Source organism: Phytohabitans sp. LJ34 (assembly GCF_052068095.1).
Lineage (GTDB): Bacteria > Actinomycetota > Actinomycetes > Mycobacteriales > Micromonosporaceae > Phytohabitans.
Map to the genome: position 1 here is coordinate 227,147 of NZ_JBQHDG010000013.1, position 55,510 is coordinate 282,656.

54 protein-coding genes (2 of these 54 cut by a window edge) are annotated in these 55,510 nt (G+C 72.6%); 24 read left to right on the forward strand and 30 right to left on the reverse strand.

What is annotated here, in order from left to right; all coding sequences use genetic code 11:
* Positions 1–408: the 3' portion of a response regulator gene (locus ACTMTJ_RS23830; protein WP_441219923.1), read on the forward strand. 261 nt of this gene lie to the left of the window's left edge; 408 of the gene's 669 nt are visible here — the last part of the coding sequence; its start codon lies beyond the left edge, outside the window; the stop codon is at positions 406–408.
* On the opposite strand, the gene ACTMTJ_RS23835 is transcribed toward ACTMTJ_RS23830, so the two are convergent.
* Both ACTMTJ_RS23835 and ACTMTJ_RS23840 read right to left on the reverse strand, forming a co-directional pair.
* Positions 405–2,240, reverse strand: a complete 1,836-nt coding sequence (locus tag ACTMTJ_RS23835) for a multicopper oxidase family protein (RefSeq protein ID WP_441219924.1) — start codon at positions 2,238–2,240, stop codon at positions 405–407. The genes ACTMTJ_RS23830 and ACTMTJ_RS23835 overlap by 4 nt on opposite strands.
* Positions 2,237–2,689, reverse strand: coding sequence for a DUF6220 domain-containing protein (locus ACTMTJ_RS23840; RefSeq protein ID WP_441219925.1), 453 nt, complete (start codon positions 2,687–2,689; stop codon positions 2,237–2,239). The genes ACTMTJ_RS23835 and ACTMTJ_RS23840 overlap by 4 nt, the downstream gene beginning before the upstream one ends.
* Before the next feature lie 180 nt (positions 2,690–2,869).
* On the opposite strand from ACTMTJ_RS23840, the gene ACTMTJ_RS23845 reads away from it, so the two are divergent.
* Together ACTMTJ_RS23845 and ACTMTJ_RS23850 are read left to right on the forward strand one after the other, a co-directional pair.
* Positions 2,870–4,045: a sensor histidine kinase gene (locus ACTMTJ_RS23845; protein WP_441219926.1), complete on the forward strand. Its 1,176-nt coding sequence runs from the start codon at positions 2,870–2,872 to the stop codon at positions 4,043–4,045.
* A complete protein-coding gene (locus ACTMTJ_RS23850; protein WP_441219927.1) occupies positions 4,042–4,698 on the forward strand; it encodes a response regulator transcription factor in 657 nt (218 codons plus the stop codon). The genes ACTMTJ_RS23845 and ACTMTJ_RS23850 overlap by 4 nt, the downstream gene beginning before the upstream one ends.
* 24 nt (positions 4,699–4,722) lie before the next feature.
* On the opposite strand, the gene ACTMTJ_RS23855 is transcribed toward ACTMTJ_RS23850, so the two are convergent.
* Entirely contained in the window at positions 4,723–5,493 is a 771-nt protein-coding gene (locus ACTMTJ_RS23855; protein ID WP_441219928.1) for a hypothetical protein, read from the reverse strand.
* Between the two features lie 169 nt (positions 5,494–5,662).
* On the opposite strand from ACTMTJ_RS23855, the gene ACTMTJ_RS23860 reads away from it, so the two are divergent.
* The 3 genes from ACTMTJ_RS23860 to ACTMTJ_RS23870 all read left to right on the forward strand — a co-directional run bounded on the left by ACTMTJ_RS23860 (position 5,663) and on the right by ACTMTJ_RS23870 (position 8,341).
* Entirely contained in the window at positions 5,663–6,607 is a 945-nt protein-coding gene (locus tag ACTMTJ_RS23860) for an NAD-dependent epimerase/dehydratase family protein (RefSeq protein ID WP_441219929.1), read from the forward strand.
* A 2-nt stretch (positions 6,608–6,609) separates the two neighbouring features.
* A complete protein-coding gene (locus ACTMTJ_RS23865; RefSeq protein WP_441219930.1) occupies positions 6,610–7,527 on the forward strand; it encodes an RNA polymerase sigma-70 factor in 918 nt (305 codons plus the stop codon).
* A gap of 589 nt (positions 7,528–8,116) precedes the next feature.
* Positions 8,117–8,341 (forward strand): hypothetical protein, encoded by a 225-nt coding sequence (locus tag ACTMTJ_RS23870; RefSeq protein ID WP_441219931.1) that lies wholly within the window; start codon positions 8,117–8,119, stop codon positions 8,339–8,341.
* Here the strand turns inward: ACTMTJ_RS23870 and ACTMTJ_RS23875 are convergent, their stop codons facing one another.
* Positions 8,342–9,664, reverse strand: coding sequence for a PLP-dependent aminotransferase family protein (locus tag ACTMTJ_RS23875; protein ID WP_441219932.1), 1,323 nt, complete (start codon positions 9,662–9,664; stop codon positions 8,342–8,344).
* 68 nt (positions 9,665–9,732) lie between these two features.
* Here ACTMTJ_RS23875 and ACTMTJ_RS23880 point away from each other — a divergent pair, with 68 nt between their 5' ends.
* Positions 9,733–10,518: an alpha/beta fold hydrolase gene (locus ACTMTJ_RS23880; protein WP_441219933.1), complete on the forward strand. Its 786-nt coding sequence runs from the start codon at positions 9,733–9,735 to the stop codon at positions 10,516–10,518.
* A 43-nt stretch (positions 10,519–10,561) separates the two neighbouring features.
* Positions 10,562–10,963: a hypothetical protein gene (locus ACTMTJ_RS23885; protein WP_441219934.1), complete on the forward strand. Its 402-nt coding sequence runs from the start codon at positions 10,562–10,564 to the stop codon at positions 10,961–10,963.
* On the opposite strand, the gene ACTMTJ_RS23890 is transcribed toward ACTMTJ_RS23885, so the two are convergent.
* Positions 10,950–12,077 carry an epoxide hydrolase family protein gene (locus ACTMTJ_RS23890; RefSeq protein WP_441219987.1) on the reverse strand — a complete coding sequence of 376 codons (1,128 nt, stop codon included), beginning with the start codon at positions 12,075–12,077 and terminating at the stop codon, positions 10,950–10,952. The genes ACTMTJ_RS23885 and ACTMTJ_RS23890 overlap by 14 nt on opposite strands.
* A 72-nt stretch (positions 12,078–12,149) precedes the next feature.
* Between ACTMTJ_RS23890 and ACTMTJ_RS23895 the strand changes: the two genes are divergently transcribed.
* From ACTMTJ_RS23895 to gndA, 3 genes are all read left to right on the forward strand, one after another.
* Complete coding sequence (locus ACTMTJ_RS23895; RefSeq protein WP_441219935.1) at positions 12,150–13,097, forward strand: helix-turn-helix transcriptional regulator; 948 nt, start codon at positions 12,150–12,152, stop codon at positions 13,095–13,097.
* 130 nt (positions 13,098–13,227) lie between these two features.
* Complete coding sequence (locus ACTMTJ_RS23900; protein ID WP_441219936.1) at positions 13,228–14,019, forward strand: hypothetical protein; 792 nt, start codon at positions 13,228–13,230, stop codon at positions 14,017–14,019.
* 87 nt (positions 14,020–14,106) lie between these two features.
* On the forward strand, positions 14,107–15,531 hold the full coding sequence (gndA, locus tag ACTMTJ_RS23905) for an NADP-dependent phosphogluconate dehydrogenase (protein ID WP_441219937.1): 1,425 nt from the start codon (positions 14,107–14,109) through the stop codon (positions 15,529–15,531).
* Between the two features lie 325 nt (positions 15,532–15,856).
* Here gndA and ACTMTJ_RS23910 read toward each other — a convergent pair whose 3' ends face one another.
* Positions 15,857–16,438, reverse strand: coding sequence for a hypothetical protein (locus tag ACTMTJ_RS23910; protein WP_441219938.1), 582 nt, complete (start codon positions 16,436–16,438; stop codon positions 15,857–15,859).
* A 39-nt stretch (positions 16,439–16,477) separates the two neighbouring features.
* Entirely contained in the window at positions 16,478–17,443 is a 966-nt protein-coding gene (locus ACTMTJ_RS23915; RefSeq protein ID WP_441219939.1) for a S1C family serine protease, read from the reverse strand.
* 73 nt (positions 17,444–17,516) lie between these two features.
* Here ACTMTJ_RS23915 and ACTMTJ_RS23920 point away from each other — a divergent pair, with 73 nt between their 5' ends.
* Entirely contained in the window at positions 17,517–18,179 is a 663-nt protein-coding gene (locus ACTMTJ_RS23920) for a response regulator (RefSeq protein ID WP_441219988.1), read from the forward strand.
* Here the strand turns inward: ACTMTJ_RS23920 and ACTMTJ_RS23925 are convergent.
* A complete protein-coding gene (locus ACTMTJ_RS23925; RefSeq protein ID WP_441219940.1) occupies positions 18,139–20,442 on the reverse strand; it encodes an HAD-IC family P-type ATPase in 2,304 nt (767 codons plus the stop codon). The genes ACTMTJ_RS23920 and ACTMTJ_RS23925 overlap by 41 nt on opposite strands.
* A 118-nt stretch (positions 20,443–20,560) precedes the next feature.
* Here ACTMTJ_RS23925 and ACTMTJ_RS23930 point away from each other — a divergent pair, with 118 nt between their 5' ends.
* The 3 genes from ACTMTJ_RS23930 to ACTMTJ_RS23940 all read left to right on the forward strand — a co-directional run bounded on the left by ACTMTJ_RS23930 (position 20,561) and on the right by ACTMTJ_RS23940 (position 23,399).
* Complete coding sequence (locus ACTMTJ_RS23930; protein ID WP_441219989.1) at positions 20,561–22,036, forward strand: sensor histidine kinase; 1,476 nt, start codon at positions 20,561–20,563, stop codon at positions 22,034–22,036.
* A 304-nt stretch (positions 22,037–22,340) separates the two neighbouring features.
* Positions 22,341–23,189 carry a helix-turn-helix domain-containing protein gene (locus ACTMTJ_RS23935; protein ID WP_441219941.1) on the forward strand — a complete coding sequence of 283 codons (849 nt, stop codon included), beginning with the start codon at positions 22,341–22,343 and terminating at the stop codon, positions 23,187–23,189.
* Between the two features lie 18 nt (positions 23,190–23,207).
* Entirely contained in the window at positions 23,208–23,399 is a 192-nt protein-coding gene (locus ACTMTJ_RS23940; protein WP_441219942.1) for a DUF397 domain-containing protein, read from the forward strand.
* A gap of 47 nt (positions 23,400–23,446) precedes the next feature.
* Here ACTMTJ_RS23940 and ACTMTJ_RS23945 read toward each other — a convergent pair whose 3' ends face one another.
* Positions 23,447–24,172: an ABC transporter permease gene (locus tag ACTMTJ_RS23945; protein ID WP_441219943.1), complete on the reverse strand. Its 726-nt coding sequence runs from the start codon at positions 24,170–24,172 to the stop codon at positions 23,447–23,449.
* Positions 24,169–25,092 carry an ABC transporter ATP-binding protein gene (locus tag ACTMTJ_RS23950; RefSeq protein ID WP_441219944.1) on the reverse strand — a complete coding sequence of 308 codons (924 nt, stop codon included), beginning with the start codon at positions 25,090–25,092 and terminating at the stop codon, positions 24,169–24,171. The genes ACTMTJ_RS23945 and ACTMTJ_RS23950 overlap by 4 nt, the downstream gene beginning before the upstream one ends.
* Before the next feature lie 203 nt (positions 25,093–25,295).
* Here ACTMTJ_RS23950 and ACTMTJ_RS23955 point away from each other — a divergent pair, with 203 nt between their 5' ends.
* Positions 25,296–25,724: a CBS domain-containing protein gene (locus ACTMTJ_RS23955; protein WP_441219945.1), complete on the forward strand. Its 429-nt coding sequence runs from the start codon at positions 25,296–25,298 to the stop codon at positions 25,722–25,724.
* 859 nt (positions 25,725–26,583) lie between these two features.
* On the opposite strand, the gene ACTMTJ_RS23960 is transcribed toward ACTMTJ_RS23955, so the two are convergent.
* The gene (locus ACTMTJ_RS23960) at positions 26,584–26,949 is read right to left on the reverse strand and encodes a VOC family protein (RefSeq protein WP_441219946.1); all 366 of its coding nucleotides are present in this window, start codon (positions 26,947–26,949) and stop codon (positions 26,584–26,586) included.
* A 47-nt stretch (positions 26,950–26,996) separates the two neighbouring features.
* Between ACTMTJ_RS23960 and ACTMTJ_RS23965 the strand changes: the two genes are divergently transcribed.
* Positions 26,997–27,464 (forward strand): MarR family winged helix-turn-helix transcriptional regulator, encoded by a 468-nt coding sequence (locus ACTMTJ_RS23965; protein ID WP_441219947.1) that lies wholly within the window; start codon positions 26,997–26,999, stop codon positions 27,462–27,464.
* Here the strand turns inward: ACTMTJ_RS23965 and ACTMTJ_RS23970 are convergent.
* The 3 genes from ACTMTJ_RS23970 to ACTMTJ_RS23980 form a co-directional block, all read right to left on the reverse strand.
* Positions 27,461–28,423 carry a TRM11 family SAM-dependent methyltransferase gene (locus tag ACTMTJ_RS23970; protein ID WP_441219948.1) on the reverse strand — a complete coding sequence of 321 codons (963 nt, stop codon included), beginning with the start codon at positions 28,421–28,423 and terminating at the stop codon, positions 27,461–27,463. The genes ACTMTJ_RS23965 and ACTMTJ_RS23970 overlap by 4 nt on opposite strands.
* 184 nt (positions 28,424–28,607) lie before the next feature.
* Complete coding sequence (locus tag ACTMTJ_RS23975; RefSeq protein WP_441219949.1) at positions 28,608–29,369, reverse strand: anti-sigma factor; 762 nt, start codon at positions 29,367–29,369, stop codon at positions 28,608–28,610.
* Positions 29,366–29,992, reverse strand: coding sequence for a sigma-70 family RNA polymerase sigma factor (locus tag ACTMTJ_RS23980; protein WP_441219950.1), 627 nt, complete (start codon positions 29,990–29,992; stop codon positions 29,366–29,368). The genes ACTMTJ_RS23975 and ACTMTJ_RS23980 overlap by 4 nt, the downstream gene beginning before the upstream one ends.
* A 240-nt stretch (positions 29,993–30,232) precedes the next feature.
* Between ACTMTJ_RS23980 and ACTMTJ_RS23985 the strand changes: the two genes are divergently transcribed.
* Complete coding sequence (locus ACTMTJ_RS23985) at positions 30,233–32,290, forward strand: Hsp70 family protein (protein WP_441219951.1); 2,058 nt, start codon at positions 30,233–30,235, stop codon at positions 32,288–32,290.
* On the forward strand, positions 32,274–33,656 hold the full coding sequence (locus tag ACTMTJ_RS23990; RefSeq protein WP_441219952.1) for an Hsp70 family protein: 1,383 nt from the start codon (positions 32,274–32,276) through the stop codon (positions 33,654–33,656). The genes ACTMTJ_RS23985 and ACTMTJ_RS23990 overlap by 17 nt, the downstream gene beginning before the upstream one ends.
* Positions 33,657–34,774: 1,118 nt before the next feature.
* Here the strand turns inward: ACTMTJ_RS23990 and ACTMTJ_RS23995 are convergent.
* Positions 34,775–35,635 (reverse strand): class I SAM-dependent methyltransferase, encoded by an 861-nt coding sequence (locus ACTMTJ_RS23995; protein ID WP_441219953.1) that lies wholly within the window; start codon positions 35,633–35,635, stop codon positions 34,775–34,777.
* 72 nt (positions 35,636–35,707) lie between these two features.
* On the opposite strand from ACTMTJ_RS23995, the gene ACTMTJ_RS24000 reads away from it, so the two are divergent.
* Together ACTMTJ_RS24000 and ACTMTJ_RS24005 are read left to right on the forward strand one after the other, a co-directional pair.
* Positions 35,708–36,916 carry a sensor histidine kinase gene (locus ACTMTJ_RS24000; protein WP_441219954.1) on the forward strand — a complete coding sequence of 403 codons (1,209 nt, stop codon included), beginning with the start codon at positions 35,708–35,710 and terminating at the stop codon, positions 36,914–36,916.
* The gene (locus ACTMTJ_RS24005) at positions 36,913–37,560 is read left to right on the forward strand and encodes a response regulator (protein WP_441219955.1); all 648 of its coding nucleotides are present in this window, start codon (positions 36,913–36,915) and stop codon (positions 37,558–37,560) included. The genes ACTMTJ_RS24000 and ACTMTJ_RS24005 overlap by 4 nt, the downstream gene beginning before the upstream one ends.
* 9 nt (positions 37,561–37,569) lie before the next feature.
* Here ACTMTJ_RS24005 and erm read toward each other — a convergent pair whose 3' ends face one another.
* The 13 genes from erm to ACTMTJ_RS24070 all read right to left on the reverse strand — a co-directional run bounded on the left by erm (position 37,570) and on the right by ACTMTJ_RS24070 (position 50,664).
* Entirely contained in the window at positions 37,570–38,364 is a 795-nt protein-coding gene (erm, locus tag ACTMTJ_RS24010; RefSeq protein WP_441219956.1) for an ErmE/ErmH/ErmO/ErmR family 23S rRNA (adenine(2058)-N(6))-methyltransferase, read from the reverse strand.
* A 316-nt stretch (positions 38,365–38,680) separates the two neighbouring features.
* Positions 38,681–41,200: a CHAT domain-containing protein gene (locus ACTMTJ_RS24015; RefSeq protein WP_441219957.1), complete on the reverse strand. Its 2,520-nt coding sequence runs from the start codon at positions 41,198–41,200 to the stop codon at positions 38,681–38,683.
* A gap of 41 nt (positions 41,201–41,241) precedes the next feature.
* Positions 41,242–42,747: a S8 family peptidase gene (locus ACTMTJ_RS24020; protein ID WP_441219958.1), complete on the reverse strand. Its 1,506-nt coding sequence runs from the start codon at positions 42,745–42,747 to the stop codon at positions 41,242–41,244.
* A gap of 27 nt (positions 42,748–42,774) precedes the next feature.
* Positions 42,775–43,233, reverse strand: coding sequence for a hypothetical protein (locus tag ACTMTJ_RS24025; protein ID WP_441219959.1), 459 nt, complete (start codon positions 43,231–43,233; stop codon positions 42,775–42,777).
* Entirely contained in the window at positions 43,226–43,834 is a 609-nt protein-coding gene (locus ACTMTJ_RS24030; protein ID WP_441219960.1) for an RNA polymerase sigma factor, read from the reverse strand. The genes ACTMTJ_RS24025 and ACTMTJ_RS24030 overlap by 8 nt, the downstream gene beginning before the upstream one ends.
* Positions 43,835–44,225: 391 nt before the next feature.
* The gene (locus ACTMTJ_RS24035) at positions 44,226–44,624 is read right to left on the reverse strand and encodes an STAS domain-containing protein (RefSeq protein ID WP_441219961.1); all 399 of its coding nucleotides are present in this window, start codon (positions 44,622–44,624) and stop codon (positions 44,226–44,228) included.
* Positions 44,625–44,713: 89 nt separating this feature from the next.
* Positions 44,714–45,388: a response regulator gene (locus ACTMTJ_RS24040; protein WP_441219962.1), complete on the reverse strand. Its 675-nt coding sequence runs from the start codon at positions 45,386–45,388 to the stop codon at positions 44,714–44,716.
* Positions 45,385–46,536 carry a sensor histidine kinase gene (locus ACTMTJ_RS24045; protein WP_441219963.1) on the reverse strand — a complete coding sequence of 384 codons (1,152 nt, stop codon included), beginning with the start codon at positions 46,534–46,536 and terminating at the stop codon, positions 45,385–45,387. Before ACTMTJ_RS24045 ends, ACTMTJ_RS24040 begins: the two co-directional genes overlap by 4 nt.
* A 9-nt stretch (positions 46,537–46,545) precedes the next feature.
* Positions 46,546–47,325, reverse strand: a complete 780-nt coding sequence (locus tag ACTMTJ_RS24050) for an ABC transporter permease subunit (protein WP_441219964.1) — start codon at positions 47,323–47,325, stop codon at positions 46,546–46,548.
* Entirely contained in the window at positions 47,322–48,218 is an 897-nt protein-coding gene (locus ACTMTJ_RS24055; protein ID WP_441219965.1) for an ABC transporter ATP-binding protein, read from the reverse strand. The genes ACTMTJ_RS24050 and ACTMTJ_RS24055 overlap by 4 nt, the downstream gene beginning before the upstream one ends.
* A gap of 69 nt (positions 48,219–48,287) precedes the next feature.
* Complete coding sequence (locus ACTMTJ_RS24060) at positions 48,288–48,947, reverse strand: ATP-dependent Clp protease proteolytic subunit (RefSeq protein ID WP_441219966.1); 660 nt, start codon at positions 48,945–48,947, stop codon at positions 48,288–48,290.
* Between the two features lie 38 nt (positions 48,948–48,985).
* Positions 48,986–49,870 (reverse strand): Gfo/Idh/MocA family protein, encoded by an 885-nt coding sequence (locus ACTMTJ_RS24065; RefSeq protein ID WP_441219967.1) that lies wholly within the window; start codon positions 49,868–49,870, stop codon positions 48,986–48,988.
* A gap of 56 nt (positions 49,871–49,926) precedes the next feature.
* Positions 49,927–50,664, reverse strand: coding sequence for a hypothetical protein (locus ACTMTJ_RS24070; RefSeq protein ID WP_441219968.1), 738 nt, complete (start codon positions 50,662–50,664; stop codon positions 49,927–49,929).
* A gap of 142 nt (positions 50,665–50,806) precedes the next feature.
* Between ACTMTJ_RS24070 and ACTMTJ_RS24075 the strand changes: the two genes are divergently transcribed.
* Both ACTMTJ_RS24075 and ACTMTJ_RS24080 read left to right on the forward strand, forming a co-directional pair.
* Positions 50,807–51,172, forward strand: coding sequence for a hypothetical protein (locus ACTMTJ_RS24075; protein ID WP_441219969.1), 366 nt, complete (start codon positions 50,807–50,809; stop codon positions 51,170–51,172).
* Complete coding sequence (locus ACTMTJ_RS24080; RefSeq protein ID WP_441219970.1) at positions 51,165–51,560, forward strand: hypothetical protein; 396 nt, start codon at positions 51,165–51,167, stop codon at positions 51,558–51,560. The genes ACTMTJ_RS24075 and ACTMTJ_RS24080 overlap by 8 nt, the downstream gene beginning before the upstream one ends.
* A gap of 3 nt (positions 51,561–51,563) precedes the next feature.
* Here the strand turns inward: ACTMTJ_RS24080 and fabG are convergent, their stop codons facing one another.
* A complete protein-coding gene (gene fabG, locus ACTMTJ_RS24085; RefSeq protein ID WP_441219971.1) occupies positions 51,564–52,319 on the reverse strand; it encodes a 3-oxoacyl-ACP reductase FabG in 756 nt (251 codons plus the stop codon).
* A gap of 160 nt (positions 52,320–52,479) precedes the next feature.
* On the opposite strand from fabG, the gene ACTMTJ_RS24090 reads away from it, so the two are divergent.
* On the forward strand, positions 52,480–53,484 hold the full coding sequence (locus tag ACTMTJ_RS24090; protein WP_441219972.1) for a LacI family DNA-binding transcriptional regulator: 1,005 nt from the start codon (positions 52,480–52,482) through the stop codon (positions 53,482–53,484).
* Positions 53,485–54,436: 952 nt separating this feature from the next.
* On the opposite strand, the gene ACTMTJ_RS24095 is transcribed toward ACTMTJ_RS24090, so the two are convergent.
* Positions 54,437–55,510 carry the 3' portion of a cellulose binding domain-containing protein gene (locus ACTMTJ_RS24095; RefSeq protein ID WP_441219973.1) on the reverse strand. 471 nt of this gene lie beyond the right edge of the window, so the window shows 1,074 of its 1,545 coding nt (coding positions 472–1,545); the start codon falls outside the window, past its right edge — the gene reads right to left on this strand; it ends in the stop codon at positions 54,437–54,439.

Sequence of the window (55,510 nt, forward strand, 5' to 3'; positions counted from 1 at the left end):
GACCGCTACGTGTACGCGGCGCTGGCCGCCGGCGCCAGCGGCTTCCTGCTCAAGGACGTGACGCCCGAGCACCTCGTCGCGGCCGTGCGCCTCGTCGACACCGGCGACGCCCTGCTCGCGCCGTCCATCACCCGCCGCCTCGTCGAGCGCTTCGCGGCCGGCGACGTGGCCGCGGGCACCCCCGCCGCGATCCACCGCGACCTGGCCGGGCTGACGCCACGCGAGCGCGAGGTGCTCACGCTCATGGGGCGTGGCCTGTCCAACGCGGAGATCGCGGCCGCGCTGACGCTGAGCGAGGCGACGGTCAAGACGCACGCCGCGCACATCTTCGGCAAGCTGAGCCTGCGCGACCGGGCACAGGCGGTCGTCCTCGCCTACGAGACCGGTCTTGTCAAGCCCGGCGGTTAGCCGCCGTGGCCACCGTGAAACGGGGTCGTCACGCCGTCGTACCGCAGGTGCAGTGCCATGCCCTGTGCGGCGTGGGCGAGGTTGTGGCAGTGGTTCATCCAGGCGCCCGGGTTGTCCGCGCGGAAGGCGACCCGCCACACCTCGCCCGGCTGTACGTCGAACGTGTCCAGCCACAGTGGACTGCCGCTCGCCCGGTGGCCGTCACGCTCCAGCACGAGTACGCGATGGCCGTGCAGGTGCCACGGATGCGTGTCGAGGCCCCGGTTGGCCACCGTCATCTCCACCAGGTCGCCCTCCCGCACGAGCTGCGTGGGCACGTTGGGGAAGGCGCGCCCGTTGACGGTGAACGCGTACCGTGGCACGCCGTCCACGAGCGCGATACCCCGGTCGAGTACCAGCGTGAAGCCGCGGTCGAAGCGGCTCCCCGGCCCGAACGGGGTGGCGGCCGGGGCGCCGTACCGGGTGATGTCCAGCTCCGGCCAGCCCTTCGGGGCATCGCCCGCGCCGAGCACCGCTTGGCCGTCGACGAACAGCGCCACCTCGCCGGCCGGCATCGTGTACGCGAGGTCGTAGCGGCCGCCAGCCGGCAGGCGCAGCTCAGCGTCGCGCAGCTCGCCCGGGTCGTTGAGGTCGGTGCCGTCGACCGCCACAAGGCGGTAGGCGGTGCCGGTGAGCGCGAAGCGGTGCGGCACGCCGTCGGTGTTGACCAGCCGCAGCCGCACGGGTGTGCCGGGAGCGGCCTCGGGCATCGCGGCGGCGCCCACCACAGTGTCGGAGCCGAAGGTGTGCACCGGCAGCGTCACGTCGACGCCGCGCGCGGGTGGCCCGACGACCAGCGTGCCGTACAGCCCCATCTTCACGCCGACGTCGGACGCCTGATGCGTGTGGTACCAGTACGTGCCCACCTGGTCCGCGCGAAACCGGTAGACGTATTCGCCGCCGGGTGGGACGGCGTCCTGGGTGACCCCGGGCGCGCCGTCCTCGGCCGCCGGCACGTCGTACCCGTGCCAGTGCAGCGTCACGCCGCGCTGGATGTCCGCGTTGTGGAGCGTCACCTCGACGAGGTCGCCCTGGCTCGCGGTGATCGGCGGGCCGGGCACCTGGCCGTTGTACCCCCACGCCTCGACCGTCCGCCCGCCGACCTGGACCGTCGTCGTGCGGGCGGTGAACTCATACCGCCGCACCTGCCCGCCGGCCGCGGGGGTGGTCGGTCCGCGCAGGTCGGCCACGGACACGCCGTGCCCGGCGGAGTGGCGGAGCTCGGGGCCACCGCCGGCGTCGAGGTCGGCCCCCGTCGCGAATCCGGCCCCGACGCCGACAAGCCCCATGGCGAGGATCGGTACGAACGTCCACAGTGGTGGCCCGGAGCCGGCCACCCGCCACGTCACAAGCCCGGCCACCCCGACGAGGGCCACCGTCACGAACACCTCACTCCAGGTCGCCGGATAACCGACCAGCAGCGGGAAGAGCAGTCCGGCCGCGGCGGCGTACCCCGCGACGAGGAGCGGCACCACGGCGGCGGGTGAGTTGCCCGGCGTGCCGGTCCGCACCGCGGAGAGCAGGCGCGGGCCGGCGACGAGGACGGCGGCGAGCCCGGCCACGCCCAGCAGCGGCCCGGTCAGGACCACGCGGTCCTGCGCGAACCACCAGCCGCCGTTGGCGAGAGCGACCGAGGTCGTGATCCGCACCAGCGTCACGACGACCGCGGCCGCCAGGAGGGCGAGTGCGACTCGGGCGCGCCGGGCCGCCGCCGCGACACCCGCGCCGACCCACCCGGCCGCCGCGAGCAGCGTGGCGAGCAGGTCGAGCGCGATGAGCTGGGCGGTACTCATGCCGCCGGCGTGACCGTCGGCTGTGGAGTGTCTACTGTGGTCTTCTCAGCCGCGAACGCCCGCGCACGGCGAAACACCGCACCCGCGGCGCCCATGACGAAGAGCGCGTTGATGGCGTGCAGGCCGAAGACGAAGAGGCCGGCGGCGCCGGTGTCCTCGTCCGAACCGCCGGTGATGGCGTTGCCGACTACGATGATCAGCACCTGCACGACCACGAGGCCGAGCGGGGCGAACGACATCCCGATCAGTCGTCCGGGCGCGCGGGCGAGCGCCGCGGCGGCGCCAGTGAGGATGGACAGGAGCGGGATGATCATCATCCCGGTGACGCTGTGGAGCGCGAACGAGTCGTCGTCCTGCGGCCGGTCGAACGCACCCACCGCCGCGAAATAGAACTGCACCAGGATGGCGACGGCCAGCGCCCCGGAGAGGACCACGAAGACCCTGCGCATGACGTACTCCCTTCGACACGGCAGATCCTTCGCCGAGCGCGGCGCCGGCACGTCTGCCACGGGGCGGCATCGGCGTACGTCAAGGAACGGCCGGCCGGGGCGGAAGCGTACGCACGCTGACGTAGGCGCCTACGCCACGAGGATGATCTGGTGGACCCGACCTGCGGATACGATCGCGGCATGGCAGCCCTTACCCGGTCGCGCCTGCCGGTGTGGGCGCAGGACGTGCTCCTCGCGGTGTTCGTCGCGTTCCTACAGGTCCAGGGCACGCAGCAGGTCGCGCCGCGGCAGGAGTTCGACCAGCTGAACTCGTTCGATCTCTACCTGCACGCCGTGCTACTGGTGCTCAGCGGGCTGAGCCTGGCGGTGCGCCGGCGGTGGCCGGTGCCCGTCTTCGCCTTCGAGGTCGCGACAAGCGTCATGTACTACGGCTCCGGCTACCCGGACGGCCCGAACTGGATCGGGGTCTTCGTCGCGGTCTACACCGTCACCGCGTACGGCGACGGGCGCCGACCCTGGATCGTGCGGGTGGGCATCGCCACGCTGATCGCGGGATGGCTGTTCGCCGCCTTCCTGCACCCGCCGGAGAGGGGCGCCATCGGGTGGCTCGCGTTCCGGGTCGGCACGGCCATCATGGCCGCCGTGCTCGGCGAGTCCGTCCGCATGCGCAAGGTGATCGCCGTGGAGGCGCAGGAGCGGGCGGAACGGGCCGAGCGCACCCGCGAGGAGGAGGCCCGCCGCCGCGTCGACGCCGAGCGGCTGCACATCGCCCGCGAGGTGCACGACACGGTCGCCCACGCGATCGCGGTGATCAACGTGCAGGCCGGCGTCACCGCCCACGTGCTCGACAAGCGCCCCGAGCAGGTGCGGGAAACACTGCTCACGATCGAGCAGACCAGCGCGCGGGCCCTGCGCGAGCTGCGCGCCACGCTCGGTGTGCTCCGCGACACCGGAGACGGCCGCGCGCCCGTGGCGGGGCTCGACCGGGTGGAGGAGCTGGCCGGGCTGGCCCGCGAGGCCGGCCTCGACGTCAAGGTCGACGTGGCCACACCGCCACGCGAGCTGCCCGCCGCGGTCGACCAGGCCGCCTACCGCATCCTCCAGGAGTCGATCACCAACGTGATCCGCCACGCCGGGCCTGCCCGGGTCACCGTCGAGGTCGCGTACGAGCAGTCCGACCTCCGCGTCCGGGTCAGCGACGACGGCAGCGGGTGCGACGTCGGCGGCGGCGCCGGCCGGGGCATCGAGGGTATGCGGGAGCGCTGCACCCTGCTCGGCGGCGACCTCACCGCCGGACCGCGAGCCAGTGGCGGCTTCGAGGTTTCCGCGCGCCTCCCCCTGGTCGGGTCGGCGTGATCCGCGTCCTCCTCGCCGACGACCAGGTGCTCGTGCGGACCGGCTTCACCATGCTGCTCGACGTCGAAGACGACATCACGGTGGTGGGCGAGGCGGCCGACGGGCGGGAGGCGGTCGACCTCGCCCGCGCGCACCGCCCCGACGTGGTGCTGATGGACATCCGCATGCCCAAGCTCGACGGCATCCAGGCCACCGCGCAGATCGCCGCGACGCCGGGCCTCGAGCGGGTGCACGTGCTGATCCTGACCACGTACGACACCGACGAGTACGTCTTCGAGGCGCTGGAGGCCGGCGCGAGCGGCTTCCTGCTCAAGGACGCCGGGCCGGCCGAGCTGCTGCACGCGATCCGGGTGGTGGCCGACGGCGAGGCGCTGCTCGCGCCGCGGATCACCCGGCGGCTGATCGGCCAGTTCACCGCCGCGCGGAGCGCCCGGTCCGCCGCCGAACACCGGCTCGCCGTGCTCACCCAGCGCGAGCGAGAAGTGCTCGCCCTCGTCGGTCGCGGGCTGAGCAACGAGGAGATCGCCACCGAGCTGACGCTCAGCCCGGCCACGGCCCGCACCCACGTCAGCCGCGCCATGGTCAAGCTCGGCGCACGCGATCGGGCACAGCTGGTGGTCATCGCGTACGAAACCGGACTGGTACGGGTTTAGTCGATCCGGGAGCACGCGGCGCTTTTAGATCTTCGTCAGTGTCCAAATAAGACCGTCGTTGTCGGTCTCGCCCTTGAGGATCAGCGTCGAGCCCTGGCAGCTGTAGGCGCCGGCGCCCAGGATCGGGTCGGTATCGATGGCCTGCCCGCTCTGGTTGGCCGCGTCGTCGATGTAGTCGCCGATCGGCGCGTTGTCCAGCAGCCGCGCCTCCACGGGCTTGCTCAGCTCGAGGGTCAGCCGCAGGGCGCTCCAGTCGATCTTCCCGACCGGCTCCCACGTGCCCTCTTCGGCCGCCGGGGCCGGGGCGCCGGTCGCCGTCGGGGTGGCGGTCGCCGTCGGGGTGGCGGTGGGCACGGGCGGTGTCCCGGGTGTGGCCGGTGCGGTGGTCGAGGTGGCGGCGCCGGTGGACTTCGCGTTGATGGTGGCGGTGCCCTGCCCGCTGTACGTGGCCGTGCCCGCCACCGCGTTGCCCGCCACCTCGGCGGTGAACGACAGCGGCTGCGTGCCGTTGAAGTCGGCCCGCACCCGGCCGTCCGGGCTGATCGTGACGGTGGCGCCGCTGCCGCCGGAGACGCTGCCGTTGGCGACGGCACTGGACGCGCGGCCGCTAACCTGAGTGGTACGCCAGGTGCCGATCATGCAGCTCGACGCCGTCCCGCTCACGGTCGGTTCGGGGGCCGCGGAAGTGGTGTTGCCGGTGGTGGGTCCGGACGCGCCAGGCTCGGTGCCGGCGCACCCGCCCACGGCGAGGCCGAGCCCGGCCAGGGTCAGGACCGCGACCGTCGGGACGCGCATGATTCCTCCACACGGATATGTCGGTCGATGCGAGTACCTGCTACCCGGGCATCCGGCGGAGGAAACGAATGCCTGGTTAGGGTCGGTCATGTGAACTGGGTAACTGGCTGTCATGGGGTGTCGGGGCGTCTCGTCTGTAGTTGGTGAGCACGACGAACGGAGAGACGTCATGAAGATCTTCATCGCCGGAGCGTCCGGCGCGATCGGCAGCCAGCTCGTTCCCCAGCTCGTGGCGCGTGGTCACCAGGTATTCGGCACGACCCGCTCGGCGGCCAAGGCCGGAGCGCTGCGCGCCCTCGGCGCCGAGCCGATGGTCGTCGACGCGCTCGACCCGGACTCGGTGGCCGACGCCGTGGCGAAGGCCGAGCCCGAGGTGGTCGTCCACCAGCTCACCGCGCTGGGCGGACCGCCGAAGTTTCGCGAGGTGAAGCGGATGGCGGCCGCCACCAACCGGCTGCGCACCGAGGGCACCGACCACCTGCTCGCGGCGGCACGCGCGGTCGGCATCCGCGCGTTCGTGGCGCAGAGCAACGCGATCTGGGTAGACCGCAGCCGCGGTCCGGTCGTCGACGAGACCGGCCAGCTCGAACCGCACCCGCCAGCGAGCGCCGAGCCGCTGGTGGCCGCGCTGCGCCACCTGGAGGAGTCGGTGACCGGCATCGGCTGGGCCGAGGGCATCGCGATCCGCTACGGCGCCTTCTACGGCCCGGGGACAGGCGTCGAGCTCGCGCCGGGCGCCGTCATGACCGAGCTGGTCCGCAAGCGGCGGGTGCCCGTCATCGGCGACGGTGGCGGGGTGATGTCGTGGGTGCACATCACCGATGCCGCGTCGGCGACGGTCGCGGCCATCGAGCGCGGAAAGCGGGGCATCTACCACGTCGCCGACGACGAACCGGTGCCGGCGCGCGTCATCCTGCCGGAGCTGGCCCGCGCGCTCGGTGCCAAGCCGCCGCGGCACGTGCCCGCCTGGCTCGTGCGCCTGGCGGCCGGCGAGGCACCGGTGCACATGATGACGCGCGCCGCCGGCATCTCCAGCGAGAAGATCAAGCGCGAACTCGGCTGGGCGCCGCGGTACCCGAGCTGGCGCACCGGCTTCGTCGAGGGACTGCGATAACGATGGATCTGTACAGCGAGCTCCGGCCGCGCGCTTTCGCCATCGCGTACCAGATGCTCGGCAGCGTCAGCGAGGCCGAAGACGTGGTGCAGGAAGCGTTCCTGCGGATGCACCAGACCCTGCGGCGGGACGAGCGGATCGCCTCGCCGCGGGCCTACGTCGCCACGCTCGTGACCCGCCTGGCCATCGACCAGCTCCGCTCGGCACGGGTGCGGCGGGAGCGGTACGTGGGTGAGTGGCTGCCGGAGCCGCTGGTCACCGATCCGACGCCGGCCGAGCACGCCGAGACGGCCGACTCACTCTCGCTGGCGTTTCTGGTGTTGCTGGAGAGCCTGTCGCCGCGCCAGCGGGCCGCGTTCCTGCTGCGCGAGGTCTTCGACTATCCGTACACCGAGGTCGCCGAGATCATCGGCTCCGATGTGGACAGTGCGCGGCACCTTGTCGCGCGGGCCCGCGCCCACGTCCAGGAACGCCGCCCGCGCTACCACGCCACCCGGCGGCAGCGGGAGGAGCTGGCACAGCGCTTCTTCGCCGCCGCCGAGCAGGGCGACCTGGAGGCCCTGGAGGCCTTGCTGGCACAGGACGTCGCGCTGCACGGCGACGGCGGCGGCAAGGCGCCCGCGGCGTCCCGGCCGATCAACGGCCGCACGCGCGTGGCACGCGCCATGTCGACCGGCGTGTCGATCCTGCCGCGCCTCGGCGTGCGCATCCAGCTCACCGACGTCAACGGCCAGCCCGGCGCCGTGGCCTTCGACGCGGAGGACCGGCTGGTCGGTGTCGTCGCGCTCGACATCGCCGACGGCCAGATCCAGACGATCCACGCCATCGTCAACCCCGACAAGCTGCGCCACATCGACCAGGTCGGCGACCTGGAGGCCCTACTACGCGACCACCGCCCCGCCCGACGGCCAACCGGCTAGAGAGCTTTCGGAGTCGAGGCCACCAGCGGCTCGCCAGGGCTCGCCGAGATCCCAGACCTCCGCTGCCAGCTCCCCCGGACAAGCCCATCCGTGCGCCACCATGGACTGCGTGGGGGGTCGGGCTTCACAAGACCGGGGTAGATCTTGGTACGAAGCTGCCCCTATGGCGGCCAATTCGTACCAAGATCTGCTGTGCCGAGAAGCTGCCGCGACGTCCCGTCGTGGTCCCGACCGCCGCGACGTAACCTGACCCGTTCCGCCGCTGGTCACGCTCACCCCGGGGACGTGCCTCGCACGGGGGTCACCGTCACCACGGGTAACCGCCGCATCGGCGTGAAACAGGATCCGATGCCAGATCTTGGAGAGTTAGGGCGCATATCAACCCTAAGTCTCCTAGATCTCAAAGCCCCCGCGAGCCGCCGGCCTCCGCGGTCTCCGGCGGGAGCGGCGGCCCGCAGGTGACGCCATCGGGGTCTCCTCGAGTGGGTGGGAGTGGCGCGCCGGTTCTCGACATGGGCGCTTGGCGGGTTTGTAGGGTGTGATCAGCCCCGGCCACCCGGCCGGGGTGATACCCGATCTGGGAGGACCTGTGGCGGTAAGTGCGGATCTCGCGAAGCTGCTCGACAAGGCCTACGAGGACAAGACGCTCGCCGAGCTCGTGGACGCCCCGGTGGCCGCGCTCTCGGGCGTGAGCGAGGGCGACGCGCAGCTTCTCAAGAGTGCCTTCAACATCACCACGATCGGCGACCTCGGTCGCAGCAAGTACTTCAAGGCCGCCCAGGCGCTGGTCAACCTCTCCGACGGCGCCAAGTAGTCACTCGACCCCGGGGTAGTCACCGCGGGCCACGGCTGCGAGCACATCCAGGGCCACGGAGAGCGTGTCGACGGGTGGGGCCGCGAGGGCCAGGCGCACCGCGTTGGGCGAGTGGGCCGGACTCACGGCGAACGCCGCCGCCGGGGTGACCGCGATGCCGTGGCGGGCCGCGGCGGCCACGAAGGTCTCCGCCCGCCACGGCTCCGGCAGCTCCCACCAGCAGTGGTAGGCGTGCGGGTCGCCACGCAGGGCGTACCCGTCGAGGATCTTGCCGGCGACGCGCTGGCGCTCCGCGGCGTCGCGTCGCTTGGCGCGGACGAGGGCGGCGGTCGTGCCATCGGCCATCCAGCGCGTCGCGGCCGCGAGCGCGAAGCCGCCGGCCGCCCACCCACCGGAACGCAGCGCCGCCGCCACCCGATCCGCGACGGCGCCACCGGGCGTGACCACGAAGCCCAGCGTAAGGCCGGGCGACAGGCGCTTGGAGAGGCTGTCGACCACCAGTGTCCGCGCGGGCGCGTGGACGGCGAGCGGTGCCGGCTCGTCGCGCAGGAACGCGTAGACCGAGTCCTCGATCGCGTAGACATCCAGCTCGTCGAGCGTGGCGGCCAGCGCGGCGCGGCGGTCGGGCGGCATGGTCACGCCCAGCGGGTTGTGCAGCGTGGGCTGGAGGTAGACGGCGCGCACGCGGGCGTCACGCAGGGCCTCCGGCACCAGGCCGCCGGCGTCCATCGGCAGCGGCACGAGCGTGACACCGAGCCGCGCGGCGATGCCCTTGACCACCGGGTACGTCAGCGCCTCCACGCCCAGCCGCTCCCCCACCGGCACGAGCGCGGCGACCGCGGCGGCGATCGCCTGCCGGCCGTTGCCGGCGAAAAGGATCCGCTCCGGCTCGGGCGTCCAGCCGGCACGGGCGAGCACCGGCGCGGCCGCCTCCCGGGCGCCGGGCGGCCCGGTGACCGTCGCCGGCGCGAGGGCGGGCGCCAGCGCGTCCGCGCGCAGCAGGCCCTCCAGCGCGGGGGCGAGCAGCGCCGGCTGCTCGGGAAGCACCGAGAAGTTGAGCTCCAGGTCGACGAGCGCGCCGGCCGGCTCGGTGAGCGCGGGCTGGGCCGGGGGCGCGGCGGCGCGGACGAACGTGCCCCGGCCGACCTCACCGGTGGCCAGGCCGCGGCGGATCAGCTCGCCATACACCCGGGCGGCGGTGGAGCTGGCGATGCCCCGCGACCGGGCGAAGGCCCGCTGCGTCGGGAGCCGCTCGCCCGGCCGCAGCCGCCCGGCGGCGATGTCACCGGCCAACGCGTCGGCGATGAGGCGGTAGTCGTCCACAAGACCCCCATTGCACTCGGTGCAATGACGTCATTGCACTTAGCTATTGCACCACATAGCCTCGATGCATGGCTACGGCGACAATCGGAGACATCACGATCGGGTACGACGACGAGGGCACCGGCGACGCGCTGGTGCTGGTGCACGGGCACCCGTTCGACCGGAGCATGTGGCGGCCGCAGGTCGCGCACTTCAGCCGCGCCGGCTGGCGGGTGATCGCCCCCGACCTCCGGGGATACGGCGAGAGCACGGTCGTGCCCGGCAAGACCACGCTGGACGTCTTCGCCCGCGACATCGCCGGGTTGCTCGACCGGCTGGGCGTGGAGCGGTTTGTCCTCGGTGGACTCTCGATGGGCGGCCAGATCGTGCTGGAGTGCCACCGCCTCTTCGCGCACCGCCTCCGCGGTCTGGTGCTCGCCGACACCTCCGCGCCGGCCGACACCGAGCCGGGCCGGGAGCGGCGCCGAGCCACCGCCGAGCGGCTGCTCCGCGAGGGCATGGGGCCGTACGCCGGCGAGGTGCTGCACAAGATGGTGTCCCGGAGCGCGCCACCCGAGGTGATCATGCACGTGCTGGGCATGATGCGCGGCACCGACCCGGAGGGCGCGGCGGCCGCGCTGCGCGGGCGGGCCGAGCGCCCCGACTACGTCGCGATGCTCGCCGAGGTGGCGGTGCCCACGCTGGTGGTGGTCGGCGCGGAGGACGAGTTCACGCCGCTGGCCGACGCGCGCCTGATGAGCGACACCATCCCGGACGCGACGCTGGTCGTGGTCGAGGGCGCGGCACACATGCCCAACCTGGAGCGCCCCGCCGACTTCGACGAGGCGCTCCAGTCGTTCCTCAAGTCCCTCTGATACCGCGTTGCGGGGTGGCCAGCCCACGACCATCATCGAGGCTGTGAACCTCGCCGGGCCCTTTCCCCTGACCTGGTGCGTCGTCGCGAACGTCGCACGGGAGGTCGACACTGGCCACGGCGGCCTGGTGATCCGGTCCGGCCTTCGCCACTTCGGCCCCGGTGCGCGGCTCTGGGTGTTGCGCGCGGGCTTTCAGGACTCCTACGGAAAGGTCACCGTGGTCGGCCGGCACCGCGGACGCGGGCACCGGTACATCAACATCACCATCGCGCGCCGTGGCCTGATCGACTATCGGGTTCGCCCGGTCTACAGTCCTGCCGTACATGCCGCCCTTACCCGGCCCTGGATACGCGACGAGCACCGTCCGGCGCCCCTGTGGGACAGCCCGGAGCAGGCCCAGGAGTACGCGGACCTGTGGAACGAGGACCTCCTCAAAGCGATCTGAAGAACTCGCGCACGTCGGCGACGAGCAGGTCGGGCGTCTCCAGGGCGGCGAAGTGGCCGCCGCTCTCGTACTCGGCCCAGTGCGTGATCGTGTGGCCGCTTTCGGCGAAGTGGCGGATCGAGATGTCGGTGGTGAAGACGGCCACGCCGGTCGGGACCGGCGACTTTTCCTTCGGTGTCCACATGCTCGTGTCGTGGAAGCGCTCGTAGTAGGAGTTTGCCGAGGAGCGCGCGGTGTTGGTCAGCCAGTAGAGCATCACGTTGGTCAGCAGCCAGTCCCGGTCGACCGCGTCCTCGGGCAGCTTGACCGCCGGGTTGGTCCACTCGTAGAACTTCTCCACGATCCAGGCGAGCTGGCCGGTCGGCGAGTCGGTCAGCGAGTACGCCAGCGTCTGCGGCCGGGTGCCCTGGACCTGCATGTAGGCGCTCATATCGTCCTGGAAGCGCTGGAACAGGGCCATCCGCTCCTGCTCCCGCTCGGTCAGCGAGACCTCCTCGCCGGTGGGAAACGTGACGAGCCCGTTCACGTGCACGCCGATCACGTTCTCCGGCGCGAAGCGGCCCATCTCCGGCGCGACGAAGGAGCCCACGTCACCGCCCTGCACGCCGTAGCGCTCGTAGCCGAGCCGCGCCATCAGCTCGGTGAACGCCTTCGCCACCCGCCCGTCGGTCCAGCCCGCCTCGCGGATCGGGCCGGAGAGGCCGTATCCGGGCAGGGACGGGATCACGACGTGGAAGGCGTCGGCCGGGTCGCCACCGTGCGCGGCCGGGTCGGTCAGCGGCCCGATCAGGTCGAGAAACTCCAGCACCGAACCCGGCCACCCGTGGATCAACACCAGCGGCGTGGCGTCCTCGACCGCCGAGCGGACGTGCAGGAAGTGCACGCGGGTCCCGTCGATCTCGGTGGTGAACTGCGGGATCTCGTTGAGCCGCGCCTCGTGCGCCCGCCAGTCGTACCGGTGGCGCCAGTGGTCGGCCAGCTCCGTCAGGTAGGCCAGTGGCACGCCTCGGGTCCAGCCCACGTCGGGCAGTTCGTCCGGCCAGCGGGTGGCGTCGAGCCGGCGGTGCAGGTCGTCGAGGTCGGCCTGGGGAACGTCGATGCGGAAGCTCTCGATTTTCGTCATGAACACCACGCTAGGAGCTGGTTAGGTCAAGTTCGGTCCTAGCTCCGTGGCAATCTGGAGCGCATGTGGGAAACCTCGGCGCGACTGCTCAAGCTCCTGTCCCTGCTGCAAAACCGGCGCGACTGGTCCGGCGCCGAGCTGGCCGAGCGACTGGGCGTCACCCCGCGTACGGTGCGGCGCGACGTGGAGCGGCTGCGCGGGCTCGGCTACCCGGTGCACGCGGTGCCGGGCGTCGCCGGCTACCGCCTGGGCGCGGGCGCCGCGCTGCCGCCACTGCTGCTCGACGACGAGGAGGCGGTCGCCGTAGCGGTCGGGCTCCGCACCGCCGCCGGCGGGTCCGTGGCCGGCATCGAGGAGACGTCGGTACGCGCGCTCGCCAAGCTGGAGCAGGTGCTCCCGTCCCACCTGCGCCACCGCGTCAACGCGCTCCAGAGCGTCACGGTGCCGCTCACCGCCGGCGGCGCCACGGTGGACCCGGCGACGCTGACCGCCATCGCGTCCGCGTGCCGCGACAGCCACCGGCTCCGGTTCGACTACCGGCAGGCGGACGGCACGGAGAGCCGGCGGGACGTAGAGCCATACCGGTTGGTCCACACAGGACGGCGCTGGTACCTGGTCGCGTGGGACACCGGACGGGCCGACTGGCGCACGTTTCGGGTCGACCGGCTCGCCCCGCGTACGCCCACCGGCCCCCGCTTCCAGCCGCGCGAGCTGCCCGCCGACGCCGCCGCGTACGTGTCGCAGTCGGTCGCCTCCGCGCCGTACCGGTACCAGGCGAGGATCCTCATGCACGCGCCGGTGGAGGTCGTCGCCGAGATGGCGTCGCCAACGGCCGCGCGGCTGGAGGCGGTCGACGAGCACAGCTGCGTCCTGCACGCGGGCGGCAACTCGCTCGACGAGATGGCCCTCTACATCGGACTCAAGGGGATCGACTTCGAGGTGCTCGACCCGCCGGAGCTGGTCGACCACATCCGGGCGCTCGCGCAGCGGCTCGTCAGGGCCAGCGGGTGACCGGTTCACCACTAGTCGTGTTTGTCATGTCCTTCATCCGCGAAAGGCGCGAATACGGTGCCTTTCGCTCTCCCCACGACCCGACTTAGCGTGGCGTCTGGAGATTTGGGTCCACCCGGGGGTGAGGAGCGTGTGGCGTTTCGCAGGTCGTCTGGGCGTGGTGCTCGGCGTCCTCGTCGTATCCACTGCCGTGGCCACCTCCCCCGCCTCCGCGGCGCAGGGGGTCACGGTGCGGATCTCCGAGGTCACCGGGCAGTTCGAGGCGGGCGAGGCACCGGCACAGATGACCGTGGTGGCCACCAAGCGCGGCCGTGAGTGCATCAAGGTGCGCTGGTCGCTGGTGCTCAGCGTGGAAAACATGAGCCTCGACCAGATCACCATCGACCGGCGCGAGGAAGACGGCTCGTTTCCGGTCGACTTCCAGGCCAACGGCGCCGAGGGGCGGCTGACCGACGAGCGCCTCGACCCGGGCACGCTGTGCCGTGGTCGTACGGTCACCGCGCGCTACACGATCGCGTTCGACGACGACGCCACCGGCGGCCGGCTGTCGCTGCGCGCCGAGGCGTACGACGCCCGAAACGAGTTCTTGGAGAGTGACACCGCCACCCGCAACATCCAGGGTGACGCCTCACCCTCGCCCTCACCCACGCCGACCGAGGAGGAGGCCGTCGAGCCGAGCGAGGAGGCGGAGGCCCCGATCGCCGGCGCCGGCGTCGGCGGGCCGACCACCCCGGCGGCCAACACCGGCGGCTCCGGTCTGCTCCCCGTGGGCCTGGCGGTCGGCGGGATGATGGTCTTCCTCGGCCTGACGCTGCTCCTGCGCGCCCGGCGCAAGCTGCTGCGCACCCAGCCGGCGGGCCGCCCCGGCGTGCGCGGCGCGTGGCACGGCAACGCCGCGCGCACCATCCGGGAACGCCGGTAGCCGTGCGTTGATCTCATCTCCTGGCCGGCAGACTACGTATGTAGTGCAGAATCGAGCCATTGCTCGGCCGTGAGGGAGGAAGACCTAATGACGGAGTTGGCGCGCATCGGGGTCACGGGGCTGGCGGTCATGGGCCGCAATCTCGCCCGTAACCTGGCGCGGCACGGCCATGCGGTGGCGGTGCACAACCGCTCGTACGGCCGGACCAAGGAGCTGGTCGAGGAGTTCGGCCACGAGGGCACCTTCCTGCCCGCGGAGACCGCGGAGCAGTTCGTGGCGAGCCTGGAGCGACCCCGCCGCCTCGTGATCATGGTGAAGGCCGGCGCGCCCACCGACGCCGTGATCGACGAGTTCGCGCCGCTGCTCGAGCCGGGCGACATGATCGTCGACGGCGGCAACGCGCACTTCGCCGACACCCGCCGCCGCGAGCAGGCGCTGCGCGAGCGCGGGCTGCACTTCGTGGGCGCCGGCATCTCCGGCGGCGAGGAGGGCGCGCTGCACGGGCCCAGCATCATGCCCGGCGGCTCCCCGGAGTCGTACGAGGCGCTCGGCCCGCTGCTGGAAGACATCTCCGCGAAGGTCGACGGCACGCCGTGCTGCACCCACGTCGGCCCGGACGGCGCCGGACACTTCGTAAAGATGGTGCACAACGGCATCGAGTACGCGGACATGCAGCTCATCGCCGAGGCGTACGACCTGCTGCGCCGCGGCGCGGGCCGCGAGCCCGCCGAGATCGCCGAGATCTTCCGCGGCTGGAACCAGGGGCGGCTCGGCTCGTACCTCATCGAGATCACGGCCGAGGTGCTCGCGCACACCGACGCGGCCACCGGCAAGCCGTTCGTCGACGTGGTGCAGGACCAGGCCGAGCAGAAGGGCACCGGCCGCTGGACCGTGCAGATCGCGCTCGACCTCGGCGTCCCGGTCAGCGGCATCGCCGAGGCGGTCTTCGCCCGCTCGCTCTCCGGCGACGCCGACCTGCGCGCGGCCGCCCGCCACCTGCCCGGCCCGGTGCCGACTGGCGCATCCGACCTGCTGGTGGAAGACGTCGAGCAGGCGCTCTACGCGTCGAAGATCGTCGCCTACGCGCAGGGCTTCAACCAGATCCAGGCCGGCAGCGCCGAGTACAACTGGAACATCGACCCGGGCGCCATGTCGACGATCTGGCGTGGCGGCTGCATCATCCGGGCCAAGTTCCTCGACCGCATCAAGTCGGCGTACGACAGCAACCCGGGCCTGCCCTCGCTGCTCGTCGACGACTACTTCCAGGAGGCCGTGCGCGGCGCGCAGGACGCCTGGCGGCGGGTCGTGACGACCGCCACGTGGCTGGGCGTACCGGTGCCCGGCTTCTCGTCCGCGCTGGCCTACTACGACGGGCTGCGGGCCGAGCGCCTGCCGGCCGCGCTGGTGCAGGGCCAGCGCGACTTCTTCGGCGCGCACACGTACCGCCGGGTCGACCGCGAGGGCAGCTTCCACGTGCTCTGGGGCGGCGACCGCGGCGAAGTCTCCGCCTGACCTTCGCTACGCCGGCGGCGGGGCCCCTCGTGGGACCCCGCCGCTTTCGTCAGGCGGCCCCGGGCGGCTGATCCCGATCACGCCTCGCCCCCGCCGCCCTCAAGAGGGCAGCCCTGTCACTGTCTGGGCGGGTATACGGGACCCCGCTGGGAATTCACGCCCAAGAGGGCTGCCCTCTTGGGGCGGGTGGGGAGGGCTTGGCGCGCGGAGGTGGCAGCGGAGGTCGGGGATTTCGGCTCGCTCTGCGAGCCGCCGACCTCTGCGGTCTCCGGCGGGAGCGGCGGTCCGCAGGTGACGCGGACCGGGGTAAATGTGCACGTGCCTCTTATGAGTCTTCGACCTCGGTCCGCGCTTTTTCGCAGGCGGTCGTCGCCTGGCGCAGGGCGGTGCTGAGCGCGGCGTCGTTGTCGGCGTCGGCCGCGTCGACCGCCTCGGTGAAGCGCCGCATGCACGGCAGCAGCACGTCGCGCTCCTTGGTGACCTTGTCGAGCGACTCCTTGTTTTTCGCCAGGTCGTCGGTCGCCGTCTTGAGGTCGGCCTCGAGCTTGGTGATCTTGTCGTTATTGGCCTTGATGGTGTCGTCCCGATCCGAGACCTGGCTGTTGAGCGTGTCCCGCGTGTCGCCGAGCTGGCTGCTCTTCGCCACGTACAACCCGGTCATCACGCCGGCCAGCAGGAAGAGCGCGACCGCCGCCACGACCGCCACAAGCATCGACGACCGCCCCGCCGGCTGCTGTCCATAAGGGACACCGGTGGCCTGCGGTGCGCCGGAGATGGCGTACGGCGGAGTGCTCGTCGAGGGCCAGCTCCCAGTGGGCTGCGGCTGCGGCGGGTAGCCGGGGTAGGCCGGCGACTGCGGCGGGTACTGCTGCTGCGGGTCTTCCGGCTGGTACCCGGGGTGGGTCATCGCTCTTCCTCCTGAGGGGCTGGACTCTGTGAGGCCTGCCTAGCAGACCCGAAACTTGGCGCAGGCGGTCTGTATGGGGGTGGCCAGCCCGATCCCCTCGGCGTCCTGGGCCTTGAGGCTCGCGATGCCCACCACCTGCTTCGAGGTGTTGACGACCGGGCCGCCGGAGTTGCCCGGGTTGATCGAGGCGTCGAACTGGATGAGCGCGCCGCGGCCGCCGTCGCTCTCGCGCAGCGCGCTCACCACGCCGACGGTGACGCTGTCGGTCAGGCCGAGGGGCGAGCCGACCACGACGATCTGCTGTCCCGACTTCACCGGCTCGGTCGACGTGGCCAGGCCGGCGAACTCGGACTCCGCGGACAGCACCGCGATGTCGTTGAACTGGTCGACGTCGGTCACGGTGGCCGCGAAGGTCTGGCCGTCGCGCTCCAGCTGGACCCGGTTGGCGCCGCGACCCCAGACCTCCTGCACCACGTGGTAGGCGGTCAGCAGCCGGCTGGTGCCCGAGCGGGGGGTGCCCACCGCGAACGCGGTGCCGGTCAGCTTGCCCGCGCTGATGCGGTAGACGCTGGGCAGCACGGCCGCGGCCACCGCCTGCGGGTCGAAGACCTTGCCGGCCTGCTCGCCGAGCTGGCTGACCTGGCCCTCCAGGCTGTCGAGTCGCTGGTCGTCGCTGGACTGCACGCGCTCGGCGTCGGCGCGGGCCGTGGTCAGGTCGCCGCGCAGGTCGCTGATCTGGCGCGCCTGGATGATCGCCACCGTGCCGAGCCCGAGCGTAAGCACGACCGCCACGACGGCGAGCACGAACGCCGCGCGGCGCGGCTTGGGCGCACCCGAGGCGGCGGCCCCGGAGACCGGTGCCGGCGGCGGATAGCCGGGCGGCGGGGGCAATGCCGGAGGTGGATAGCTGGGCGGGGGAGCCTGCGCGGGCACCGGGAGCGGGACGCGGCCGGTCGGCTCCTCGGAGCCCGGGCCGCCTCCCCCGGGTCCGTGCGCAGTGGTCACCGGTCAAGGATCGCATCGAGGCGCAAGCTCGCCCATATCGATCTGACGCACGATCGGCCCGGGTAGCGTCGGCCTGGTGATCCGTGTGCTGCTCGCCGACGACGAGGCGATGATCCGGGCCGGTGTGAAGGCGATCCTCGCCGCCGACGACGAGATCGAGGTGGTGGCCGAGGCCGGTGACGGCCGCGAGGCGGCCGACCTCACGCTCGCCCACCGCCCTCACGTGGCGCTGCTGGACATCCGCATGCCGCGCCTCGACGGCCTCGCGGCCGCCACGGAGATCCGCCGGGCCGCGCCGGAGACCGCGGTGGTCATGCTCACCACGTTCGGCGAGGACGAGTACATCGCCCGCGCGCTCGGCGACGGCGCGAGCGGCTTCCTGCTCAAGTCCGGCGATCCGCGCGAGCTGATCACCGGAGTGCGCGCGGTGGCCGGCGGCGCCGCGTTCCTCTCGCCGCGCGTGGCCCAGCGCGTCATCAGCGAGCTGCGCGACGGCCGGATGAGCCGCGGCGCGGCGGCCCGCACCCGCACCGACGCGCTGACCGAGCGGGAGCGCGACGTGCTGGCCCTCGTCGGCGCGGGACTGTCCAATGCGGAGATCGCGAAGCGGCTCTTCCTCGTGGAGGGGACGGTCAAGAGCTACGTGAGCGCGATCCTGACCCGGCTCGGCGTGCGCAACCGCGTGCAGGCGGCCATCATCGCGTACGAGGCGGGGCTTGTCGCAGCAGACGAGTGACCAGCTCCAGCGACAGCCCCGCGGCCGCCGCGATGGCCACCGCCAGGCCGGGCGCGCGGCTTCCGACCAGCTCCAGCTGGAAGAAATCCTGGAGGAACGGGACCACCAGCACCACCGCGAACGCGCCGCCCATCGCGGCCACCAGCAGGATCCGCCACCAGGTGTACGGCCGCGCGATGATCGCCAGCGCCCACAGCGCGACGAGGAAGAGCGTGAGGGTGGCGGCGGACGTCTCGGCCTCCAGGTTGCCGTCGTAGACGCCGCGGGCGGTCAGGTACGACGTGATCGTGGCCGCCGCCGCGAGCGCACCCGCCGGTACGGCGAAACGCAGCACGCGCCCGACGAAGCCGCCCCGGGCCCGCTCGGTGTTCGGCGCGAGCGCGAGGAAGAACGCCGGGATGCCGATCGTCAGCGAGCCGATGAGCGTGAGGTGGCGGGGGAGAAACGGGTACGGCACCTGGCTCAGCACGACGATGACGGCGAGCAGCACCGAGTACACGGTCTTGGTGAGGAAGAGGTTGGCGACCCGCTCGATGTTGCCGATCACCCGGCGCCCCTCGGCCACCACCGACGGCAGCGCGGCGAAGCTGTTGTCCAGCAACACGATCTGCGCCACCGCGCGGGTCGCCGGGCTGCCGGAGCCTATCGCCACGCCGATGTCGGCGTCCTTGAGCGCGAGCACGTCGTTGACCCCGTCGCCGGTCATCGCCACGGTGTGACCGCGGGCCTGGAGCGCGGCGACGAGGTCACGCTTCTGCTGTGGTCCCACGCGGCCGAAGACCGTGCCCTCCTCGACCGCGTCGGCCAGCTTCTCCCGGTCTTCGGGGAGCGTGCGGGCGTCCACCGGGCGGTCGGCGCCGGGCAGGTCGAGCGCCCGCGCCACCGCGCCGACGGAGACCGCGTTGTCTCCCGAGATCACCTTCACCGCCACGCCCTGCTCGGCGAAGTAGCGCAGCGTTTCCGGGGCGTCCGCGCGCAGCCGCTGGGCGAGCACGACGAGCGCGGCGGGCCCGTCGTCACCGGCGAGCAGCAGCACCCGCAGCCCGCGTGCGCCGAAGGTGTCGGCATCGGCGAGCAACGGGTGGCCGGCCGGCAGGAGCACGTCCGGGGCGCCGATCCGCCACGTCGCGATGGTCCCGTCGGGCGCGGTGAGCACGGCGCCGCTCCAGCGCCGCGCCGACGAGAACGGCGTCCGCTCGCTGATTGTCCACTGTGGTGGTTGTGGGTACGCGGCGGCGATCGCGCGCATGCTCGCGTTGGGGCGCTCGTCGGCGGCGGCGAGGAGGCCGAGGACCGCCTCGACCGGTGCCGGCGAGACGGCACGGACCTCGGCCACGGCCATCTCCGCGTCGGTCAGCGTGCCGGTCTTGTCGAGCGCGACGACGCTCACCCGGGCCAGGCCCTCGATCGCGGGTAGCTCCTGCACGAGCGTGTTTCGCCGGCCGAGCCGGATCACGCCGACCGCGAACGCCACCGAGGTGAGCAGCACCAGCCCCTCCGGCACCATCGGCACCAGCCCGCCCACCATGCGGCGTACCGCCTCGGGCAGGTCGTCCCGGTTGACCAAGAGCTGGCTGGCCACGAGTGCCAGCCCGGTCGGGATGATCATCCAGGTGACCACCCGCAGGATCGTGTTGATCCCGTTGCGCAGCTGGGAGTCGACGAGCGTGAAGCGGCTGGCCTCCTCGGCGAGCCTTGCCGCGTACGCCTCCCGGCCCACCTTGGTGGCGGTGAAGGAGCCCGCGCCGGACACCACGAAGCTGCCGGAGAGCACCTGGTCGCCCGGCTTCTTGACGACCGGGTCCGCCTCGCCGGTCAGCAGCGACTCGTCGACCTCCAGGTGCTCGGCCTCGGCGACCACGCCGTCCACGACGATCTTGTCGCCCGCGCCGAGCTCGACGAGGTCGTCCAGGACGATCTCCGAGGCGGCCACCTCGACCGCGTGCCCCTCGCGGCGGACCACCGGCCGCGCGGCGCCGACGATCGCCAGCCGGTCGAGCGTCCGCTTTGCCCGCAGCTCCTGGATGACGCCGATCAGGGTGTTCGCGATGATCACGCCGCCGAACAAGGCGTCCTGGATCGGGCCGACCGTCAGGATCATGATCAGCAGGACGCCGATGATCGCGTTGATCCGGGTGAAGAGGTTGGCCCGGATGATCTCCCCGACGCTCCGGCTGGACCGCGCCGGTACGTCGTTCACCTGGCCGGCGGCGATCCGCTCGGCTACCTCGGGTGCGGTCAGGCCAGTCTCCACGCGCAGCATGGGGCCACGGTAGGTAGGCGGCGGGGACCACCGCCCCGGTCGATCGTCACCCGATGACCCTGACTTTCGGCAGGGTTCCACCCCCTGGACCAGCGCTAACGTCGAGGCTGTGCGACGCATGGCGACCGACCTCCTGCTCTGGGTGGTGCTCGCCTTCGCGCCGGTGACCGGCTGGCTGGGCCATCGCGGATACCCGTTCTGGCTGCTCGTGCTCGCGATCGCCGGGCTCGGCGCGGCGGTGGTGGTGGGCCGGCGCTTCCCGCTCGCCTCGCTGTTCATCGTGGTCGCGCTCACCGCCGTGGACGGCAACTTCTCGTTCGCGCTGCCGGTGGTCTCCTACCTCGTCGGCCGGCGGATGGCGAGCGTGGTGCCGGCCGCCATCGGCTTTCTGGCGATCGTGGCGGTCGCCACGCCGTACGTGCTCGTCGACGCCGGCTTCTTCGTCTGGACCCAGATGGCCGGCGTGCTCGTGTACGCGGGGCTCTTTCCCTGGCTGGTCGGCCGCTACCGGCGGCAGCAGCAGGACCTCGTCGCGGCCGGCTGGGAGCACGCCGAGCAGCTCGAGCGGGAGCAGCGGCTGGCCGCCGACCAGGTACGGCTGCGCGAGCGCACCCGGATCGCCGAGGACATGCACGACTCGCTCGGCCACGAGCTCAGCCTCATCGCGCTCCGGGCCGGCGCGCTGGAGCTCGACCCCGGCCTCGACGAGCGCCACCGCGCGGCGGCCGGTGAGCTACGGGCCAGCGCGGGGGCGGCCACCGACCGGCTCCGCCAGATCATCGGCGTGCTGCGCGACAGGACCGACGCGGCGCCGATCCGGCCGGTCGACGAGGACATCGCCGAGCTCGTACGCCGGGCGAAGGAGTCGGGCATGGCCGTCGACCTCGACGCTGAGCCGGGCTCGCTGCCCCCGATGGTCGACCGGGCCGCGCACCGGGTCGTGCAGGAGGCGCTGACCAACGCCAACAAGCACGCGCCGGGTGCGGCGGTCACGGTGCGGATCCGGCACGGCGAGGCGGAGGCGACGGTCACCGTCAGAAACGCGCCACCGCCCGCCGGCCCACTCCCCTCGGTCACACCGGGTGGGCGCGGCCTGGTAGGGCTCGGTGAGCGGGTGCGGCTTGCCGGCGGCACGCTGACGGCGGACCGGCTGCCCGGCGGGGGCTTCGAGGTGGTGGCCCGGCTGCCGTACGCGGCCGAGCCCGCACCGCCGACGCCCGAGTCTTCGACCGACCGGCGGCGGCTCGTGCAGCGCCAGGCCCGGCGCGGCCTGATCGCGGCGGTCGCGGTGCCCGTGGCCCTGGGCGCGGTGCTCGGCGGGACAGCGGTGGCCTACTACGTGTACGCGACGGAAAACTCCGTGCTCCCGCCGGACCGGTACGCCCGCCTCGACGTGGGCATGGACCGGGCCGCCGTGGAGCGGGTGCTGCCGGACCGCGAGTGGCTGGACGCTCCGGCCGAGGACGACGGGCCCGGCGGCGACTGCCTCTACTACCGCTCACACGGAGACGTGCTGCGGGCACAGCTCGACATCTACCGCCTGTGCTTCGCGGACGGCCGGCTGATCGCGAAGGACGCGCTCAGCCGCCCATGACCCGCTGTCCCAAATTTGACAGATCAGCATTTGCGGCAGGAGGTCCGCGCCGGGCGGCGACGCGGGGCGCCCTTGCCCTCGGCGTCGCCGACCCGGCCGGAGATTGGTAGGAGCGGGGGCTGGAGGCAGCTTGGCAGGCTTGGCAGGAAGCCCGCCGCTCCTGTCACATGAGCATGGCTTGTGCGAGTCGCATTTGCAAGAGACTCAACATGATCATTCATGGTACGTTTCGCCCCAGGGGCTTGGATCCGCGCCGCCGCGGTTGTACATGTTCAAATGTGTCGTGTCACGGGAGGGAGGAGTCGTGGACGGCACGAGCCCGACCGTCCAGCGGCGCCGGCTCGGACTCGCACTGCGGACATTGCGGCAGGCGCGAGGGCTGACCGGCGAGCAGGTCGGCGAGCGGGTCGAACGTTCCGCGTCGTGGATCTCCCGTGTGGAGGGTGGCCGTATCGGCATCCGCGGGCGGGATCTGCGCGACCTGCTCGACCTGTACGAAGTGGACGACGCCGCGCGCCGCGCCGAGCTGCTGTCCCTCGCCGAGAGGGGGCGGGCGCGCAGCTGGTGGAGCGAGTTCAGCGGCTCGATCTCGGAGCCGTACGCGACCTTCATCGGCTTCGAGGACGAGGCGACCCGCTTCGACTCGTACGAGCCGGGGGTGGTGCCGGGCCTTCTCCAGCAGGAGTCGTACGCCCGCGCGCTGCTCGAGAGCGGCCTCCCCCAGCTGAGCAAGCGCGAGGTCGAAGACCGCGTGCAGGTGCGGCTGCGCCGGCAGGAGGTGCTCCGCAAGCCCGACCCGCTGCGCCTCTCCCTCGTCCTACAGGAGAACGTGCTGCGCCAGCGGGTGGGCAGCGCCCAGATCATGCGCGACCAGCTGCGCCACCTGATCTGGGCGGCCCGGCTGCCAAACGTCGACCTGCGGATCCTCCTCGACGAGCAGACGAGCCCGATCGGCAGCTTCCATCACTTCGTCGTGATCTATCTGGAATCCGATGTCCCCGATACGGTGTACGTCGAGGATTTCGCAGGGGGACGGTTTGAACGCGCCGGTAGCATCCGGCCGTACCAAGAAACGTTCGAGCGATTTAACCGTCTAGCGCTCGATCCAGGCGAGTCGATTACTAAGATCGAATCCGCCATGGCTGCCCCCTAAGAATGTGAGAACGATTCTGTGTTGACGAACTCTTGGCGCAAGAGCTCGCGCAGCTACAACAACGGCGACTGTGTGGAAGCGCGCCGTGACGCCGCCACCGTCGAGATGCGAGACAGTAAGGACCACGGTGGGCCGGTGCTCGGCTTCCACCAGGACCGCTGGCAGGAGTTTCTCGACGGCGTCCAGCTGGGCGAGTTCGACCGCCCGTAAACCCTTGGGCGGGAGTGCGGCCCGGTCGCCGCACTCCCGCCGCCCGCTCAGGCGTCGCGCCGCCTCAGCACCGCGTAGCCGGCCGCCAGGATCGCAGCCGTCCAGGCCACCAGGATCAGCGCACCGCCCGCGTCGCCGTCCGCCACGAACCTGCCGCCGGCCACGCCCGGCAGGTAGTCGGACGCCGGTTCGGGCACCACCATCGACAGACCGACAAGCAGCACCAGCACGGCGGAAAGTGTGCCGACCGCGCTGCGCAGGGCGGCGCCCATGCCGACGCTGAAGATCGCGATCAGCGCCAGGTAGGCCGCGATCCGCACGGCCACCGCCACCGCCTCGCCGCCGTCCACCACCGCGTAGTCGCGCAGGCCCAGCCGGGCGGCGGCGAGGCCCGCGACGGCCAGCACGAGCCCGGCGGCGAACGTCACCGCCGCGGCCACCCCGGCCTTCGCCAGCAACACCCGCCCGCGTACCGGCACCGCGCGCAGCGTGGCCCGGATCGTGCCGGAGGAGTACTCCGCGGTGATCACCAGCATGGCGAGCGCGATCACCGCGAACTGGGCGAGCGACACCGACCCGGCCGCGGGCTCGGCGATCGACTGCGTGAGGGCCGCCGTGTCGCGTACCGACTGCTGCTCGGGGTGCTCCAGGTCGTACGCGAAGTCGTTGCCGAGCAGGAAGGCGCAGCTGCCCATCAGCACCACGCTGCTCGCGAGGCACCACCACGTGGACCGCACCGTCCACAGCTTCACCCACTCGGCCGCCGCGGTCATCGGCCCTCCCCGGGCACGGGTGTGGCGTACTCGACGCTCGCCGCGGTCAGCTCCAGGTAGGCCTCCTCCAGCGACGCGTCCCGGCGGCTGAGCTCGTGCACGCGCACGCCCGCCTCGTACGCGATGTCACCGATCCGCTCGATCGGCGCGCCGGAGACGGTGAGCTCGCCCGGCCCGGTGTGGTGCGCGGCGATCGTCGCGGCCGCCAGGCGGTCGCGCAGCACCTCGGCGTCGGGGGTGCGCACCCGGATGGCCGTGGTCGAGCTGCCCGCGATCACCTCGGCGATCGGGGCGTCCCGGATGATCCGGCCCTTGCCGATCACGACCAGGTGGTCGGCGGTCTGCTGCATCTCGCTCATGAGGTGACTGGAGACGAAGACGGTGCGGCCCTCGGCGGCGAGCGCGCGCATCAGCTGGCGCACCCACCGCACCCCGTCGGGGTCGAGGCCGTTGACCGGCTCGTCGAAGATCAGCACCTCGGGGTCGCCGAGCAGCGCCTCCGCGATGCCGAGACGCTGGCTCATGCCGAGCGAGAAGCCGCCGGCCCGCTTGCGCGCCACGTGGCCGAGGCCGACCGTGTCCAGCACCTCGCCCACCCGCCGCTCCGGGATTCCGTTGCTCCGCGCCATCATCCGGAGGTGGTTGCGGGCGCTCCGCCCCGGATGCACCGCCCGCGCGTCGAGCAGCGCACCAACCGTCCGAAGTGGACTCTTCAGCTCCGCGTACGGCTTGCCGCCGACCAGAGCGGTGCCCGCCGTGGGCCGGTCCAGCCCGAGGATCATGCGGATGGTGGTGGACTTGCCGGAGCCGTTCGGCCCGAGAAACCCGGTCACCCGACCCGGCGCGATCCGCAGCGAGATGTCGTGCACCGCCGTGGTCGCGCCGTACCGTTTCGTCAGGCCGGTCACAGTGATCGTCATACGGCCGACGCTATGGACGGGTGGGTGACCGCCGCAGGGCCCGATCGTCACCCGCTCCCCCTGACTTTCGTCAGGTCTGGCCTTTGCCCTGCGTGGCCCTCCCCTGACGGTTACGGTGAGTGCTGAGGCGCTCCGCCCCGGGCAGTGCGCGAGCGCCGTCGTCCGCCGGCCTCGACGACGCGGCCGGAGGAAGGAGAAGCACCATGAGCACCGCTCGCGACATCATGCATCCGGGATGCGAGTGCATCGCCGAAGACGACACGCTGGAGAACGCCGCCCGGATGATGCGGGACCTCCAGGTGGGCGCGCTGCCCATCTGCGGCAGAGACGACCGCCTGAAGGGCATCATCACCGACCGCGACATCGTGGTGCGGTGTGTCGCCGAGGGCGGCGACCCCCGTTCGATGACCGCCCGCGACATGGCGCAGGGCACGCCGATCTGGGTCGACGTCGAAGCCGACCAGGACGAGGTGCTGCGCCTCATGCAGAGCAACAAGATCCGCCGCCTGCCGGTGATGGAGGGTCAGCGCATCGTCGGCATGATCAGCGAAGCCGACCTCGCCGTACACCTCGACGAGCACCGCCTGCACCAGTTCGCCGAGAGCATCTACTCGGCGAGTCCCACCAACTGACCGCTCGCTCGGACGGGGGCGCCACCTCGGCGCCCCCGCTCCCACGCCGCCTCTAGAGAGCTTTCGCAGTTGGGGTTACGCGCGTGGCGGCGCTCCGGCAGATTTCCCCCCGTCCGTGTCAGCTGGAGACCGTATGCTCCCGCGGGCACCGCTCCCGGCCGGCGGCTCGCCAGGGCGAGCCGAGATCCCCGGCCGTCCACTGCCAGCTCCGCGAGACAAGCCCCGACCACCGCCAGCATCCTGACACAGCGTCACCAGCTACGGGGTCAGGCGTTGGATCTAGAACGCTTAGGGTTGAAATAGCGCCCAAACTCTCCAAGATCTCGCACCGGACACCGTTCACGCCACCGCGGCGGTTACTCGCGGTGACGGCGCATCTGTCCGGTCTGTTGCCCGCCGCTTCGGCACGGGGCATTGGGGACAAACGAACCACGCGCGGGGTGAGCGTGACCAGCGGCGGACGGGTGAGGCCGCGGGAGCAGCGGTCTGGACCACGACGGACATCGCGGTAGCTCAAATCTGCCTTTGAATCGAGCCCGAGACCGCGGCGACCCTAACTCCGAAAGGTCTCTAGAGAGCTTTCGCAGTCGAGGTCACCGCTGATCGCGCGGTGATGCTTTTAAAGCAGATTTGCCCCCGTCCGCGTCAGCTGCGGACCGTATGCTCCCGCGGGCACCGCTCCGGCCGGCGGCTCGCCGAGATCCCCGACCTCCGCTGCCAGGCCCGCCGGACAAGCCCATCGGGGTCCACGCCCCCGAGGGATCTTGGTATGGAGCTGCCCCTCGGGGGGCCAATTCGTACCAAGATCTATCGTTGGCAGACTCCGCGACTCCGAAGGGTCTCTCGTGCGGTGGCCACACTAGCGCTCCTGCATCAGGCCTATCTTGTGGCCGTCGGGGTCGGTGAAGAACGACATCCAGAGCTCGGTCGCGCCGTCACGGTGCACGACATGTGGCGGGCCGAACGACTCGACGCCCGCCGCGACGAGGCGGGCGTGCTCGGAATCGATGTCGTCGACGCGGAAGTAGAGCGTGCACCGGCTGGCGAACTCTTCGCGCTCCGGCACACCAAGGTAGAGCCGGACGTCACCGCTGGCGAAGAAGGCCATCGGCTGGCCGGGCACCTGGAAGAGCAGCGGGATGCCGAGCACGTCACGGTAGAACACCACCGCACGGTCGATGTCGCGCACGCTGACGTGGATCTGGGCCACCGGACCGAGTGCCATGGCCACCTCCCGGACAGATGCTTAACTATGGTAAAAGGTTAACCATGGTGAAGCAGTCGAGGCAAGCACGGCTGCCTGGGCGGCCCGCGGGAGTGCCGGCCGACGAGCGCCACGAGACTGCCAACCTGTTGCACTCGGCGGCGCTGCGGCTGCTGCGCCTGGCGCGCGCCCGGGATGTGGGCATGGACCTCGACGGTCCGCGCGCGTCACTGCTGTCGGTGGTCGTCTTCGCCGGGCCGCAGCCCATTACCCGGCTGGCCGCCATCGAGCAGGTCTCGCCGCCGGCCATCACCAAGCTGGTGGCCGCCCTGGAGGCGGACGGCCTGGTGGTGCGCGAGCGCTCGGCGACCGACCGCCGCGTGGTGCTGGTGACGCCGACAGCGGCCGGCCGCCGCCTGCTGGAGCGCGGCCGGGCGGCCCGGGTGCGCGCGGTGGCCGGTCTGCTGGACGGCGCGTCGCCCCGCGACCTGGCGATTCTCCGCCGCGCCGCCCAGATCATCGCCGCCCGGCTCTAGCCCGACCGGAGCGCGGCGACCACGATCGTGGCTTCGGCGCCGGCTACCCGGATGGGGTGGCGGGCCAGCGGGTGCCAGCCCTCCAGCGGAGCGTCGCCATGGAGCAGGGCGACAAGGCGGCCCGACGGGTGGAGCACGCGGCGAAGCTCGGACCACAGCCGGGTCGGGTCGGCGGCGAGCGTGCCCCGCGCGGGCACCTGGCGTTCCCATGGCGGGTTGGCCAGGATGCGGTCGACGCCGCCGGCCCGCAGCGGCAGGGCACCCGCGTCGGCGTGGAGCAGGCGCAGGCCAAGCCCGCTGGCGTTCGTGCGCGCGGCACGCAGCGCCGCCGGGTCACGGTCGGCGCCGTAGAGGCGGGCTCCCGTGCTGGACGCCTCGATCAGCAGGGTGCCCGCGCCGCAGCACGGGTCGAGCACCACATCGCCGCGCCCGACGCCGGCCAGCCGGACCATCGCGGCGGCCACCGGCGGGTGCAGCGTGCCGGGCACGCTCGCCCGCTTGTAGTCGCGGCGGTGGGCGGGACGGTCAGCCTGGCGTACGGCCACCGTGGCCCGCTTGCCCTCGATCGTCACCCGCCACGAGGTGGTGCCGGGCGGTGGGCGTACGCCGCCGCGGCGCGAGTGGTAGGGCACGCCCAGCACGCTCGACAGGTACGCGCCGACGGCGTCCTCGACGTCGTACCGGCCGAAGCGGCGGGCGCCCACCACCGTGGCGGAGACGTCGAGCGGCCGGCGTGGCGCCCACGAGAGGTCGCCCAGCTCGGTGAGGTGGCGGAGGTCGTCCTTGGTGTGGCCGATGCCGTGCAGCACGGCGGCCACGAGCAGTACATCGTCGGCGGTGGGCAGGGCACGGGTCGCGGCGGCCGGATCCGGCGAGGTGAAGTGCACCTCGCGGTGGCCGATGAGGTCGACGTGGCCGAGACCGCGTTCGCGGATCTCGCTGGCGACCAGGATTTCCATGCCTCGCACCGTCCGCGCCAGGAGGCGCGCGCGCATCGTTCTTCTCCCGCGGCAGGACCCGGGACGGCGCCTCGCCGCCCCGCATCACCAGCGGTGGGAATGGCCCACGACCCGCCAGTGGGGGTCAGCGGGCGAGGAAGAAGAACGTCATGCGATCACCGTAGCCGCGGCCGGAAACGAATTTTCAGGCCCGCACCGGCACGCTGGCCACGACCGGGGCGCTCGGCTCGCGGGAGGATCCGTCGGACGGCTCGATCGTGACGCCGAGCGTGTCCATGCCGCGGATCTTGTCGATCAGCTTGGTCGCCCCGCCCTCACCGGCCGGGAGCACCCCGCGCGAGGCGGTCGTGCCGGCGGCGATGAACCACAGCTGGTACGCCCGGTCGGCGCCAGGCGCGCGGGCGCCGGAGAGCATGACCACGCCCTCGTCCAGGCTCTCCGAGAGCACCATCGTGATCTGGCCGCCACCGGTCACCGGCGCGGAACGCAGCTGCGCGTCGGAGGCGGCGAGCACGGCCTCGACCCGGGCCGCCTCCGCGCGCAGGGCCTCGGCGGTGGCCCGCTCGTCCTGTACCCGCTGCTCTTGCGCGACATAGGAGACCGTGCCCGTGCCCGCGGCCAGGACCACCGCGGCGGCCGCGGCGACGGCGAGCGACCGGCGCCGCAAGCCGCCTGCGGCGGGTGAGGCGGCACGAGCCGGGCGGTCCGCATGCCCCGGAGGCACCTGGCGGGTCTGGCGGATCTCGGCGAGCACGTTGCCGCGCAGCCGGGGCGGCGGCACCGACCAGGCGCCGTCGGCCAGCCGGGCGGCGGTCTCCTGGAGCTCGGCCACCTCGTGCGCGCAGGACTCGCACTCCGCCAGGTGGCGGGCGAAGGCGGCCCGTTCGACGTCGGAGAGCGCGTGCAGCGCGTACGCCCCGGCGAGCGCGTGGACGTCTGTCGTCACGCGGTCACCTCCACGCCCAGGCAGTCGCGCAGCCGGATCAACCCGTCGCGCATGCGCGTCTTGATGGTGGGCAGCGCGGTGTCGAGCAGCTCGGCGACCTCGCGGTAGGTGTAGCCGCCGTAGTAGGCCAGCGTGATCGCCTCGCGCTGGAGGCCGGTGAGCGTCTGGATGCACCGCCGCACCTGCTGCTGCTCCAGGTGTGCGGTGGCCTGGTCGACCACCTCGTCGTACGGAGTCTCGCCCTGCGTGGCGGCCAGGCGGCGGGCCCGATCGGCGCCGGCCTGCTCGGAGCGGACCCGGTCGACGGCGCGGCGGTGGGCGATCGTGAAGACCCACGCGGTGGCCGAGCCGCGCGCCGGGTCGAAGCGGCTGGCGGTGCGCCACACCTCGACGAGCACCTCCTGGGCCACCTCCTCGGCCTGGGCGGGGTCACGCAGGACGCGCCGGGCCAGCCCGTACACCCGGGGGGCCACGAGGTCGTAGAGGCGCTCGAACGCGGCCTCGTCGCCCCGCGCCACCGCGCGGAGCAACTCGTTGGCCTCCATCGCGGGCTCCGGCGCCAGCGGGGGTACGGCCGACAGGTGGTCCGCCCGACGCGGCCCGTCGTTGGCGCCGTCGCTCATGAAAGCCAGCCTCTCGCCGATCATTTGCGCGCCCATATCGGTACTTCGGAGCCGTACGGTACCCGGATTGCTTGATCGATTGTTACCAACGTGTTGCTGCTGCATCCATATCGTCCACTTGGCTTGTGCAGTACCCCTCCGGAGGGTGGACGCGGCCGTAAGACTCGCGGAAACTATGCCGGAACTCCCAGTAGTTCGAAAACTCCCAGCCGCGTATCAAAACCCCTTTGAGGATCCCTCATGGCCGAGCCGATCCTGGTGGTCGATGTCGGCACATCGGCTGCCCGCGTCGCGTTGGTCGTCGGTGACCAGTCCGGGCTCCTGCGCGAGCCGGGCACCGGCAGCCTGGTCTGGCCGTCTTCCGTCTGCCTCGACGACGCCGGCTACCTGGTCGGCACCGCCGCCGAGCGGCGCAAGCGGGCCATCCCCCGGCGCTACATCGACGGGCCGCGGCGGGCCGTCGACGCGCAGGCGTCGATGTGGCTGGAGGGGCGGGAGGTCACCGGCGGCGAGGCGCTGGCCGCCTATCTGACGGCCGTGCGCGGCGAGGCCCGCCAGCAGTATGGCGCGGATATCGACCGCGTGACGCTCACCACACCCGCGTCGTACGGGCCGGGAGACCCGCGTCGCGACGTGCTGATCGCGGCTGGCGGGATGGCCGGTTTCTCCGATGTGGAGCTGCTGTCCAGCGCGGTGGCGGCGGCACTCGACCCGGAGACCGGTAGCGGGCTGCCGTCCGGGGCGCTGGTGCTGGTCTGCGTGCTCGGCGCCACCTGGACCGTCTCGCTCGTGCGGGTGCGGGGCAACCACACCGTCCAGCTGGCCCAGGAAACCTCGGCCGCCGGCCACGACCTCGACGCCCTGCTGATCGACGATCTGCGCTCCGAGGGGCGCCCGTGGCTCGAGCCGCTGCTCGCCGCACCCGGCGACGCGGGGCTGCGCGCCTACTACGAGGCGATCGACTTCGTGCGGCGGCTCAAGCACCAGCTCGCTGACGCCGAGGAGGTGGCCGACCACCTCACGCCGATCGCGCCGCCCTACCGGCTGACCCGCGAGTGGCTGGCGGCGTTCGCGGAGCCGGCGTTGCGGTGGCTGGCCGCCAGCTGCCACGCCGTGCTCACCGCCGCCGGTGCCGCGCCGGCCGACGTGAGTGCCGTGGTGCTCGCCGGGGGCGGCGCGCGGCTGCCGATGGTCGAGCCGGCCCTGCGCGGCGCGCTCGGCCACCCGGTGCGCCGGGCCGCCGAGCCGGAGCTGGCCGTGGCCCGCGGCGCGGCCCGCTGGTCGGTCGGCGCGCTCAGCCGCGCGGTGCCCGCGGAGCGGCCGAGCTGGCGGGTCGAGCCGGTCGCCTGGGACATCCCCGGGGGCCGGGCCGAGCTGGTGCGCTGGCTCGTCGCGGAGGGCCAGCCATATCCCGCGGGCGCGGTCGTGGCCCGGGTGCGGGTGCCCGACGACCGCGTCTTCGACCTCGTCGCACCCCAGGCCGGCACCCTGCTCGCCCACCGCGCCGCGCCCGGCCAGCAGGTCGGCCCGGTGCTCGTCGCCTCGGCCGCGAAGACGCCCAAGGCGCTCGCCGAGCACGCCCCGCCGCTCGAGCACCGGCTGGATGTCGCCGGCTCCTGGCTGCTCACCCCCGACCGCCAGCGCCTGGTGGAGTGCGACGGCGCCGGCCGATACGTGCGATACCGGGCGGTCGGCGACACCGCCGTGACCGCCGAGTTCGTCCCGGAGCTGGGCGGCGCCGCGCCCGTGGGCGGTCGGGTCTTCGTCGGGCCGGATGGGCGGCTCTGCCTCATCGCGTGGGATGCCGAGGGCTGGTTCTCGGTCTGGGATGTCGACACGGGCAAGCTCGCGACCCGCTTCCGCGACACCGGCGGCACGTCCGACGTGCGGGTCAACGAGGTCGAGTGGCGCCTGGCCACCGAGACCGAGGGCAAAGCGGTGGGGCGCTACCGGCGTTCCACGTTCACGATCTGGGATCTCCGCACCGGCAGCCGGATCGACAAGGTCTCCGACGAGGCGTGGAGCCGCCGCCACCCCGACTACTCCAGCCGCAGCCGCACCCAGGGCTTCGGCACCACCGTCGCCAGCCCCGACGGCCAGCTGCGCGCCGCCATGCTGGAGGCCAGCGACGGCTCGTGGGTGCTGCTGGTGCACGACATCGCGACAGAGCAGGAGGTGTTCCGGGCGCACGAGACGCCGGGCCGGCGGGCACTGGCCGGGTTCAGCGCCGACGGGCGTCACCTGCTGGCCAATTGGGAGTCCGAGGGCAGGAGCCTTGTCGATGTCTGGCACGTCTGAGACCCCACCACCGTCCCGGCCGGGCGACGCGCCAGTGCTGGTTGTTGACTTCGGCACCACCTCCTCGGCCGCCGTCGTGGTCGCCGGCGACGAGGTCCGGCCCGTGCCCGAGCCGGTGACCGGCGCCGCCACCTGGCCCTCCGCCGTCCTCTGGGATGGGCAGCAGATGTTCGTCGGCACGCTGGCCGAGCGGCGCAAGCGCTCGGAGCCGGAGTCGTACGCCGCCGAGTTCAAGCGCGGGCTGGCGGCGGACTCGTCGGTGATGCTGGGCGGGCGCCGCTTCCGCCCGGTCGAGCAGGTCGTCGCGCTGCTCACCGCGCTCCGCGCCGAGGCCGAGCGCCTGCACGGCGGCCCGATCGCCCGCACGCTGGTGACAGTGCCGGCGAGCTACGCCCCCGGCGACCCGCGCCGCGCCCGCATGCTCGCCGCCGCCGAGGCCGCCGGCCTGGAGACCGTCGAGCTGCTACCCGAGCCGGTCGCGGCCGCCTTCGCGCCGGTGGCTGGTCCACCCTTCACCCCCGGCGACCTCGTCTTGGTGTACGACCTGGGTGGCGGCACCTTCGACACCGCGGTCCTGCGCATCGGCGAGCGGTGGCACGAGGTGCTCGGGCACGCGGCGCTTGACGACTGCGGCGGCCGCGACATCGACGCGCTGCTGGCCGGCCGCATCCACGCCGAGGGCCAGGAGTGGCTCGCACCGCTGCTCTCCTCCGCCGCCGCGAGCCCCAACGACCCGGCCGCGCTGCGTCTGGGCATGGCGGTCACCGACTTCGCCCAGCGCCTCAAGCACCAGCTGAGCGACGCCCCGACGGTCGAAGACTTCTTCATGCCGAACGCGCCCGCCTACCGGCTCAGCCGCCCCGACCTCGGCGCGCTGGCCGCACCGCTGCTGGGCCGCACGGTGTCCTGCTGCACCGACCTGCTGGCCCGCGTGGGCGTGTCGCCACACCAGGTCGCGGCCATCTTGACCGTGGGCGGCGGGTCACGCATGCCCGCCGTGGCCGAGCTCCTCCAGCAGACGCTACGGCTCCCACTCCGCACCGTCGACGAGCCCGAGCTGGCCACCGTGCAGGGCGCGGCGCGCTGGCTGGCCCGCAGCGGCCCACGCCGGGTGACCGCCGCCACGTCGCCCGAGCCGTCGGTGCCGCTGTCGTTCGCGATCCCGGGCGGCTCAGCCCACCTGCTGCGCTGGCTTGTCGCGCCCGGCCAGACGTACGTGGCGGGCGTGCCGCTGGCCCGCGTCCGCCTGACCAGCGGCGCCATGTGGGATCTCACCGCCCGCGTGCCCGGCACCCTCGACCGCCTGCTGGCCGCCCCAGGCACGGAGGTCACCGCCCACGACTGGCTCGCGCTCGCCCGCCCGTAGAGAGTCGGCCCTGTCGGCTTGCCTCGAAGCCCGATCCCAAGAATTTCGAGCTACCGCAACGTGCGCGGTGGTCCAGACCTAATGCCACCGCTGCTCCCGCGGCTCACGCTCGCGTTTGGTCGCGGTCACCCCTTTGCTCGGCGGATGCACGGCCCGCAGTGCACGCCTTCAGGAGGCCTTCGCCGCCCCCTATGAACCATTTGTCACTTTCCCGTGGAGCGACGAGCTTCGCCCACTGAGTACCTTATTTGGACAGAGATTTGAGCTACCGCGACGTCCGTCGTGGTCCAGACCGCTGCTCCCGCGGCCTCACCCGTCCGCCGTTGGTCGCGCTCACCCCAGCGCGCAACCGGCCGGAAGGAAAGAGGGCGGGGTGACGGAGCTCGCGCCGGGCGGTGGTCGACGTTTGTCCAGAATGTCTGTTCCCGGATCGGCGATCCGGGAAAGCAACGGGGTCGTCGTCGCCGCGGGTAACCACCACGAAGGTGCGAGCGGCGCGAGGCTCGAGATCTAGGAGAGTTAGGGCGCCATTTCAACCCTAGATCTCCTAGATCTCGAAGTCTGGTCCCGTTGGATGGTTACGTTGCGTCGGGATGGTGCAGGTGGGGCCGCGAAGACCCCCTTCCGGGCTTGTCTCGCGGAGCTGGCAGTGGACGGCCGGGGATTTCGGCGAGCGCCGCGAGCCGCCGGCCGGGAGCGGTGCCCGCGGGAGCATACGGTCCGCAGCTGACGCGGACGCGGGCAAATCTGCCTTGAAGCAACGCCACGACGGGCGGCGGCCTTGAACCCGAAAGGTCTCTAGGTCTACTTCCAGACGATGCATAAATACCAACCACACGATCACGACCCCACCACGGCCCAGCCGTCCCCAAGCCGCAGCCAGCGCGCGAAGCCCGAGCCGTGCCGCACCAGGAGACCGAAACAAGGCCAGGCGGCCCCGCCGGAGGCGCCGAACTTAGGGTGAGTGGCAATGGGTCCAGACCGTCTTGCACCGCGGACGTGGCAGCGGAGGTCGGGGATCTCGGCTCGCCCTGCGAGCCGCCGACCTGCGCGGTCTCCGGCGGGAGCAGCGGTCCGCAGGTGACGCGGCCCGGGAAATGTTGGCTTTAAGAAAGGGGTTACGGCGCGGCGCGGACTCCGATGTGGACGGTGCGGGCGTCCAGCCAGTAGATGTCTTCGCGGAGGCCGAGCCAGGCCGTATCGCCCGAGTCGAGCAGGCGATCCCACGCCTCCAGGTCGGCCGGGTCGAGCAACCCGGCCGGCCGCAGGTGGTCGACCCGGTGGGCGAGCTTGTCGAGGACCCTGTTGACCTCGGCGTCGGTCAGCGGCAGCTCGCGCTCGAAGAGGGTCGTCCGTGCCGTGACGTCGACCAGGCCGGCACGGCGGAGGCACTCGCTCCAGCCGTACGGCATCCGCACCGACCCGGGCAGCCCGGCCCGCATCGACGCGAACCACCGGTCCTGCGCCGCGTCCAGCCGCACCTCGAGCCCGGGGTCGCCTATGCCGACGTCCCATGGCAGGTGGCGGGCGGGCAGTCCGCCTTCGGCCAGCGCCAGCCGGCCGCCCGCGCCGAGCAGCCCGGCGAGCGCGTCGACCGCCGCCTGCTGGTCGCCCGCGTGGTGTACCGACGCGGAGGCCCACACCAGGTCGGCCGGCTCGCCGAGCGCGGCCCGCAGGTCGGCGAGGTCGCCGCCGAGGTCGGCCGCCACAAATTCCAGGTGCGGGGCGCGCTCCTTCGCCGCCGCGAGGATCGCCGGCTCCCCGTCGACGCCCACGGCGCGCCCCTCCGGGCCGAGCGCGGCCGCGAGCGCGCGTGTCATGCCGGCGCCGCCGCAGCCCACGTCGACCGCGAGCCGGTCGTCCGGGCGGACCAGTGCCGCCGCGGTGGCCGCATACCAACCCGCTTCCTCGCCGGCGAGACGACCGAGATGTGCCGTTTGTTCAGACCAGACCACGGTGTACGGATCTTCACTCGTCACCGGCCCATTGTGGTCCTCTCCTGCCACGGCAGGAGGCCCGTGCGCCGCCCGAAGGCCTACTGTTCGGATGTGGTGACCCAGTGGATCGGCCGGCTCTTCGACGAGCGGGCCTGGCCGGCGCGCGTGGCGCTGCTGCTCGTGCTGGCCGTCGGCTACCTGTTGGTGATGCGCGGCTCCGCGGCGGGCGCGGCTGACTGGATCCTCGCCCTGACCGCGGTGGTGGTGAGCGCGGGCGGCGGCCGGTGGCCGCTGGCGACGACGCTCGTGCAGATGGGGCTGCTGCTGGCGGCGTACGAGGTGGGGCACCACGCGGCGGTGATCGTGAAGGTCGCCGCCGCCATCGCCCTCTTCGAGCTGGCGATGCGACGCTCGGGCTGGCAGGTGGCGGTCGGGACGGCCGCACAGGTTTCCGTGTACGTGCTCCACCCCACCGGAGGCGTGGCCGCGCAGCTCTACCGAGCCGCCGTCATGATCGGCGCGCCGGTGCTGCTCGGCGCGTACATCCGCTCGGTACGCCAGACGGCCGCGCAGGCCCAGCGGCGGGTGGCCGAGGAGCAACGCCGCCGCCGGTCCGAGACGCGGACCGCGCGGGCCAACGAGCGGACGGCCATCGCCCGCGAGCTCCACGACGTCGTCGCCCACCACGTCGCCTCGATCGTGCTGCGGGTCGGTGTCGCGCGGCACGTGCTGCCGACCGACGACCCGCGGGTGCGCGAGGTGCTCGACGACGTTCACGGCAGCGGCACCGCCACGCTCGCCGCCCTGCGCCGGCTGGTGACCGTGCTGCGCGACCCGGAGGTGGGCGACACCCCGCCGTTCGTGGAGCCGGGTGAGCTGCACGCCGCCCTCGACGAGGTGGTGCAGCGCGGCCGCCAGGTCGGCCTCGACATCGAATCGTCGGTCGACCCGGCCGTGGGCGGCCTTGACCCGGTCCGCGGCCTGGCCGTCCTGCGCCTCACCCAGGAAGGCCTGACCAACGTGGCCAAGCACGCCGGCACCGCCGCCCGCGCCGAGGTTTCCATGCGCCTCACCCCGGACGACACGGTGCTGCTGGAGATCGTCGACGACGGCGGCACAAGCCCGCCGGCCCTCCCCACCGCCGGCGACGCGCCCGGGCACGGGCTCGTCGGCATGCGCGAACGCGTCGAGCTGCTCGGCGGCTCGCTGTCGGTGGGACGCGAGGGGCGCGGTTGGCGCCTGTCCGCCCTGCTCCCCTCGGCCTCGCCGCCGGCGCCCGTGCGTGCCACGAAGATCTGCCACCACAAGCCGGCTCCCGCATGATCCGGGTACTGCTCGTCGACGACCAGCACCTGGTACGCGCCGGTCTACGCATGCTCTGCGCCGCCGCCCCCGACGTCGAGGTGGTCGGCGAGGCCGACAACGGCGCCGAAGCGGTACGCCTGGCCGAGCAGGTGCTGCCCGACGTCATCCTCATGGACCTGCGCATGCCCGGCGTCGACGGCATCACCGCCACCGCCCGGATCCTGGCCGCCCGGCCGTCGGTGCGCGTGGTGGTCATCACGACGTTCGACGACGACGACCACCTCTATCCAGCGCTGGCCGCGGGCGCGTGCGGCTTCCTGGTCAAGGACGCCGCGCCCGAAGACCTGCTCGACGGCATCCGCCGCGCGGCGGCCGGCGACTCCCCCTTCAGCCCCGCGGTGCTCCGCCGCCTTGTCGCGTCGGCGGTGCACAGCCGCTCAGCGCCCACCGACCCGACCCCGCCCAGCCTCGGCCTCACGCCGCGCGAGACCGAGGTGCTCGCCCTGGTTGGCGAGGGCATGTCGAACGGCGAGATCGCCGAACGCCTCCACCTCGGCGTGACGACGGTGAAGACGCACATCGCCAGCCTCATGACCAAGACCAGCACCCCTAACCGGGTGCGGCTCGCCGTGCTGGCGGTCCAGTCCGGCGTGACCGGTTGAGATTCGAGCTCAGGGAGCGTGACCGCCCAGCAGGCGGAAGAGCAGCAACCACTGCTCAGGCCACACGTGACCGACCACTGTGGAGATATCCAGCCGCGCCGCGCGGAAGGCGCCGTCCACGCGGCGGGCCGGATAGCGCCGCCGCAGCGAGGCGTGCAGCGAGCCGCCCACGCCGCCGAAGCCCAGCTCCACAAAGGACCGGTAGGCCGCCATCGCCTGGGCGGGGACGAGGGGTGTCGGTCGCCGCTCCAGCCGCAGGATGCCGGAGTCGACGCGGGGCACCGGGCGGAAGGCCCGCCGTGGTATCCGTCCGGACAGTCCCCAGTGGAACTCCGGCCACGTCGCCACGGTCAGCCGGCTCCACCGTCCGTAGTCGCCGGTGCGTTTGCGGGCGTACTCCAGCTGGGTCACCAGCGTCGCCGAGGTGAGTGCCGGCGCCCGCAGGCACCACTGCACGATCGGCGCCGTCAGTGCGTACGGGATGTTGCCCACCACCGCGAACGGCTCGCGTGGCGGCCGGGCGGTCAGGAAGTCCTGGTGCCGCACGGCCACGTTCGACGGCGCCGCGAGCGCGGTCGCGAAGGCGGGGTCGACCTCGTACGCCACGACCCGTCCGGCGACCTCGGCCAGGCGGCGGGTGAGCCGCCCGTCGCCGGCGCCCACCTCCAGGACGAGTTCACGGCGGTGCGGAGCGGCGGCCCGTACCACGCGGTCCAGCTCGCCCGGGTCGTGCAGGAACGTCTGCGACAGCACCCGCCGGGTGCGGTCGCGCTCGTTGCGGATTCGTTGGGTGTTCTGCGCCACTGCCGGCGTCCTCTCCGACCGGCCCACACGAAAACGCGGGCCGGCAAAACGCGGACAGGCGCATGCGGAAGCGGACCCTGTCCGAGACGATCGGGGACTCGGAGGGCCCTGGAGAGAGCGCGGAGTGAGTGTGCGGCGGTCAGCCCAGGGCCGGACGCACCAGCCAAGGCCTGACGACGAAGGCAGGACCCCACGCACCCATCAGGGCGGGGGTCGTGTTGATCAGGGCGTGTGGCATGGCGACAACGCTAGCGCAATCGCGACGCGGCATGTATCGGATTTACGCCAGCCCTCTCCTGTGATGCATGAGAGAACGTCACCACCCGGCGCCGAAGCAGACCAGCGGCGCCAGGTCCTCCTCCGCCTTCGCCGCGCTCTCGATGGCGGTCGCCAGTGCGGCGGCCGGTGACTCACCGTCTCGCAGTGCCGCGTGGTGGGCCGGACCGACCTGGTAAGCGACCGCGTCGGCGATCCGTGCGACGCCGGCCACGACACTCCCCGCGCCGCCGTGCAGCAGCGCGGCGGTCATCCCCAACGTCTCCTCGCCCGGCCGCGGCCGGGCGAGGCCCAACTCGCACGCCGACAGCACGATATGCGCCGGGAGCTGGGGCAGCTGGTGCAGCTCGTGGCCGAAGAGCGGCCCGTCGGCCAGCACCAGGTGGGAAAAGAGCGGGTTGTCCGGCTCGTGCACACCGTGCGCGGCCACGTGCAGCACGTCGGCGGTGCGTGCCGCGTCCCGTACCCCCGATGTGGTGAGCTGCGTCGGCGACCGCGCCGACCACACCTCCGCGACCAGCCGCACCTCCTCGGCGGCGCGTGCCACGTCGGGGCCGGCGGCCAGCGCCAGCGTCGGCCGAGCCGGCAGCGCGGCCCGGTCGCGGGCGGCCAGCCAGGCGGTCGCGGAGGCCACGACCGCGAGCGGGCGTCCGCGCAGCGCGGGCAGGAGCGTCCAGGGCACGGCCACCAGCCCGGCGGCCGGCGCCAGCAGGAGCGGACCGTCGGCGAGGTGCCGCCGCAGCGGGTGCCACAGCAGCTCGTCGAGCCCCTGAAGTGAGCGGCGGCTGGCCGCGCGCACACTCACCCGCACCGGTTCGGGCAGGCGGATCGTGGCGAGCGCGTCGAGGTCGGCGCGGACCCGGTGGAGCAGCTCGACGGCCGGCGCCGCCGGGCCGAGGTCGAGCAGCGCGCGCCGGCGTGGACCGGCCACGAGCGCGTGCAGGCGGCCGCCGGAGAGCACGTGCGCCACGTACGTCGCGTCGGCGACCGCCAGCTGGTCCTGCACGTCGCGGAGCGGGGCGGGCGCGAGCGTCTGCCCAGGCCCCGGCGTATACCAGGAGCGCTGCCGGATCAGCCGCTCGAGCTGGGCGCAGCGGCTGCGCAGGGCGGGCACGGGCTGGCCGGCGAGCACGGCACCGCGCAGGTCGACCCGCAGGCGGCGCAGCTCCTCCAGCATCCCCGCGGCCTCCGGATCGTCGGGCGGCACCACCGGCGGCAGCCGGGTCGACAGGGCGCGGGCCCGCTCGGCCCAGCCGAAGACCGTCGCCGGCCGACCGGTGGCGAGCGCGCGGGCCAGCCCCTGCTCGGCGAGGCGCCGGCCGTGGCCGCTCACCGCGGTCTGCAAGTCGAGGCTGCCGAACGACGCCTGGTAGCGATGCAGGTCGGCGAGGGCGGCCCGCAGCTCGGCGTCGGCCCGGACCGGCTGTCCTTCGGCGTCGGCGAGCCCGGCGCGCACCGACCGCGCGGCCAGCCGGGTGGCGATCGGGTCGTCGCGGCGGAGCCGGATCGCGCCACCGGCCGCGGCGCGGATCCGCTCGACGCTCCCCAGTGGACGGACGGCGAGCAGTGCCACCACGCCGGTCAGCGTGGCCCGGCGCGCCTCGTCGTCGAGGCCGGCCGCGGCGAGCGCGGTGGCGACACGGGCCGCCTCGTCGGCGGCCGCCGGTGCGCCGCCCCGCCCCCGGCCGACGGCGGCCGCGAGGGCGATGTGCTCGGCGAGCAGCGCCCAGGCGTCGGCACCCCGGGCGGCGAAACGCTTGCCGGCCCGCACGGCCAGCCGCCGCGCGTCCGGGTAACGCTCCTCCAGCAGCGCGATCTGCGCGCGGGCCAGCTCGGCCTCGGCTTGATCCTGCGGTGCCTTGGCGCCGCGGAAGAGCTCGACGGCGTGCGCGAGGTCGTCGTCGGCCTCCCGCCACAGGCCCGCGGCGAGCAGCACCTGGGCGCGGTCGATGTGACACACCGCCGCGTAGATCGGCGACTGGCCGGCCAACGTCGACCATGCCTCGCCCATCTCGCGCAGCGCCCGCGGCAGGGCACCGGACAGCAGCGACAGGTAGCCGAGGTTGTGCGAAGCCTTGGCCGCCAACATGTCCAGCCCGTGCCGGTGGGCGATCTCCACGCAGCGGCGGAAGTCGGCCCGCGCCGACGCCAGCACCCCGCGCTGCATGTGCAGGATGCCGCGGGTCAGCAGCGGCCGGCAGATGTCTTCCGGCACGGACTCGTCGAGCACGCCCACCGCCACGTCGAGCGCGGCGAGAGCGTCGCCGGAACGGCCGGCTCGCATGAACAGCAGGCCGCGCTGGGCGGCGACCATGCCGCGCAGCCGGGCCGGGAGGTCGGGCACCTCGTCGGCCTCGCCGAGCAGGGCCAGCCCCTCGTCGAGGCTGCGCCGCTCGGCCTGGTGGTAGGCGAGGCTGATCAGGATCCGCGCGCGCAGCTCGGGATCGGGGCCGCTGCGCAGGGCCGCGCGCAGCAGCCGCCGAGCCTCCGCGTGCCGTCCGTGCTCAGTCTCCCGGACGGACCTAGCGTGCAGCTCGGCGGCGCTGGCAACGACGGACACGCCCCATCATGGCACGACGGCCAGCGACGCTGACTCGACCGTTACGGCTGCGGCTGCACCGCCTCGACCGCGCGCTGCATGCGCTTGACCGGGTCGCTCTCGGTCATCATCAACGAACCGACGCCGTTGGCCGCGATCAGCGCCTTGGCGATGCGGCCGGCGAGGATGGGCGCCGCGAACGACGTGCCGCTGGAGATCGCGAAGCCGCCGGCGAAGTCGTCCGGGTCGAGGTTTTCCCGGATGCGCGCGTGGAACGGGTCGAGGATGGCCGCGCCGGGCGCCATCGCGTGGTCGAACTTCGGCATCGTGCTCACCACCGCCGCACCCGGCTCCCAGTGGCGCACCCACTCGCCGGTGTTGCTGAAGAGGGCGATCGACCCGTTGGGGTTGAGCGCGCCCACACTGGACACCGGCACGATGGGTGCCTCCACGCCCTGCGGGGTCGCCGCGTACGCCGCGGGGAACATCGGCCGGGCGGTAGCGTCGTTGCCGGCCGCGGCCACCACGGCGATGCCGAGCTCGGCGAGGTCGCGGATCTCCTCGTAGAGCAGCGACATGTACGCGTCGTCGTCTTCGGACTCGTGGTAGAAGCCCAGTGACAGCGAGATGATGTCGATCGCCTGGCCGCCCGGCTCGCCCGCGGCGAACTTACGGGCCAGCTCCTTGAGGGTCTGGAGCGCCACCAGCAGCTCCGACTCGACGATCACGCCGTCGGAGTGGATCACCCGGACCGGGAGGATGTCGGCGTCCGGACAGGTCTGCCGGACCAGGCCGCAGATGAACGTGCCGTGCCCGGCCAGCGGGTCGCGCATCCCGTCGAGCGGGCCGACCACGTCGCCGGTGGTGTCCAGCGCGGTGCCCGTGTCACCACCGCCGAGCGCGTTGATGGGCGAGAGCACGCCCTCGTTGAACCAGTCGTGCTGCCCGCAACCGGTGTCGAGCACGGCCACCACCGGCCGCCGCGGCGTGACGGAAGCCTGCCGCACCGGGGTGGGCAGCACCAGGTTGACCGGCTGGGTGGCGCCGAAGCCGAGCATGCCGTACTGCGCGACCGGCCCACCGAACGCCGAGTGGAACGGGAAGGCGGAATGGAACGGGAACGCCGAGTGGAACGGAAACGCGGAGTGGAACGGGAACGCCGAGTGGAACGGGCTGCCCGTGATCGGCGATGACGCGGCGAACATGAGGTGGTCGAGGCCGAGGCCGAGGCTGCGCAACCGGGCCGAGTCCTTCGACCGGATCGTCTGCAAGACCCGCCACGCGTCCGGCGTGGCCGGGCCGCCGTTGCCGGGCGACACGCGCAAACAGCGGCTGCCGTCGGCGGGGTCGTCGAGCCGGAGTTGGAGCCCGGCACCCACCTCGTCGAAGAGGCGGCGGTGCTCGCCCTTGCTCTGCCGGCGCATCAGCAGCCGGTTGGCGACGTAGACGGTGGACTTGACCTGCTGGTCGGGCAGCCTCTGGGCCGCGACCGGGTCGAGAGCGCGGGCGCCATATGCCCCCATCAGGGCGCCCGGCGGTGTCGGGACATGGTTGTTAACGGTGGCCACGATGAACTCCCACGGAAGAGGTCGGGGCTAGAGCTGCACCGGTGGTGTGACCACCGGCCGGTGCAGGGGTACGGTCGCCCCGGTCGTCGGATGGATCATGATCTGCACCAGACCGGACGGCACCTCCGCGAAAGCGAACCGCCCGTCGGCGTCGGCCTGGGTCTCGTGCACACCTCGCGGAGTGCGCAACTCGACTCGCAACGCGCCGCCTGGTGCGATCCAACCGTCGATCCGGCGCCGCTGCGGTCCCGAATCCGACACGGTCACCATCACGGTGAGGCTTTCCGCCGAAAAGGTGACGGTGGAGGCGGTCTCCGGGCCACGGGCGCCGACCGGCTGGATGGCCTCCTGCAACCGCATGAGCTCGAATTCCAGATCTTCGAGGTGCAGCGTGAAGAGCACGCGGTCAGCCAGGTCCGCCGGCGGCGGATCCAATGTGTCGTACATGTCATGGACCGCACGCAACAGCGTCGAGTCGTCAGTCACGCCGGTCACTCCACTCCGGATCGGCGGCCAGCAGACCGCGTAGCTTGTCGAGACAGCGCCCGCGCGTCGGACCGATGCTGCCCACCGCGATCCCCAGCTCGGTGGAGAGGGAGGCGTAGTCGGGCCGGTCGTCGAACGCGATCACCCGCAGCAGCCGGCGGCACCGCTCGGGCAGCTCGGCGACGTGGCGCCACAGGGTATTCGCGGTGCGCTCGGCCAGCACGGTGGTGTCCGGCCCGCCGACCGGCGGCAGGGCCGCGTCGAGGGTCTGCGGCTCCGCCACGTCTTCGCGCTTGCCGGCGCGGGCGGTGCGCCACGCCTCGCGGCGGGCGGTGGTCGTCGTCCACCGGAGCACCGCCTGCGGGTCGCGCACCGAATCCACATTGCGCACCAGCGCCAGCCAGGTCGTCTGCACCACGTCTTCGGCCGACTCGCGATCGAGCCCATACGCCCGGACAAGGTGCCACAACATCGGCGTCAGCAGCCGCACCAGGCGGTCGAGCGCCGCCCGGTCACCGGCACGCCACGCGGCGAACTCGCGCGCGGCCACCTCCCAGGAGGCCGTGCCGACACCGGTGTCGTCAGAAGTCGCCGATGTCATCGCACCCCCTCACATCCATCCCCCGCCTGACCTGCTCCCGAACACACTGCGCCATCGTAAGTGCGATGGATATCGGCCAGGCGACAGTGCGTGGTGCGCACATGTGAGGAGGTGATCAAGGTCGCGCTGATACATACCCGACGAAAGAAGTTTTCGATGTATCACGGGCCCCGCTCGGCGCTCCTCTACCCGGATCTTCACAGAGCCGCGCGGTGCATGGGGGTGCGCCGGCGGCCCGCTCCCCCTCTGGGGCTGGGGGGAGGGACGGCGGGGGTGCTTCCCGGGGGGATGCACCCCCGCTGCGTTCCCTTTTTTGAGCTACCGCGATGTCCGTCGGTCCAGGCCGTTGCTCCCGCGGCCTCACCCGTCCGCTGTTGGTCGCGGTTACCGCTCAGGTCAAAGACACCGCGCGGTTGAGCGGCACCGGCGACGGCCACGGGCGGGCCACGTCTTCGGCGACCACGGACGAGCCGACGATCGGGATGACCCGGTTTACCCGGGTGGCGCGGAGCGTGCGGCGGACCACCGCGTTCGGATTGCAGATGACCAGCTGGCCGCCCCGGGCGCGGGTGCGCAGATGTACCGCGACCAGCGCCCGGACCCCCGCGGCGGACAGGAAACCCACTCCACCGAGGTCGACTCTCAGCGGCGCCGGTGCGGACGGCAACCCCCACAGCAGCGCCCGAAACTCGTCCACGTTCGCGATGTCGATCTCACCGGCGACGCGTACGTCGATCCCCCGCGCGCCGACGGTGATCTCGGCTTTCAGCTGGTGCTGACCTTCCCCCATGCACACGAGCCTAGGGAGGTGAGCCGCCCGCGACGACCTACCGGAAGTGGAATGTCGCGCACACCGGCTACGACCAAAGTCGTAGGGGATCACTCAGCCCCTGGGCGGACGATGCCCGATTCGTACGCGAAGACCACCACCTGTACCCGGTCGCGAAGTGCCAGTTTTGCGAGGATCCTCCCCACATGCGTCTTGACCGTCGCCTCGGACACCACGAGCGATTCGGCGATCTCCGCGTTGGAGAGGCCGCGGGCGACCTCGACGAGCACCTCGCGTTCCCGGTCGGTGAGCTGGTCGAGCCGCTCGTCCGTGGGTGACCGGCCGGTCGCCGGGTCGGGCAGGTATCCGGCGAACGCGTCGATCAGCCGGCGGGTCACGCTCGGCGCGACCACCGCGTCACCGGCCGCCACCGCCCGGATTCCGCTGATCAGGTCGGCCGGCGGCACGTCCTTGAGCAGGAAGCCGCTGGCACCGGCGCGGAGCGCGGCGTACACGTACTCGTCGAGGTTGAACGTGGTGAGCACCAGGACGCGCGCCGCGGACCCGGACTCGACGATGCGCCGCGTCGCCTCGATGCCGTCGGTGACCGGCATGCGCACGTCCATCAGCACCACGTCCGGCTCCAGCGCGCGGGTCATCGTGGCCGCCTGCGCGCCGTCGCCCGCCTCGCCCACCACCTCCAGGTCGGGCTGGGTCTCCAGCACCATGCGAAACCCGAGACGCAGCAGCGCCTGGTCGTCCGCCAGCAGGATCCGCACGGTCATGGCGATACCCCGTCGTCGAAGCGGAGGTGGGCGAGCACGCGCCAGCCCGGCGCGCCGTCCCGGGGCCCGGCTTCCACGCCGCCACCGTACGCGGCGGTCCGCTCGGCCATGCCGGTGAGGCCGTGACCTCCGGTGGCGGCCGGCGCGGTGGCCCGCTGGCCGCCGTCGTCGGTGACCTCCACCTCGGCGCCGCCGTCGCGGTAGCGGAGCCGCACGTGCGCGCTCGCCTCCGGCCCGGCGTGCTTGAGCGTGTTGGTGAGCGCCTCCTGCACGACGCGGTAGACCGCGACGCCCGCGCCGGCGCCCCACTCGCCGGGTACGCCCTCGACGGTCAAGGCGACCCGAACACCGGCGGCCCGCACCCGCTCGACGAGCGCGTCGAGCCCGTCCAGCCCCGGCTGCGGGGTGCGGCCCACGCCGTCCTCGCGCATCAGGCCGAGCACGCGGCGCATCTCCCCGAGCGCCTCCCGCCCGGTGGCCGCGACCTTGTGCATGGTGTCGGCGGCCCGTTGCGGGGCGGCGGCCGCGGTGAGTGCCGCGCCGTCGGCGAGCGCGACCATCACGGCCAGGTTGTGCGCGACGATGTCGTGCATGTCGCGGGCGATCCGGGCCCGCTCGGCGGCCACCGCGATCTGCGCCCGCTGGTCGCGCTCCCGCTCCAGCCGGCGGGCCCGCTCCTCGAGCTCGGCGAGGTAGGCCTGGCGGGTGCGGACCGTGATGCCCAGCAGCACCGTGGCCGCGAGCACCGACGTGATGAACCCCAGCGCCGTCCAATATGGACCCCGGGGGATGAACACGACGAGCGCCGGCACCTCGATCGCCGCGACGATCAGGATGAGCTGCCGGCGCGGGCCGTACCGGGCGGCGGTGTAGACGGCCACGGTGACGACCGACTCCGGGTAGAGCCCCTCCACGCGTACCCCGACCACCGCACCGGCCACGATCGCAAGCCCGAACACCGTCCAGAAGACACCGACCGGCCAGCGGCGCCGCCACACGATCGGCATATGCACGGCGACGAACCACAGCCACTCGTCGGCACCGGCCCCGCGCAACACCGCCGGCCCGGTGAACAGGGCCAGCGCGACGGCGAGGCCGGCGTCGACAAGTCGTGGGTGCCGCGCCAGCACGGCCCGCAAAGTGCCCACGACGAAAGGTTAGGCGTCCCGGCGGAGCAGCAGGGCGACTCCGCCGGTGAGGAGCAGCGCGGCCCACCCCACCATGACGGCCGCGGAGGCGCCCGGCGACAGCGTCTCGAACGGCTGCCCGCCCCCGCCCACGCTGTACATCGCCTGCCCCGCGACGGTCGGCACGTACTTCATCGCGTTCTCCTCCATGTCGCCCGGAAGAGCCGGTCCGAGCAGCACCGGGATGATGAAGAGCGCGGCCACCAGCGTGGTGATCGCGCCGGCCGTGTGCCGCAACGCCATGCCGACGCCGAGGCCGATCAGGCCCACGAGCACCGGGGAGAAGGCCGCGCCGACGATCGCGCCGGGCACGCCGGGGTCGCCCAGCGACGCGCCATCGTCACCGAGAAACGCCTGGCAGACGAGGAACGAGCCGAGCGCCGTCACCGCCATCACCGGCAGGGTAACGGCTGTCTGGACCACCGCCTTCGCGACGGCGACCGGCCACCGCCGCGGCACCGCCGTGAGTGTGGCCCGGATGAGCCCGCTGCCGTACTCGCCGGTCATCTGGAGCACGCCGAAGACGCCGAAGACAAGCGCGAAGAAGTCGATCGGCAGAAACGCGGAGCCCACCGCCTCGGACAGCGCCGGTGGTGGGTCATCGCCCTCGACGGCGTGGTGCACGCCGTATCCGATGGCGCCGGCCAGCCCGACCGCGAGCACCGCCGCGGCGCCGAGCGTGATCCAGGTTGAGCGGAGCGAGACGAGCTTGCCCCACTCAGAGCTCAGCACGCGCGGAAACGTGATCATTTGTACTCCACCGCCTCTCGGGTCAGGTCCATGTACGCCTCTTCCAGCGACGCGCGGCGCGGGGTGAGCTCGTGCAGCGCGATCGCGTGCCGCCGGGCCAGGTCGCCGATCTGCGCGGCGCTCGCGCCGCTGACCTGGAGCAGGCCCGGCTCCACGCTGGTCACCGTCGCGCGGCCGGCCACCAGCACGTCGCGGAGCGCGGCGCCTTCCGGGGTACGGACGAGCACGGTGCCCACCGCGACCCGGGCGATGAGCTCGTCGACGGTGGTGTCGGCCAGCAGCCGCCCGCGCCCGATGATCACGAGGTGCTCGGCGGTCACGGCCATCTCGCTCATCAGGTGGCTGGAGACCAGGACCGTACGGCCCTCGGCGGCCAGCGCCTTGAGCAGGTTGCGGATCCAGAGCACGCCGTCCGGGTCGAGCCCGTTGACCGGCTCGTCGAGGATCACCGCGGCCGGGTCGCCGAGGAGCGCGGCGGCGATGCCGAGCCGTTGCCCCATGCCGAGCGAGAAGCTCCCCGCCCGCCGCCGCGCCGCCGACTCCAGCCCCACCATCGCGAGCACCTCGTCGACGCGGGCGGCCGGGATGCCGTGCGTCCGCGCGAGCGCGAGCAGGTGGTTGCGTGCCGTACGTCCCTTGTGGACAGACTTGGCCTCGAGCAGTGCGCCCAACTGCCGCAGCGGCGCGGTGTGTTCCCGGTAGGCGCGGCCGTTGACAGTGGCCACCCCGCCACTCGGCCGGTCCAGACCCACGATCATGCGCATGGTCGTGGACTTGCCGGCGCCGTTCGGCCCCAGGAAGCCGGTGACCTGGCCGGGCTTGACGGTGAAGGAGAGTTGGTCGACGGCGAGCTTGTCGCCGAAGCGTTTGCTCAGCGCGCGTGCCTCAATCATGGGCTCGACGCTATGGACGCGCGCCCGCCGCGCCGACCGCCTGCGGCCCGATCCTGCGGGCGGCGGGCGTCATCCCGAGGTCTGACCCGCTCCTCCCGCAGGCTGATCCGGACCCACGATCTCGTCCAGCAGGCCGTACTCCACCGCCTGCTCGGCCGTGAGCACCCGGCCGGCGGAGAGGTCGTCTTCGATCCGGCTACGCGGCTGGCCGGTGGCGGTGGCGATGCGTACCGCCAGCTCCTCCAGCTCCCGCAGGTACTGCCCCGCGGCGGCGGCCACCTCGTCGGCCGTGCCGCTGACCGTGGCCGCGCGCGGCTCGCTGAGGCGGATGCGGGCGTGCCGGTATGCCAGCCGCCGCGCCGCCGCCGCGAGCAGGCCCACCGCCGCGCCTCCGGCGAGGCTGGTGACGACCGCGTGCACCGGCGCGCTCATCGTGTCGATCACGTCGATCAGGCCGAACGCGGCGGCCAGGTCGCCGTCAGGGGTGGCCAGCTGGAGCCGCACCGGCTCCTTGCCGAGCGCGTCGAGCGTCATCAGCGCGGCGGCCGCACGGGTGGCCGCGTCGTCGTTGAGTGGGCCGGTCAGCACGACCATCCGCTGGTCGAAGAGGCGCTCCTGGAGCCACGGCGGCACGCCCTCGCTGGTCGGCGGCTCGGGCGGCAACGGCGGCTGCCCCGGAGAGCCCGGGGGACGCCACGGCGGCCTGAGCGGATCGTGTCGCAGGTCCATGAGGGGCCTCCCTGGTCGCTTGCCGCGACCGTAACCTGTCAGGCCACCGCGACCGGCCGCTTTTCGCGCAGGGCGATATCCGCCGCCTCCAGCACAGCCACGACGTCACGCCCGAATCCCGCGTCGCACGGCTCCGGACCACCCTTGACCAGCCGGTCGACCGCCACGCCGAACGCCGCCACCGCGCTCCCCTCGGGCACCGGCATGGTGGCGACGCCGTGCTCGCCGTAGAAGTCGTGGTCACGCAGCATCGCGGCGGGCGGCGCGTCGAGGGTCAGCGAGGCCGTGGTCACCGCGCCGCCCGCGTGCCGCAGCGTCAGATGGGTGGTGGCCCGCGGCCCGCCGACCGCGCTCACCTCGGCCACCGGCCCGAGCACCGGCAGCAGCACCGAGAGCACGTGCGGCCCGATGTCCCACAACGCGCCCCGCTCACGGCGCCAGAGCGAGCCGCCGTACGGGTTGCCGGGCTGGTAGATCGACGCGAACTGGGTCACCCGCGCACCCAGCCACCCGCCGGTCGCCGCCGTCTCGTCGATGAACCGCACGATGTTGTCCCGGAAGCGGTTGGTGAAGAAGACCACCGAGGAAAGGCCACGCTCGCGAACCACCGCGACGATCCGATCGGCCGAGGCGGTGTCCATCGCCATCGGCTTGTCCAGCAGCAGATGCTTGCCCGCGTCGGCCGCACGCAGGGCCAGCTCGGCCTGCACGCCGGGCGGCAGCGCGATCGCCACGGCGTCCACTTCGGACAGCAGCGCGTCGACATCGGTGTACGGGGTGGCCCCGTACCGCCCGGCGAGCGCCGCCGCCTTGTCCCCGTCACGGCCCCACACCGCCACGAGATCCGCGCCGGGGTGCGCGTCCAGCGCCGCCCCATGCGTCTCCGCCGCCCAATGCCCCGTCCCCAGCAACCCGAATCTCATCCCAGCACCCTACGAGAGCCGGCCCCGGCGGAGCGCCAAACGGTCTTGGATCAGCGTCACCGCTTTTTGGACCTGCCTCTGCGCTTGCGCTTGGGCTTGCCTGCGAACCGCTGTGTCACCAGCAGCGCCTCGTGGGCTTCCGCCGCGGCGGCTATCGCCACGCCCGACATCTCCCGGGACTGCGCCTCGGCGGCCAGCAACGCGTCGTAGGCGCGCCGGGCGGCGAGCGCGGCCCGCTCGTACTCCCGGCGGGCGGCCAGCTCGTCGGCCCGGAGGTGGTCGGTGCGCCGCTCGCGCTCCTCCTGCTCCGGATCCCAGTCACCGGCCCGGCGAAACACCTCGCGCAGCTCGTCGACGGACAGCTCGCCGCGCCGGTAAGCGGAGAGCGCGGCCCGGGAGACCTCGCGCTGGCGGTCGCCGTCGGTGGCCTCGACATCGCCCGCCGTGACAAGCTCCAGGTCGACCGTCTCGGGGTCGGGCGCGGGCCGGGCGTACTCCGCCTCCTGCCACGCCGCGTGGTGTGCGACGCCGGCCGCTTCCTGCGCCTGCCAGGCGGCTTCTCGGGCGGCCTCGGCCTCGGCCAGCCGCTCCCGCGCCTCGATCGCGGCCGCGGCGGCCCGGCCGGCCACGGCGTGCGTCTCTCCGGCGTACACGGCGAGCTCGTGGGCGGCGGCGCGCAGCTTGACGAAGTCGGGGCGGGGCTGGCGGCGCGGCCGCTCGGCGATCGCGGCCAGGATCAGCAGTCCGAGCACGACGCAGGCTCCAGCCACCAGCAGAGCCTCTACGGGCGTCATGTCGGTCAAGTCCACTCGGGCCCTCCCCAGAGACCATCGACCAACGTTAAGGATAGGCGCCAGGAGATCGATACGGCACCGCACAAGGCGTCCGAGTTTGGCGGGGCGCCGACCCTACTACGTCGATTAGTAGAGTGGCGGCGTGAATGACACCCTCGGGGCCATCGTCATCGTCGCGGCGTTGGCCGTCGCGCTGCTGTGCCTCGTCGCGGCGATCCGCAACCGGCCGCCCGACCTCAGCCACTACGTGGGCGTGGCCCTCGTCGAGGTGGCGGCGCTCGTGCTGACCGTCGGCGCCGTGGTCGCGATGATCGGGGGCGACCGCCCCACCGAGGTGGGCACGTTCGTGGGCTATCTCTTCACGTTTCTGGCGCTGCCGCCGGTCGCCGTCTCGCTGGCCCGGTTGGAGCCGACGCGTTGGGGCTCGGTCATCCTCACCGTGGCGATGCTCGTGATGCCCGTGCTCGTCGCGCGGCTCGGCCAGATCTGGGAGGCCACCGGTGCGTGACCGGCTCAACTCGGGACCCGGCCTGGTCCTCGTGATCGTGTACGGGATCTTCGCGCTCTCCGCCGGTGCCCGCGCGACCGTGCAGATCGCCACGAAGTTCGACGAGGCGCCCGAGGCCTACCTGCTCTCCGCCTTCGCCGCGCTGATCTACCTGGTCGCGACCATCGGCCTGGCCCGGGGTGGCACGTCCGGCCGGCGGCTGGCGCTGGTCTGCTGCTCGGTGGAGCTGATCGGCGTGCTGGTGGTGGGCACGCTGAGCATCGTCGACAAGGACGCCTTCCCGGACGACTCGGTCTGGTCGGTCTACGGCCGGGGGTATGGCTTCGTCCCGCTCGTCCTGCCGATCATCGGCCTCTACTGGCTGCGCCGGACGGCCCGGCCCCCGTGACGGTCAGGCCCGCGGACCTCCGGCCACGTAGATCACCTGGCCGGAGACGAACGACGCCCCCTCGCTGACCAGGAACGACACCGTGTGCGCCACGTCGTCCGGGTGGCCGGCCCGGCGCACCGGCGTCTCCGCCGCCCGCGCCTTCTGGAACTCTTCGAAGTCGACCCCCAGCCGGGCCGCGGTCGACGCGGTCATCTCGGTGACGATGAACCCCGGCGCGACCGCGTTGGCCGTGACGCCGAACGGGCCGAGCTCGAACGCGAGCGTCTTCGTGAAGCCCTGCATGCCGGCCTTGGCGGCGGCGTAGTTGGCCTGGCCGCGGTTGCCCAGCGCGGAGGTGCTGGAGAGGTTGACGATGCGGCCCCACTTCGCCTCGACCATGTGCGCCTGGGTGGCCCGGCTGAAGAGGAACGCGCCGCGCAGGTGCACCGAGAGCACGGTGTCCCAGTCGTCGTCGCTCATCTTGAAGAGCAGGTTGTCGCGGAGCACGCCGGCGTTGTTGACCAGCACGGTGGGCGGGCCGAGCTCGGCTACCACCCGCGCGACGGCCGCGTCGACCTGGGCTCGATCGGCAACGTCGGCACCGATCGCGAGCGCCCGCCCGCCGGCGGCCGCGATGCTGTCGACCGTCGCCTTGCCGGAGGTCTCGTCGAGGTCGACCACGGCCACGGCCATGCCGTCGGCGGACAGCCGCCGGGCGATGGCCGCGCCGATCCCGCGCGCCGCGCCGGTCACGATCGCGATTCGCTGCTCAGTCATGCCGGCAGCCTACCCGGCGGTAATCGCGATACGTGTCCGGGCGTGGGCGTTCCGTGTATGCGGGCACTACGTATCGTGTCGGGGAGCGGGACATCGAAGTCCACGCGCTTTTGCGATCATTCGGGGGCGGCAAGCGGGGGACTTTTTGGGGGGAGGTGCCATGGCGACGATCTATGACGTCGCGCGGCGGGCGGAGGTCTCACCGGCGACGGTGTCCCGCGTGGCCAACGGACATGCCAATGTGGACCCGGCGCTGGCCAAGCGGGTCCGCGACGCGATGCGCGAGCTGGAGTACCGGCCCAACGCGGTCGCCCGCAACCTGCGGCGCAGCCGCACCACGCTGTGGGCGGTCATCATCTCCGACATCGGCAACCCGTTCTTCACCTCGCTCGTCCGCGGTGTGGAAGACGTGGCGCAGCGGGCCGGCTACTCGGTCGTGCTCTGCAACAGCGACGAAGACCCCGGCAAGGAGGGCCAGTACGTCGACGCGGCGCTCGCCGAGCAGATGGCCGGCGTGATCATCTCCCCCGCCGGCAAGGCAAACCACGTCAACCGCCTCGTCGACGCCCGCGTGCCGGTCGTGGTGATCGACCGCCAGCAGAGCGGCACTCACGTCGACACCGTGCTCGTCGACAACGAGCACGGCGCGTGCCTCGCCACCACCCACCTGATCGAGTCCGGCTACCGGCGGATCGCCTGCCTGACCGGCCCGGTCGGCGTCTTCACCGCGACCCGGCGCCTGCGCGGCTACCGGCGGGCGCTGGAGGAGCACGGCCGCCCGTACGACGAGGAGCTGGTGCGGCACGGCGACTTCCGGGAGGAGGGCGGCTATCGGGCGATGGCCGAGCTGCTGGGCCTGCGCCCCCGCCCCGACGCGCTCTTCGCCGCCAACAACCTGATGACCGTCGGCGCGGTGGAGTGCCTTGTGGACAGCCGCATCGCGGTGCCCGACGAGATGGGCGTGGTGGGCTTCGACGACGTGCCCTGGGCCCACCTCGTGCGCCCCTCGCTGACCACGGTCGCCCAGCCGACGTACGAGCTGGGCCGCGAGGCGGCGAGCCTGCTCACGCAACGGATCGCCGACCCCGAGCGCCCGCCCACGACGATCACCCTGGAGACCAAGCTCCAGATAAGGGACAGCTCCCTGCGCCAGCCTCACCCGTGAGTCTTCAGGCAGATGTGCCTTGCTCCGGGCATTCGATCCAAAAAGGAGATCTGGGCTACCGCGATGTCCGTCGTGGTCCAGACCGCTGCTCCCGCGGCCTCACCCTTTCGCCGCCGGTCGCGGTCACCCATTGGGAGTAAGCGGGCTTCGTCGCCAGGGGTAACGGCCACGAGCCACGCGAACGGCACGTGGTCCAGATCTAGGAGACTTCGGGTTGATATGGCGCCCCAACTCTCCTAGATCGCGAATCTTGCGCCGCGCCCGCCGTCGTCGCGGTTACTCACCGCGACGGCACCTTGGATGCGGGCTCCCACTGTCGCGGCAGCGGCGGGCATTGTGGACAAACGGCGACCGTCACGGGGGTCCAGCGGGGGTTGCCGCGACCAGCGGCGGATGGGTGAGGCCGCGGGAGCGGCGATCTCGACCCGATGCCACTCACCGTAAGTCGACCATGGACTGGTCCGCTGCTCCTGCGGCTCACTCTCGCGTTTGGCCGCGGTCACTCCCCTTGCCTCCGGCCGATACGCGGCCCGCGCCACGCGGTGCGGCGGTGTTTGTCCACAATGCCTGTGCCGATCAAGGTCTCGTGGGTTCGGTGGGGGTGGTGCCGAGAGTGCTGTCAGCGAGGGGGTAGATCTTGGTACGAAGGTGCCCCTCTGGGGGCCAATTCGTACCAAGATCTGCTGTGCCGGGGAGCTCCGCCGGGGCCAGCTGCGATCGTGGTCTTGCTCGGGGGCTTGGACCGCGGGCCTGGCAGTGGACGGCCGGGGGTTTCGGCGAGCGCTGCGAGCCGCCGGCCGGGAGCGGTGCCCGCGGGAGCATACGGTCTACAGCTGACGCGGGCGTGGGCAAATCTGCCCTGAAAGTAACGGCGGGGTCCCGACCACGGCGCACATCGCGCGCGGAGGGAAGGGGGTTTCGGCAAGCCGAAACCCCCTTCCCGAACGATCTCCTAGAACCCGGCGGTGATGCGGGTGAACTCCCAGTCGGCCTGGGATATGCCGCTGCAATTGGAGACCACGCCGCCGCCGGGGCACGGACGGTCGCGGTTGACGGCCCAGAAGGCGAGCCGTGCCAGGCCGCGGGCCTTGGCCCAGTCGCGGATCTGCGTCCAGGTGGCCGGGCTGGTCAGCTCCTGCTGGTCGGAGAGGCCGTTCATACCGGAGATGCCCATGTGGGTGTAGGCGACCGCGTCGCTCCAGCCGAAGGCCGACTTCAGCGCGTTCTTGAGCCCTTCCGAGGCGTTGACGGTGTTCTGGTACATGTTCGCGCCGCCACCGAAGTCGAACGGCATGATCGTGAAGACGTCGATGTTCGCCTGGAGGGCGGCCGCCTGGTTGATCAGGCGGACGCCGGTGCCCGACGGGCCGCTCGTTGTCGTGCCGAACGTGATGATCGTCTTGATGCCCGGGTTGTTCTGCTTGACGATCTTCAAGGCGCCGAGGATCCGGTCCTGCACGGTCGGGTTCTCGAACTCGTCCGTGTTCTCGATGTCGACGTCGATCGCCTTGAGGCTGAACGCGTTGATCACCTGCTGGTATGCGCCGGCGAGGGCCTGTGCGCTGGAGCAGTTCGGGCCGAGCTTGTTGCCGCTCCAGCCGCCGATCGACGGGATCACGTCACCGCCGGCCGCCCTGATCTGGCTGATGTAGCTCGCGTGGGTGCCGCCGGTCAGCGGTGTGTTGCCGTCCCAGCCGGGCGTGCAGCCGCCGGCCGAGAGGATGAACGCCATCGTGAACCACCGGATCCCGGTCGCACTCATCACTGTGGACGGTGCCGGCGGGTTGCCCCAGCCCGGGTAGACGTACGGCGCCGCCGCCATGGGACCGCCGCCGGTCGGGCAGCCGGTCGTGGTGGCCGACACCGCGCCGGAGCGGGCCGACTCGCCCGCGGAGTTGTACGCCGCCACGGTGTAACTGTGCGACGTGCACGCGCCGAGCCCGGACACCGTGGTCGAGGTGCCGGTGACCGTGGCCCGCACGGTCGAGCCCTCGTACGCCCGGTAGCCGGTGACCGTGCCGGACGG

Excerpts from the sequence above, each read along its gene's own strand:
- ACTMTJ_RS23835 (WP_441219924.1), bottom strand. The coding sequence starts at position 2,240 with ATGAGTACCGCCCAGCTCATCGCGCTCGACCTGCTCGCCACGCTGCTC.
- ACTMTJ_RS23840 (WP_441219925.1), bottom strand. The coding sequence starts at position 2,689 with ATGCGCAGGGTCTTCGTGGTCCTCTCCGGGGCGCTGGCCGTCGCCATC.
- ACTMTJ_RS23845 (WP_441219926.1), top strand. The coding sequence starts at position 2,870 with ATGGCAGCCCTTACCCGGTCGCGCCTGCCGGTGTGGGCGCAGGACGTG.
- ACTMTJ_RS23855 (WP_441219928.1), bottom strand. The coding sequence starts at position 5,493 with ATGCGCGTCCCGACGGTCGCGGTCCTGACCCTGGCCGGGCTCGGCCTC.
- ACTMTJ_RS23860 (WP_441219929.1), top strand. The coding sequence starts at position 5,663 with ATGAAGATCTTCATCGCCGGAGCGTCCGGCGCGATCGGCAGCCAGCTC.
- ACTMTJ_RS23865 (WP_441219930.1), top strand. The coding sequence starts at position 6,610 with ATGGATCTGTACAGCGAGCTCCGGCCGCGCGCTTTCGCCATCGCGTAC.
- ACTMTJ_RS23880 (WP_441219933.1), top strand. The coding sequence starts at position 9,733 with ATGGCTACGGCGACAATCGGAGACATCACGATCGGGTACGACGACGAG.
- ACTMTJ_RS23895 (WP_441219935.1), top strand. The coding sequence starts at position 12,150 with ATGTGGGAAACCTCGGCGCGACTGCTCAAGCTCCTGTCCCTGCTGCAA.
- gndA (WP_441219937.1), top strand. The coding sequence starts at position 14,107 with ATGACGGAGTTGGCGCGCATCGGGGTCACGGGGCTGGCGGTCATGGGC.
- ACTMTJ_RS23910 (WP_441219938.1), bottom strand. The coding sequence starts at position 16,438 with ATGACCCACCCCGGGTACCAGCCGGAAGACCCGCAGCAGCAGTACCCG.
- ACTMTJ_RS23925 (WP_441219940.1), bottom strand. The coding sequence starts at position 20,442 with ATGCTGCGCGTGGAGACTGGCCTGACCGCACCCGAGGTAGCCGAGCGG.
- ACTMTJ_RS23930 (WP_441219989.1), top strand. The coding sequence starts at position 20,561 with ATGGCGACCGACCTCCTGCTCTGGGTGGTGCTCGCCTTCGCGCCGGTG.
- ACTMTJ_RS23945 (WP_441219943.1), bottom strand. The coding sequence starts at position 24,172 with ATGACCGCGGCGGCCGAGTGGGTGAAGCTGTGGACGGTGCGGTCCACG.
- ACTMTJ_RS23950 (WP_441219944.1), bottom strand. The coding sequence starts at position 25,092 with ATGACGATCACTGTGACCGGCCTGACGAAACGGTACGGCGCGACCACG.
- ACTMTJ_RS23955 (WP_441219945.1), top strand. The coding sequence starts at position 25,296 with ATGAGCACCGCTCGCGACATCATGCATCCGGGATGCGAGTGCATCGCC.
- ACTMTJ_RS23960 (WP_441219946.1), bottom strand. The coding sequence starts at position 26,949 with ATGGCACTCGGTCCGGTGGCCCAGATCCACGTCAGCGTGCGCGACATC.
- ACTMTJ_RS23970 (WP_441219948.1), bottom strand. The coding sequence starts at position 28,423 with ATGGAAATCCTGGTCGCCAGCGAGATCCGCGAACGCGGTCTCGGCCAC.
- ACTMTJ_RS23980 (WP_441219950.1), bottom strand. The coding sequence starts at position 29,992 with ATGAGCGACGGCGCCAACGACGGGCCGCGTCGGGCGGACCACCTGTCG.
- ACTMTJ_RS23985 (WP_441219951.1), top strand. The coding sequence starts at position 30,233 with ATGGCCGAGCCGATCCTGGTGGTCGATGTCGGCACATCGGCTGCCCGC.
- ACTMTJ_RS23990 (WP_441219952.1), top strand. The coding sequence starts at position 32,274 with ATGTCTGGCACGTCTGAGACCCCACCACCGTCCCGGCCGGGCGACGCG.
- ACTMTJ_RS24005 (WP_441219955.1), top strand. The coding sequence starts at position 36,913 with ATGATCCGGGTACTGCTCGTCGACGACCAGCACCTGGTACGCGCCGGT.
- ACTMTJ_RS24030 (WP_441219960.1), bottom strand. The coding sequence starts at position 43,834 with ATGACATCGGCGACTTCTGACGACACCGGTGTCGGCACGGCCTCCTGG.
- ACTMTJ_RS24035 (WP_441219961.1), bottom strand. The coding sequence starts at position 44,624 with ATGGGGGAAGGTCAGCACCAGCTGAAAGCCGAGATCACCGTCGGCGCG.
- ACTMTJ_RS24040 (WP_441219962.1), bottom strand. The coding sequence starts at position 45,388 with ATGACCGTGCGGATCCTGCTGGCGGACGACCAGGCGCTGCTGCGTCTC.
- ACTMTJ_RS24050 (WP_441219964.1), bottom strand. The coding sequence starts at position 47,325 with ATGATCACGTTTCCGCGCGTGCTGAGCTCTGAGTGGGGCAAGCTCGTC.
- ACTMTJ_RS24055 (WP_441219965.1), bottom strand. The coding sequence starts at position 48,218 with ATGATTGAGGCACGCGCGCTGAGCAAACGCTTCGGCGACAAGCTCGCC.
- ACTMTJ_RS24060 (WP_441219966.1), bottom strand. The coding sequence starts at position 48,947 with ATGGACCTGCGACACGATCCGCTCAGGCCGCCGTGGCGTCCCCCGGGC.
- ACTMTJ_RS24065 (WP_441219967.1), bottom strand. The coding sequence starts at position 49,870 with ATGAGATTCGGGTTGCTGGGGACGGGGCATTGGGCGGCGGAGACGCAT.
- ACTMTJ_RS24070 (WP_441219968.1), bottom strand. The coding sequence starts at position 50,664 with ATGACGCCCGTAGAGGCTCTGCTGGTGGCTGGAGCCTGCGTCGTGCTC.
- fabG (WP_441219971.1), bottom strand. The coding sequence starts at position 52,319 with ATGACTGAGCAGCGAATCGCGATCGTGACCGGCGCGGCGCGCGGGATC.
- ACTMTJ_RS24090 (WP_441219972.1), top strand. The coding sequence starts at position 52,480 with ATGGCGACGATCTATGACGTCGCGCGGCGGGCGGAGGTCTCACCGGCG.